49 protein-coding genes, 2 tRNA genes and 1 pseudogene (2 of these 52 cut by a window edge) are annotated in these 57,671 nt (G+C 65.4%); 30 read left to right on the top strand and 22 right to left on the bottom strand.

Annotated features, from left to right (window positions below; translation table 11 throughout):
* Positions 1-728, top strand: partial view of a transglutaminase-like domain-containing protein gene (locus AC6EUH_RS07725; RefSeq protein WP_056426271.1) — the 3' portion only. 79 nt of this gene lie to the left of the window's left edge; 728 of the gene's 807 nt are visible here — the last part of the coding sequence; its start codon lies beyond the left edge, outside the window; the stop codon is at positions 726-728.
* A gap of 19 nt (positions 729-747) precedes the next feature.
* On the opposite strand, the gene AC6EUH_RS07720 is transcribed toward AC6EUH_RS07725, so the two are convergent.
* Both AC6EUH_RS07720 and AC6EUH_RS07715 read right to left on the bottom strand, forming a co-directional pair.
* The gene (locus AC6EUH_RS07720) at positions 748-1,206 is read right to left on the bottom strand and encodes a MarR family winged helix-turn-helix transcriptional regulator (protein ID WP_056426275.1); all 459 of its coding nucleotides are present in this window, start codon (positions 1,204-1,206) and stop codon (positions 748-750) included.
* Positions 1,206-2,336, bottom strand: a complete 1,131-nt coding sequence (locus AC6EUH_RS07715; protein ID WP_056426278.1) for an LLM class flavin-dependent oxidoreductase — start codon at positions 2,334-2,336, stop codon at positions 1,206-1,208. Before AC6EUH_RS07715 ends, AC6EUH_RS07720 begins: the two co-directional genes overlap by 1 nt.
* A 211-nt stretch (positions 2,337-2,547) precedes the next feature.
* On the opposite strand from AC6EUH_RS07715, the gene AC6EUH_RS07710 reads away from it, so the two are divergent.
* On the top strand, positions 2,548-4,002 hold the full coding sequence (locus AC6EUH_RS07710; RefSeq protein WP_499738278.1) for an MFS transporter: 1,455 nt from the start codon (positions 2,548-2,550) through the stop codon (positions 4,000-4,002).
* Between the two features lie 404 nt (positions 4,003-4,406).
* Here AC6EUH_RS07710 and AC6EUH_RS07705 read toward each other — a convergent pair whose 3' ends face one another.
* The 7 genes from AC6EUH_RS07705 to bcp form a co-directional block, all read right to left on the bottom strand.
* Entirely contained in the window at positions 4,407-7,727 is a 3,321-nt protein-coding gene (locus tag AC6EUH_RS07705) for an efflux RND transporter permease subunit (RefSeq protein ID WP_499738277.1), read from the bottom strand.
* 87 nt (positions 7,728-7,814) lie between these two features.
* Positions 7,815-9,320 (bottom strand): malate:quinone oxidoreductase, encoded by a 1,506-nt coding sequence (locus tag AC6EUH_RS07700; protein WP_499738276.1) that lies wholly within the window; start codon positions 9,318-9,320, stop codon positions 7,815-7,817.
* Positions 9,321-9,399: 79 nt separating this feature from the next.
* Positions 9,400-11,046, bottom strand: a complete 1,647-nt coding sequence (locus AC6EUH_RS07695; RefSeq protein ID WP_056426289.1) for an ABC transporter substrate-binding protein — start codon at positions 11,044-11,046, stop codon at positions 9,400-9,402.
* Positions 11,047-11,371: 325 nt separating this feature from the next.
* Entirely contained in the window at positions 11,372-12,043 is a 672-nt protein-coding gene (locus AC6EUH_RS07690) for a fasciclin domain-containing protein (protein WP_056426292.1), read from the bottom strand.
* Positions 12,044-12,415: 372 nt separating this feature from the next.
* Positions 12,416-12,497, bottom strand: a tRNA-Leu gene (locus tag AC6EUH_RS07685).
* Between the two features lie 156 nt (positions 12,498-12,653).
* Positions 12,654-13,319: a GAP family protein gene (locus AC6EUH_RS07680; protein WP_235500097.1), complete on the bottom strand. Its 666-nt coding sequence runs from the start codon at positions 13,317-13,319 to the stop codon at positions 12,654-12,656.
* A 234-nt stretch (positions 13,320-13,553) separates the two neighbouring features.
* On the bottom strand, positions 13,554-14,027 hold the full coding sequence (gene bcp / locus AC6EUH_RS07675) for a thioredoxin-dependent thiol peroxidase (protein ID WP_056426298.1): 474 nt from the start codon (positions 14,025-14,027) through the stop codon (positions 13,554-13,556).
* Between the two features lie 117 nt (positions 14,028-14,144).
* On the opposite strand from bcp, the gene AC6EUH_RS07670 reads away from it, so the two are divergent.
* Together AC6EUH_RS07670 and AC6EUH_RS07665 are read left to right on the top strand one after the other, a co-directional pair.
* Positions 14,145-14,618 (top strand): MarR family winged helix-turn-helix transcriptional regulator, encoded by a 474-nt coding sequence (locus AC6EUH_RS07670; RefSeq protein WP_056426301.1) that lies wholly within the window; start codon positions 14,145-14,147, stop codon positions 14,616-14,618.
* Positions 14,619-15,029: 411 nt separating this feature from the next.
* Positions 15,030-15,170, top strand: a complete 141-nt coding sequence (locus AC6EUH_RS07665) for a hypothetical protein (RefSeq protein WP_499738275.1) — start codon at positions 15,030-15,032, stop codon at positions 15,168-15,170.
* Between the two features lie 26 nt (positions 15,171-15,196).
* On the opposite strand, the gene AC6EUH_RS07660 is transcribed toward AC6EUH_RS07665, so the two are convergent.
* From AC6EUH_RS07660 to AC6EUH_RS07645, 4 genes are all read right to left on the bottom strand, one after another.
* A complete protein-coding gene (locus tag AC6EUH_RS07660) occupies positions 15,197-15,655 on the bottom strand; it encodes a hypothetical protein (protein ID WP_499738274.1) in 459 nt (152 codons plus the stop codon).
* A 109-nt stretch (positions 15,656-15,764) separates the two neighbouring features.
* Positions 15,765-16,037 carry a hypothetical protein gene (locus AC6EUH_RS07655; protein ID WP_156367483.1) on the bottom strand — a complete coding sequence of 91 codons (273 nt, stop codon included), beginning with the start codon at positions 16,035-16,037 and terminating at the stop codon, positions 15,765-15,767.
* Positions 16,038-16,112: 75 nt separating this feature from the next.
* Positions 16,113-16,976, bottom strand: coding sequence for a hypothetical protein (locus AC6EUH_RS07650; RefSeq protein WP_499738273.1), 864 nt, complete (start codon positions 16,974-16,976; stop codon positions 16,113-16,115).
* Entirely contained in the window at positions 16,901-18,193 is a 1,293-nt protein-coding gene (locus AC6EUH_RS07645) for a CAP domain-containing protein (RefSeq protein ID WP_499738272.1), read from the bottom strand. Before AC6EUH_RS07645 ends, AC6EUH_RS07650 begins: the two co-directional genes overlap by 76 nt.
* A 165-nt stretch (positions 18,194-18,358) precedes the next feature.
* Here AC6EUH_RS07645 and AC6EUH_RS07640 point away from each other — a divergent pair, with 165 nt between their 5' ends.
* From AC6EUH_RS07640 to AC6EUH_RS07630, 3 genes are all read left to right on the top strand, one after another.
* Positions 18,359-18,730, top strand: coding sequence for a hypothetical protein (locus tag AC6EUH_RS07640; protein WP_156367484.1), 372 nt, complete (start codon positions 18,359-18,361; stop codon positions 18,728-18,730).
* A gap of 485 nt (positions 18,731-19,215) precedes the next feature.
* A complete protein-coding gene (locus AC6EUH_RS07635; protein WP_056426315.1) occupies positions 19,216-20,145 on the top strand; it encodes an ABC transporter ATP-binding protein in 930 nt (309 codons plus the stop codon).
* Entirely contained in the window at positions 20,142-21,026 is an 885-nt protein-coding gene (locus AC6EUH_RS07630; protein WP_082492558.1) for an ABC transporter permease, read from the top strand. Before AC6EUH_RS07635 ends, AC6EUH_RS07630 begins: the two co-directional genes overlap by 4 nt.
* Positions 21,027-21,080: 54 nt before the next feature.
* On the opposite strand, the gene AC6EUH_RS07625 is transcribed toward AC6EUH_RS07630, so the two are convergent.
* The 3 genes from AC6EUH_RS07625 to AC6EUH_RS07615 are packed head-to-tail and all read right to left on the bottom strand — an operon-like array spanning position 21,081 to position 21,982.
* On the bottom strand, positions 21,081-21,221 hold the full coding sequence (locus tag AC6EUH_RS07625) for a hypothetical protein (protein WP_499738271.1): 141 nt from the start codon (positions 21,219-21,221) through the stop codon (positions 21,081-21,083).
* Positions 21,222-21,261: 40 nt separating this feature from the next.
* Positions 21,262-21,483 carry a hypothetical protein gene (locus AC6EUH_RS07620; protein ID WP_499738270.1) on the bottom strand — a complete coding sequence of 74 codons (222 nt, stop codon included), beginning with the start codon at positions 21,481-21,483 and terminating at the stop codon, positions 21,262-21,264.
* Positions 21,464-21,982, bottom strand: coding sequence for a hypothetical protein (locus AC6EUH_RS07615; RefSeq protein ID WP_156367485.1), 519 nt, complete (start codon positions 21,980-21,982; stop codon positions 21,464-21,466). Before AC6EUH_RS07615 ends, AC6EUH_RS07620 begins: the two co-directional genes overlap by 20 nt.
* 476 nt (positions 21,983-22,458) lie before the next feature.
* Between AC6EUH_RS07615 and AC6EUH_RS07610 the strand changes: the two genes are divergently transcribed.
* Positions 22,459-23,058 (top strand): hypothetical protein, encoded by a 600-nt coding sequence (locus tag AC6EUH_RS07610; protein WP_156367486.1) that lies wholly within the window; start codon positions 22,459-22,461, stop codon positions 23,056-23,058.
* Between the two features lie 231 nt (positions 23,059-23,289).
* Here the strand turns inward: AC6EUH_RS07610 and AC6EUH_RS07605 are convergent.
* The 3 genes from AC6EUH_RS07605 to AC6EUH_RS07595 all read right to left on the bottom strand — a co-directional run bounded on the left by AC6EUH_RS07605 (position 23,290) and on the right by AC6EUH_RS07595 (position 25,879).
* Positions 23,290-23,365, bottom strand: a tRNA-Lys gene (locus AC6EUH_RS07605).
* 117 nt (positions 23,366-23,482) lie between these two features.
* Positions 23,483-24,577 (bottom strand): PQQ-dependent sugar dehydrogenase, encoded by a 1,095-nt coding sequence (locus tag AC6EUH_RS07600; protein ID WP_499738319.1) that lies wholly within the window; start codon positions 24,575-24,577, stop codon positions 23,483-23,485.
* Between the two features lie 180 nt (positions 24,578-24,757).
* On the bottom strand, positions 24,758-25,879 hold the full coding sequence (locus AC6EUH_RS07595) for a sunset domain-containing protein (protein WP_499738269.1): 1,122 nt from the start codon (positions 25,877-25,879) through the stop codon (positions 24,758-24,760).
* 105 nt (positions 25,880-25,984) lie between these two features.
* On the opposite strand from AC6EUH_RS07595, the gene AC6EUH_RS07590 reads away from it, so the two are divergent.
* The 21 genes and pseudogenes from AC6EUH_RS07590 (at position 25,985) to AC6EUH_RS07490 (ending at position 54,173) form a co-directional block, all read left to right on the top strand.
* On the top strand, positions 25,985-26,923 hold the full coding sequence (locus AC6EUH_RS07590) for a LysR family transcriptional regulator (protein ID WP_056426327.1): 939 nt from the start codon (positions 25,985-25,987) through the stop codon (positions 26,921-26,923).
* 160 nt (positions 26,924-27,083) lie between these two features.
* On the top strand, positions 27,084-28,805 hold the full coding sequence (gene ilvD, locus AC6EUH_RS07585) for a dihydroxy-acid dehydratase (protein ID WP_499738268.1): 1,722 nt from the start codon (positions 27,084-27,086) through the stop codon (positions 28,803-28,805).
* A 400-nt stretch (positions 28,806-29,205) separates the two neighbouring features.
* A complete protein-coding gene (locus AC6EUH_RS07580) occupies positions 29,206-31,104 on the top strand; it encodes an acetolactate synthase large subunit (protein ID WP_499738267.1) in 1,899 nt (632 codons plus the stop codon).
* 2 nt (positions 31,105-31,106) lie between these two features.
* A complete protein-coding gene (ilvN, locus tag AC6EUH_RS07575; protein WP_056426337.1) occupies positions 31,107-31,619 on the top strand; it encodes an acetolactate synthase small subunit in 513 nt (170 codons plus the stop codon).
* Between the two features lie 101 nt (positions 31,620-31,720).
* A complete protein-coding gene (ilvC, locus tag AC6EUH_RS07570; RefSeq protein ID WP_144670864.1) occupies positions 31,721-32,746 on the top strand; it encodes a ketol-acid reductoisomerase in 1,026 nt (341 codons plus the stop codon).
* 126 nt (positions 32,747-32,872) lie between these two features.
* Positions 32,873-34,468, top strand: a complete 1,596-nt coding sequence (serA, locus tag AC6EUH_RS07565) for a phosphoglycerate dehydrogenase (protein WP_056426343.1) — start codon at positions 32,873-32,875, stop codon at positions 34,466-34,468.
* Between the two features lie 205 nt (positions 34,469-34,673).
* Positions 34,674-37,463, top strand: a complete 2,790-nt coding sequence (locus tag AC6EUH_RS07560; RefSeq protein ID WP_499738266.1) for an ABC transporter permease — start codon at positions 34,674-34,676, stop codon at positions 37,461-37,463.
* Complete coding sequence (locus AC6EUH_RS07555) at positions 37,460-38,227, top strand: ABC transporter ATP-binding protein (RefSeq protein WP_499738265.1); 768 nt, start codon at positions 37,460-37,462, stop codon at positions 38,225-38,227. The genes AC6EUH_RS07560 and AC6EUH_RS07555 overlap by 4 nt, the downstream gene beginning before the upstream one ends.
* A 9-nt stretch (positions 38,228-38,236) precedes the next feature.
* Positions 38,237-39,796, top strand: coding sequence for a methionine--tRNA ligase (gene metG / locus AC6EUH_RS07550; protein ID WP_499738264.1), 1,560 nt, complete (start codon positions 38,237-38,239; stop codon positions 39,794-39,796).
* A gap of 176 nt (positions 39,797-39,972) precedes the next feature.
* Positions 39,973-41,040: a 3-isopropylmalate dehydrogenase gene (locus tag AC6EUH_RS07545; protein ID WP_499738263.1), complete on the top strand. Its 1,068-nt coding sequence runs from the start codon at positions 39,973-39,975 to the stop codon at positions 41,038-41,040.
* 125 nt (positions 41,041-41,165) lie between these two features.
* The gene (locus AC6EUH_RS07540) at positions 41,166-42,278 is read left to right on the top strand and encodes a branched-chain amino acid aminotransferase (protein WP_499738262.1); all 1,113 of its coding nucleotides are present in this window, start codon (positions 41,166-41,168) and stop codon (positions 42,276-42,278) included.
* A gap of 152 nt (positions 42,279-42,430) precedes the next feature.
* A complete protein-coding gene (locus AC6EUH_RS07535) occupies positions 42,431-42,805 on the top strand; it encodes a DUF1304 family protein (RefSeq protein WP_499738261.1) in 375 nt (124 codons plus the stop codon).
* A gap of 100 nt (positions 42,806-42,905) precedes the next feature.
* On the top strand, positions 42,906-44,237 hold the full coding sequence (locus AC6EUH_RS07530) for a polysaccharide deacetylase family protein (protein ID WP_499738260.1): 1,332 nt from the start codon (positions 42,906-42,908) through the stop codon (positions 44,235-44,237).
* A gap of 78 nt (positions 44,238-44,315) precedes the next feature.
* Positions 44,316-45,116, top strand: a complete 801-nt coding sequence (locus AC6EUH_RS07525) for an MBL fold metallo-hydrolase (RefSeq protein WP_499738259.1) — start codon at positions 44,316-44,318, stop codon at positions 45,114-45,116.
* Between the two features lie 27 nt (positions 45,117-45,143).
* Positions 45,144-45,920, top strand: coding sequence for a fumarylacetoacetate hydrolase family protein (locus AC6EUH_RS07520; RefSeq protein ID WP_499738258.1), 777 nt, complete (start codon positions 45,144-45,146; stop codon positions 45,918-45,920).
* A gap of 129 nt (positions 45,921-46,049) precedes the next feature.
* Positions 46,050-47,582, top strand: a complete 1,533-nt coding sequence (gene gltX, locus AC6EUH_RS07515) for a glutamate--tRNA ligase (RefSeq protein WP_499738257.1) — start codon at positions 46,050-46,052, stop codon at positions 47,580-47,582.
* A gap of 2 nt (positions 47,583-47,584) precedes the next feature.
* Positions 47,585-48,346, top strand: a complete 762-nt coding sequence (locus AC6EUH_RS07510) for an HAD family hydrolase (RefSeq protein ID WP_499738318.1) — start codon at positions 47,585-47,587, stop codon at positions 48,344-48,346.
* Between the two features lie 287 nt (positions 48,347-48,633).
* Positions 48,634-50,520 (top strand): glycosyltransferase family protein, encoded by a 1,887-nt coding sequence (locus tag AC6EUH_RS07505; protein ID WP_499738256.1) that lies wholly within the window; start codon positions 48,634-48,636, stop codon positions 50,518-50,520.
* Positions 50,510-51,490 (top strand): glycosyltransferase family 4 protein, encoded by a 981-nt coding sequence (locus AC6EUH_RS07500; RefSeq protein WP_499738255.1) that lies wholly within the window; start codon positions 50,510-50,512, stop codon positions 51,488-51,490. The genes AC6EUH_RS07505 and AC6EUH_RS07500 overlap by 11 nt, the downstream gene beginning before the upstream one ends.
* Positions 51,491-51,563: 73 nt before the next feature.
* Positions 51,564-52,358: an ATP-grasp fold amidoligase family protein gene (locus AC6EUH_RS07495; RefSeq protein WP_499738254.1), complete on the top strand. Its 795-nt coding sequence runs from the start codon at positions 51,564-51,566 to the stop codon at positions 52,356-52,358.
* Positions 52,359-52,871: 513 nt separating this feature from the next.
* Positions 52,872-54,173: pseudogene (locus tag AC6EUH_RS07490) on the top strand (ISL3 family transposase).
* A gap of 423 nt (positions 54,174-54,596) precedes the next feature.
* Here AC6EUH_RS07490 and AC6EUH_RS07485 read toward each other — a convergent pair.
* The 3 genes from AC6EUH_RS07485 to AC6EUH_RS07475 all read right to left on the bottom strand — a co-directional run bounded on the left by AC6EUH_RS07485 (position 54,597) and on the right by AC6EUH_RS07475 (position 56,859).
* A complete protein-coding gene (locus tag AC6EUH_RS07485; protein WP_499738253.1) occupies positions 54,597-54,806 on the bottom strand; it encodes a hypothetical protein in 210 nt (69 codons plus the stop codon).
* 516 nt (positions 54,807-55,322) lie between these two features.
* Positions 55,323-55,496, bottom strand: coding sequence for a hypothetical protein (locus tag AC6EUH_RS07480; protein ID WP_499738252.1), 174 nt, complete (start codon positions 55,494-55,496; stop codon positions 55,323-55,325).
* 445 nt (positions 55,497-55,941) lie between these two features.
* Positions 55,942-56,859, bottom strand: coding sequence for an ATP-grasp fold amidoligase family protein (locus AC6EUH_RS07475; RefSeq protein ID WP_499738251.1), 918 nt, complete (start codon positions 56,857-56,859; stop codon positions 55,942-55,944).
* A gap of 88 nt (positions 56,860-56,947) precedes the next feature.
* Here AC6EUH_RS07475 and AC6EUH_RS07470 point away from each other — a divergent pair, with 88 nt between their 5' ends.
* A protein-coding gene (locus AC6EUH_RS07470; protein ID WP_499738250.1) for a hypothetical protein crosses the window boundary here: on the top strand, positions 56,948-57,671 show its 5' portion. The gene runs 179 nt beyond the window's last position; 724 of the gene's 903 nt are visible here — the first part of the coding sequence; it begins with the start codon at positions 56,948-56,950; the stop codon falls past the right edge of the window.

Genomic DNA, 57,671 nt, shown 5'->3' with positions numbered 1-57,671 from the left:
GAAACGCCGGCTACAGCAGCTTCGTGGAGTCCCTGTCCGTGACGGCAGGCGGCGAAGATGTCCCGCTGACCGAGCTCTCCGACCACCACGGCGGACGGTTCCACTACATGGAATTCGCGGAGCCCGCCGACGTGCTGGTGGAGTACACGGCCGCCGTCTCCGGGTCCGCCCTGCCGGAGGAACCCCGGCTGATGGAACTCATCCGCTATGTTCGGCCGAGCCGCTACGCCGAGTCCGACCGGCTCCTGCCCACCGCCTACGCGGAGTTCGGCGGGCTGCAGGGCGAAGAGCTGGTGCATGCGGTGCGCAACTGGGTCTTCAGCGAGCTGCGCTACATCAGCGGCTCCTCCCGCGGGACCGACGGCGCCGTCGAGACGCTGCTGCACCGCCGCGGGGTCTGCCGCGACTTCGCCCACCTGGCCATCTCGCTGCTGCGCGCCAAGAACGTTCCGGCCCGGCTGGCCGCCGTGTACGCCCCGGGGCTGAATCCCATGGACTTCCACGCCGTGGCCGAGGCCCATGTCAACGGTGCCTGGCACGTCATCGATCCCACCGGTCTGGCACCGCGGGAGAGCATGCTGCGGATCACCGCCGGCCGGGACTCCTCGGACACCGCGTTCCTGTCGACGGTGGGCGGCAGCCTGTCGCTGACGCAGATGCAGGTGACCGCCGTCGTCGACGGCGACCTGCCGGATGAGGATCCGACGAAGCCCGTCACCCTCCACTAGGGGCCGGAAACCCTGCAGCTCAGCGCGCGGCCACCGAGGCCCGCAGCTTCTCGGTGAGGCGCAGCAGTTCCTGCTGCTCGGCCGCCGATAGCGCCGGGCCCACGAGGGCCGCGATGTCGCGGACATGTTCCCGGCCGATCTGCTTCTGCAGGTCCAGGCCAGCTTCGGTGAGCCGGACCAGGACGCCACGGCCGTCGTCGGGTGCCGGCATGCGCTCCACGAGGCCCCGCTTTTCGAGCCGCTCCACCAGCCGGCTCAGGCTGGACTGGCTCAGCAGCACGTGGTCGTTGAGCTCGTTCTGGCGGAGCCAGCCGGACGGACAGCGCGACAGTGTGAAGAGCACGTCGTACTCGTTGATGGCGAGGCCCTTGAATGCCGGGCCGGCTTGCAGCCTGCGCATCACCGCCACCTGGGCGCGGAACAGGGATTCCCAGGTTTCGGCGGCCAGGCGCACCGGGGATTCGGTCCTGGTGGCCATCACGCGCCCTGTGTGCCGGCGGGGCTGGAGGTGGCGGCGGCGGACTGTCCGGCTGCGGCGAGGGACGCTGCGACGCGGCCGGCATGGGTGGGCGGTTCGGGCACGTGGGCCGGGGTCTTCTCGGCGTATTCCTTGCGCAGCACCGGCAGGACCTCTTCGCCGAACAGGTCCAGCTGCTCCAGCACGGTCTTCAGCGGCAGGCCGGCGTGGTCGATCAGGAACAGCTGGCGCTGGTAGTCGCCGAAGTATTCACGGAAGGTCAGGGTCTTTTCGATGACTTCCTGCGGGCTGCCGACGGTCAGCGGCGTCTGCGAGGTGAAGTCCTCGAGCGACGGGCCGTGGCCGTACACCGGGGCATTGTCAAAGTAAGGGCGGAACTCCTTGACCGCGTCCTGGGAGTTCTTCCGCATGAAGAACTGCCCGCCGAGGCCCACGATCGCCTGATCGGCCTTGCCGTGGCCGTAGTGCTCGTAGCGTTCGCGGTAGAGGCCGATCAGCTGCTGGTAGTGCTCCTTGGGCCAGAAGATGTTGTTCGCGAAGAACCCGTCGCCGTAGTAGGCGGCCACTTCCGCGATCTGCGGCGTGCGGATCGAACCGTGCCACACGAAGGGGGCGACGCCGTCGAGCGGGCGCGGGGTGGAGGTGAAGTTCTGCAGCGGCGTGCGGTGCTTGCCGGACCAGTTGACCGTGTCCTCGTCCCAGAGGCGGCGCAGCAGGGAGTAGTTCTCGATCGCGAGTTCGATCCCGTCCTGGATGTTCTTGCCGAACCAGGGGTAGACGGGGGCGGTGTTGCCGCGGCCCAGGACCAGGTCCACACGGCCGTCGGCCAGGTGCTGGAGCATCGCGAAGTCCTCGGCGATCTTCACGGGATCGTTGGTGGTGATCAGCGTGGTGGCCGTGGACAGGATGATGCGCTCGGTCTGTGCCGCGATGTACGCCAGTGTGGTGGTGGGGGAGGAGGAGAAGAACGGCCGGTTGTGGTGCTCGCCGATCGCGTAGACATCCATGCCGATTTCCTCGACCTTTTTGGCGATCGCCACGGACGCCTTGATGCGCTCGTGTTCCGTGGGGGTACGGCCCGTGGTGGGGTCGGTGGTGATGTCGCTGACGCTGAATACGCCGATCTGCATGATGTGCCTTTCCGTGGCCGGAGACTTCCGGGAGCTGTTTCCTACTATATCCGATGTACATGCATTTGCATCTATCGACCGGTACAACGCCCGCCGCGTCCAAATATTCCCCGCCCTGCCGCGGCCCGGTTTCCCGCCTGTGGCCAAGTGCAGGCCTAGGATGCAATCAATCGGCTGGCCTCCAGGTGCTCAGCCCGCCCGGAAGGTTGCCATGCGCCGCGTCCTCGCTTTTCTGTGTCTGGTCGAGATCACCAGCGGGATCCTGCAGGGCTACTACACACCCATCCTCACCGACATCGCCCGGCACCTGGACATCCACGACGGCGACGTCAACTGGTTCGAGGCCGCGCAGCTGACGGTCAGCGCCCTGGCCGTCCCGGTGCTGGCCAAGCTCGGCGACATGTACGGGCACCGCAGGATCCTGCTCGTCTCCACGGTGCTGACCGCCGCGGCGTCCTGGGGTGTGGCGCTCGCGCCGGACTTCTGGACGTTTCTGGCGGCCTGGTCCCTGCAGGGCTTCTACGTGGTCTGGCTGCCGCTGGAGATCGCGCTGATCTTCAGCCGGGTACACCAGCTGCCCGACGGCGCCGCCCGCACCCGCCGCGCCGCCGGGCTCCTGGTCGGCGCGCTGGAATTCGGCGTCATCGCGGGCGCCCTGGCCGCGGGAGCGCTCGTGGAGGTCCTCGCCGGCCAGCTGCGGCTGGTGCTGATGATCCCCGCCGTGGCCGTCACCGCCTGCTGGTTCGCCATCCGCTTCGGTGTCCCGGAGTCCACCGAACGCAGCGGCGGACGGGTGGACACACGCGGCTTCAGCCTGCTCGCCGTCGGACTCCTCTTGATCACGTCCGGGCTGACCTTCATGCGGCTCAACGGCCCCGGCGCGTGGTGGCCGTGGGTGCTGGTGGCCGCCGGCATCCTGGTCTTCATCCCGTTCACGCGTTACGAGCTGCGCCGTGAGGATCCGCTGGTGGACATCCGGATGCTGCGCAGCAAGTCCATGTGGCCGGTCCAGCTGACCGCCGGGCTGTTCGGTGTCTCCGTGCTGGGCGCGCAGGCCCCGCTGTCCACGTTCGCCCGGACCGACCCGGCCATCCACGGCTACGGGCTGGGCCTGCGCGCCGGCCAGGTCTCGATCATCATCGGCGTCTATGTGCTGGCACTGCTGGTGGGTGCCCTGCTCTACCCGCTCGTAACGCGGCGGCTGACCCCGCGCTGGACGCTCGTCTGCGCAGCGGTACTGGTGGGCGCGGGGTATCTGCTGTTCCTGCCGTTCCACGGTAGCCTTGCCGAGGCCCTAGTCAACATGGCCATTGCCGGCATCGGCTCCGGCGCCCTCGTTGCCGCGCTTCCCTCCGCGGCGGCCGCCGCCGCACCCCTTAATCGGACCGCGATGGCCACCGGCCTGACCAACACCACTAAAACGATCGGCGGAGCCTTCGCATCCGCGGTGTTTGGCATCGCCCTGCTCAGCCACGTCCTCGGCGAGGCCGGGGCCGTCACGGCCGGGGCCGGCGAAACCGCGGCGCCGCTGGCCGGGTACCTCACGGTGTGGGCCGTCTGCGGCGTGACCGGCCTGGCCGCGGCCGGCGTGCTGCTCCTGGTGCCGAGGCTGGCGTTCTCCGACCCCGCGCCCGCCGCCGTCCCGCTTCCCACCGGCTCGCACTAAACCGGTTAGCACTACGTGAGGCCAGGCTTTTCTCTGGAACGGCCGGGGCGCTATCTTCGTAGCCTTGAGGATGCCCACATGACGCTGAGACTAGGACGGACCGCGGTGGCACTCCTGGATGCCGTCAGCCTGTTGTCGTCCGGATGCACCGCCCGGCGGCTGGAACCAGGAAACGGTCCGGACGCGGCAAGGTGGGCGCGCGGCTCTACGATGCAGGCTGCGGCATACCGGAGAAAACCCTTGTGACCATCGGTGAAGACTGCGCGCTCAACGAAGGAACCGTTCTCCAAAGCCACTCCCTGGAAGACGGCACCTTCAAATCCGGCCGTATCGTCCTAGCGCCCACGCCCCGCGCCGCGGCAAAGCGGTCCGGATCTGACAAGACGCCGGCCGCCCGTCGGCTGCTATTGCGAGCCGCTGGGAACGCGCGCGTCCTCGGGAAGGTCGTCCGGGAAATCGTCCGGGACAGCCCCGGGGGCCGCCCGGCGGCCTCGGGCACCGGCACGTGCAAGGCCGGCATCCGCCCCGGCACCAGAACCAGCACCCGAACCGGCCCCTGTACCGGCTGCGGCCTTCGCCAGGGCCTTCCGCTCGCGCCGTCCCTCGACAAGCCGGTACAGCACGGGCACCAGGACCAGGGTCAGGGCGGTGGAGGAGATCAGGCCGCCGATCACCACGATGGCGAGCGGCTGTGAGATGAAGCCGCCGCCTCCGGTCAGGCCCAGGGCCATCGGCGTCAATGCGAACACGGTTGCCAGGGCCGTCATCAGGATCGGCCGGAGACGCTGGCGCGCGCCGTGCGTGATCGCGTCCGCCACGCTCATGCCGGGCTCGCCGTTCCGGGGCTGGCGGTACTGGTTGATGAGGTCGATCAGCACAATGGCGTTTGTTACCACGATGCCCACCAGCATCAGCATGCCGATGAGTGCGGGCAGGCCCAGCGGCACCCCGGTGATGAGCAGCAGCCCGATGGCGCCGGTGGCCGCGAAGGGCACCGAAACCAGCAGGATCAGCGGCTGGACGAGCGACTTGAACGTGGCCACCATGATCACGTAGACGATCGCGATGGCCGCCAGCAGCGCGAGGCCCAGCTGGCCGAACGATTCAGCCTGCTGCGTGGTGGCCCCACCGATCTCGGCGGTCACGCCCGGCGGCAGCTGGACGGTCTTGAGCCGGGCCTGCACTTCGGTGCTCACCGCGCCGAGGTTGGCGCCCGACGGCGTGACGGACACGCGTGCGGTCCGCTGGCCGTTGCTGGCGGTGATGGAGACGGGGACATCCACCTGCTCCACGGCTGCGATGCTGGACAGCGGCACGGGGCCGGCCGCCGTCGGCAGCGGGGTCCGCTTGACGGCGTCGATACTCGTGAAGCGGGTGCCTTCACCGATGCGGACCGGGAAGTCGTTGGTGTCGATGCGCACGGTCCCGGCAGGGATCGGGCTGATGGTGGAGGCGAGCACGCCGGCTACTTGTTCCTCGGTCAGGCCCGCAGCGACGGCTTTGGCGCGGTCCACCTTGACCTGGACCACGGGCTGGCTGGCGGCCAGGTTCGTAGCCACCTCGGACGCGCCGGGGACGCCGTCCATGGCTTTGACCATGGCGTCGCTCGCGGTCCGCAGATCGGCCGTTGTGGCGGCCTTGAGGGTGATGTCCACGGTCGACGACGTGCCGAAGCCGCCCTGCTGCGAGCCCACCGTGATCTTGCCGGAATCGGGGATGCCGGCGAGCTCGCTGCGGACGGTGTCCTTCAGCTGGGCCTGGTTGGCCTTCTCCTCCGTCACCACGGTGAAGGTGGAGTTAGAGGCGCCGGAGGACAACAGCGCGGAGAACCCGGTCTGGGCGTTGCCGGTGGTGACCTGGACGTCCTTGACGCCGTCGATCTCGCGCAGGACGTCCTCGACCTTGACGGCGGCAGTGCTGGCTTCGGACAGGCTGGTGCCGGCCGGGAGGGCCTGCCGGACCGTCATGCTGTTTTCGCCGGAGTTGCCCAGCAGGTCGGTAGCCAGCAGCGGGGTCATGGCGGCGGTGGCGCCGAGGACCAGCACGGCCGCAATGAGGGTCACCACCGGGTGCTTCTGGGTTTTGGTCAGAATCGGGAGATAACCGCGCTGCAGGACGGTGCGTTGCTCGGCCTCGTGGGCCTTCGCCGCGATCTCCCGGGCAGTGGACTCCCGGCCGGCGGTGTCCCGGGCTGTCGCGTCCGGGGCTGTGGCGCTCCTGGCTGTGGTCTCACGGGCAGTGCCCGGGTTGTCGGCGGGGTTCCGCAGGAACCAGTAGGCCAGCACCGGCACGATGGTCAGTGAGACGAGCAGCGAGGACAGCAGGGCGATGGTGACGGTCAGCGCGAACGGCCGGAACAGCTCACCGGCCAGGCCGGCGACAAAGGCGATTGGCAGGAAGACGGCCACCGTGGTGAGGGTCGACGCCGTGATGGCGCCGGCGACCTCGCGGATGGACGTCTGGATCGCGGTGATCTTCGCCTCGCCGTAGCTCAGGTGGCGTTTGATGTTCTCAATCACCACGATGGAGTCGTCCACGACGCGGCCGATCGCGATGGTGAGGGCGCCGAGGGTCAGGATGTTCAGCGAGTAGCCCGTGGCCGAGAGCCCGATGAACGTGATCAGCAGGGACAGGGGAATGGAAACGGCCGTGACCAGGGTGGCGCGGACGGACATCAGGAACACCAGGATCACTCCGACGGCGAAGCCCAGGCCCAGGAGGCCCTCCGTGGTGAGGTCCTTGATGGACTTTTCGATGAACGGCGCCTGGTCGAAGATGGGTGTGAACCGGGCGTTGGAGCCAAGTTCAGCCTCGAGCTGGGGGAGGGCGTCCTTCACCATATGGGAGATGCCGACCGTATCGCCCTCGGGTTTCTTCGTGACGGACAGGGCAAGGGTTTCCTTGCCGTTGGTCCGGGTGATCGAGGTGCGGGCGTCCTCGGCGATGCTGACGTCGGCGACGCTGCCAATCGTTGCGGCTTTGCCGGCGCCGCCCAGCGGGAGCGCCTTGATGGCGTCCAGCGAGTCCACCGGGCTGCCGATCTGCAGCGACAGCGTCTTGCCCTGGTCTTCGATGGTCCCGGCCGGAACCAGGTCCCCGTTGTTCGTCAGCGCATCCCGGATGGACTGGATGCTGGCGCCGGAGGCAGCCGTGGCCGCGGGCCGGGGGAGGATCTTGATGTGCTGGGTGGCGCCGCCGGTCACTTCGGCGCCGCGGACGCCGTCGAGCTTCTGCAGCTGCGGGACGGTGAGCCGGGCGAGATCGGCGTTCAGCTCGCTGAGGGGCTTGTCGGAGGAGACGGCGAGGAACACAATCGGGAAATCGCTGATGCTGCCCGCGATGGCCTGGGGCTGGACGTCGTCCGGCAGTGACCGCTTGGCGTTGGAGATGGCCCGGTCGATCTGGTTCCTCGCGCGGTCCAGGTTCGACCCATAGGTGAAGGCCAGGCTGATCTGGGAAACCCCGTTGCGGGAGGTGGACGACGTCGACTCCAGGCCCTCAACGCCTTTGAGCGCGGTCTCCAGCGGAGCGCTGATCTGCTTGTCCACGACTTCGGGCGAGGCGCCCGGCATCGAGGTGATGACCGTGATCTGCGGGAACTCGATGGACGGGATGAGCTCCTGCTTGAGCGAGGACATCGTGATCACGCCGAACACCGACGCGAAGACGGTGATCAGCGCGATCAGTGCCCGGTTTGCCAGCGACAGCTTTGCGAGCCGGAACATCTCATGGTCTCCTGATGGGTCGGCGGACGTTGTTCAACGGGATCTAAGCTGCAAAGCGATCAAGACGGCCTTAACCCGGAGCGGGCGTCAGCCGCGCGAGGCGTTGACCGTGTCCAGCTGGAGTGCCTTGGCGGTGTCGGCTTCAAGCTTGGCGGCGAGGTCCGGGTTCTCGTTGAGCTTGACGCCGTAGCCGGGCATCATCTCCTTGAACTTGGACTGCCAGCCCTTGAACTGCTTGGGGAAGGACTTCTGGAGCAGTTCGATCATGATGGGCACTGCGGTGGACGCGCCCGGGGACGCACCCAGCAGGGCGCCGATGGAGCCGTCGCGGCCGGCGATGACTTCGGTGCCGAACTGGAGCACGCCGCCCTTCTTCGGATCCTTCTTGATGATCTGTACACGCTGCCCGGCGGTGATGAGTTCCCAGTCGCCGTCCTGTGCCGCTGGGTAGTACTCGCGCAGGGCTTCCACCTTGGCACCGTGCCGCTTGGCGACTTCCTTGACCAGGTACGCGGTGAGGTCCATGTTGTCCTTGGCCACGGCCAGCATCGGGATGATGTTGGAGGGCCGGATGGACAGCGGCAGATCCAGGTAGGAGCCGTTCTTCAGGAAGTTCGTGGAGAAGCCGGCGTACGGGCCGAACAGCAGGGAGCGCTTGCCGTTGACGTAGCGGGTGTCCAGGTGCGGGACGGACATCGGCGGGGCGCCGACGGAGGCCTGGCCGTAGACCTTGGCGCTGTGCTGGGCCGCGAGCGTCTCGTCGGTGCAGCGGAAGAACTGCCCGGAGACGGGGAACCCGCCGAAGCCTTTGCTTTCCGGAATGCCGGAGGCCTGCAGCAGGTGCAGGGCGCCGCCGCCGGCGCCGACAAAGACGAACTTCGCGCGGATCGACCCGTGTTCGCCGGACGTGGGGTGTTTGATCGACAGGTCCCAGCCGCCGCCGGGGGCGCGCTTGATCCCGGAGACGTCGTGGCCGTAGTTGACCTCCACACCGTTGTTGCCGAGGTAGGTGGTCAGTTCCCGGGTCAGGGCGCCGAAGTCGACGTCGGTCCCTTCCGCGGCGCGGGTGGCGGCGATGCGCTGCTTCGGGTCGCGTCCCTTGACGATCAACGGGGCCCACTTGGCGATCTGGGCGTGGTCCTCGGAGTATTCCATCGAGCGGAACAGCGGGTTCGGCTTGAGCGCCTCGTAGCGCGTGCGCAGGAACTTGGTGTTGTCCTCGCCGATCACAAAGCTCATGTGCGGGACGGTGTTGATGAAGCCCTTGGGGGAGCCGATCATGCCGTTCGTGACCAGGTGGGACCAGAACTGGCGGGACAGCTGGAACTGCTCGTTGATGAGGAGCGCCTTGGCGGGGTCCACGGAGCCGTCTTTGGCGGCGGGGGAGTAATTAAGCTCACACAGCGCCGCGTGTCCGGTGCCGGCGTTGTTCCAGGGGCCGGAGCTCTCCAGGCCGGGCTCGTCCAGCTTCTCGAACAGGGAGATCGTCCAGTTCGGCTCGAGCTGCTTCAGGAAGGCACCGAGGGTGGCGCTCATGATGCCGCCGCCAATCAGGACGACGTCGGCTTGTTGGGTCTTGGAAATGAAAGTCACAATCAGTCTCCGATTAGCAGCGGGTCTGGCTGTCACAGAATATCCCGCACCGGCCTCTTACTGAAATTGGCCCCGTCCGTCAAGGCTTTAGCTCCACCTTTGTGAAAACTTCGTTGAGAACGGGCGACGCCGGGTACTTCACCACCCGGTCGGAGAGGGCCAGGGCCGAGATCGGGAAAGCGATCGGCACGGCGGGGACTGAGGCGGCGATCTGGGCGTTGATGGTCTGGTACTGCTCCGTCCGCTCTTCGCCGTCGGGCAGGCCGCGGGCCCGGGCGATCTTGGAGAAGACCTGCGGGTCCTGGTAGCCGAACTCGCCGGTGTTCTCGCCGAAGAGCGGGCCGACGAAGTTGTCCGGATCGGCGTAGGAGCCGTTCCAGCCCAGCAGGTGGAGGGCGTGGTCCCCGGGGGACGTGACCTTCTGGAGGTAGCCATCGGACCACTCGACAGGCACCGGCTTGATGTTCAGCCCGACGGCGGTCAGCTGCTTGCTGATTTCCGCGTAGACCTTTTCCGGCGTCGGAAGATAGGGCCTGGTGACGTTCAACGGGTAGTAGAACTTCAGTTCCTGCCCGTTATAGCCGGCCTCGGCGAGGAGTTCCTTGGCTTTCGCCGGGTTGTGGCCCAGGGCCGGAGCGTTGTTATTGAAGCCGCTGAGCTTGGGCGGGACGAACTGCGTTGCCTCGGCGGTGTTGTCAATGAAGAACCTGCGGATCAGCGTGTCCTTGTCCAGCGCCATCTCGATCGCCTGGCGGACCTTGATGTTGCGCAGGATGGGCACTTCCTGGTTCATGCCCACGTACATAACGGAGAAGGGATCCCGCTGGACAATCTGCTGTCCGCGTTTCACCAGCTGGTCGAAGTTGCCGATGGTCACGGCGTCGTACGCGTCAATCTTGCCGTCCAGCAGGGCCTGCATGCGGGTCTGGGTGTGATCGTAGGTGACAAAGTTGATGGTGCCGATCTGGCCTTTGTCGCCCCAGTAGTCCTTGTTGCTGGCGAGGGTAATGCTGCTCGGATCCCAGGACTTGAAGACGTAGGGGCCGGTTCCCACCGGATGAAGCCCGTACGCGGAGACGGGCTGGCCGTCGCGGCTCTGGTTGAGCTCATCGGCGTTTTTGGACGCAAGGGCCTTGGGCGAGGAGATGGCGAAGGCGGGCAGCGTGAGGGCCTGCAGGAATCCGGTGAAGGGCTGGGTCAGGTCGATCCTGACGTTGTCCGGTGACAGGGCGGTGCATCCCTTGTAGATGGACAGGGACGCCTGATCGGCGTGGGCCTTGAAAACGCCCTTGAACGTGGTTCCGGGAGCCTGCTTCCGGAGCGCCTCGGGGAACTTGAACCAGCGGTCGAAGTTGCTGCAGACTGCGGCGGCGTCGAAGGCCGTCCCGTCCTGGAACGTCACCTTCTCGCGCAGTTTAAACGTGTAGGACCGGCCTTCAGCGCTGGTGGTCCACTCGGTGGCCAGCAGCGGCGTGGGCTGTCCCGTGGTCTGGTCCACGCCGACCAGTCCCTCCAGGACCTGGCGTGTGATCCGGTAGGACTCGATGTCGGAGACCACAGCCGGATCCAGCCCGAGCGGCTGGGAGGCCGTGCCGAAGTTGAACACCGCGCTGGGGGCGGCGTCCGACGAGCTGGGCGAGGCGGTGGCGGAGCCCGGGCCGGGGCCGGGGGTTCCGGTGCAGGCGGCGAGGGGCAGTGCCAGGAGCACGGCCACGCCGGCAGCCATGCGGCGCACTGCGCCGGTCCGCACTCCACTGGCGTGCGCACTGCCGGCCTGCAGTCTGCTGCGGCGCAGGGCGCGGCTGGGCACTGTACTTCTGGGCACTCGGTAATCACCTCGGGGGATTGGATGGACCGCCGGCTGCGGAACAGGCTCATTCTAGTTGACCCGCCCGGGCGGTAGCTGGGAGCCCAGTAGCGCCATCAGCCGCGGCCGAGTCCACAGGCGGCGGCAGGCAAAACGAAAGCCCGCACCAGGGGTGCGGGCCTTCGTTTCTCCCAGATGGTCCAGTGAGTCAGGCTGGAACCGGAGCAGGAGCGTTTAGCGGAGCCTACTTGGGCATCAGGACGGAGTCCACCATGTAGACCGTGGCGTTGGCGGTCATGACGCCGCCGCAGACCACGTTGGCGCCGTCAACCTTGAGTGCGTCCTTGGTGCCGGTCACGGTCACGGAACCGCCCTGGACCGTCTTGTGGGTGCCGACGATCTCGTCCGGGCTGATCTTGCCGGGGACTACGTGGTAGGTCAGGATCTTGCTGAGCAGGGCATCGTCCGTCTTCAGCGTGTTGATCGTGGCGGCGTCGATCTTCTTGAAGGCGTCGTCCGTCGGTGCGAAGACAGTGAATTCGCTGCCGTTCAGGGTGTCCACCAGGTCAACCTTCGGGTTGAGCTTGCCGGAAACTGCGGCCGTCAGTGTGGTGAGGATCGGGTTGTTGGACGCCGCGACCGCTACCGGGTCGAGGGCCATTCCGGAGACGGAGCCGGCGCCGCTGGGAACCTTCTCGGCGTAGGCGGCGCAGCCGGAACCGACGAGGTTGGCGGCCGGATCCATGGCTGCCGAGCTGGCGGACGGCGACGGTGCCATGCTCGATTCCATCGGAGCGGAGGCCGGAGCCGAGGAGTTGGGGGCCGCGGTGGTGGATCCGCCACAGGCGGTGAGGCTGAGCATGGCTGCAGCAGCGATTCCTGCTACGGAAAGAGTCGTGCGCTTGATGGTCTGCATTTCGGTTTCTCCTTTGTTGTGCCGATCATTGCCGCGGCGAACTGTTGCCGCTTTGGCCCTTTTCCGACTTGTGGGCACCGACCCTTGGTTGGTGTCTCAATGGGTATTCGCGGGCTGGGGGGAAACGGATGGGTGTGGGATGGAAATTCTTTTTGTTGGGTCGCTTTATGCCGGATTATGAGGTGGATTAGCGGCCGAATTGGGCCTGCTATTGGGTGATTTACGGCCGGACTGGCCCGGTTTTGCGGGGTTTCTGGCGGAGGTGGGTGCAGGCGCGGCGATTCGGGCCGCCAATACCGGGCCAGACCCGCAGGAAAGGGCGGTTAACCAGAAAGAGAGCCCCGGTCCGAAGACCGGGACTCTCTTTCTATGTGCGCAAGGGGGGACTTGAACCCCCACGCCCGAAGGCACAGGAACCTAAATCCTGCGTGTCTGCCAATTTCACCACTCGCGCGCGGCGCCGCCGTCTGTCGGGTCCTTCGACCGTCGGGGGCGGATGCCAGGCTCCATTGTACATTTCGCGGCACACGCTGCGGCGACTTATCGCGGGGCAGCGGTCGACGGCGGCCGGCGAGGGGTTCCGGGGGTGCGCCGGGCGGAGCGGGAACACCTACAGCCCGGCGACGCCCTTGCCGATCATGACGGCGCCAATGATGGCGAGGACGGCCGCGATGATGACGTTGTAGTAGCGGTCCAGCCAGGTCCGCACAGGTTCGAGGACCCTGCGCACCGGGGTGCCGATGATGATATACGCCACCACCGGGCCCACGACGGTAATCGTGGCGATTCCCGTATAGATGAGCACGGCGGCGGACACCATACCGGGCGGGAGCGAGGAGCTGCCGATCACAACGCCGGCCGCGATGCCGAAGATCAGTTCCTTCGGATTGATCGCGGTCACCAAGAACCCCGTCCGCAGGGCTTTCGCGGGCTTCATACCGTCAAGGGCCTGCATCCACCCGGGGGTCTTCTGTTCCGCTTCACTCTTAGGCCGCGAGCGGAACTTGGAGAGCGCCAGGACGACGAACGCCACGCCCAGCAAGAGGCGGATGGCTGCGCCGAGGCGTGTACCGCCTGACCCCTGCGTGGCAGCGTCGGACAAGGCGGCCACCGCAAGCACCGTGGCCAGGACCGCGAGGACCCGGCCCGCGGCAAAGGCGATGCTCCGGCCCCTGCCGTTCGGGGAAAGGATTATCGGTAGCACCGCTATGAGCGGGAGCGGACTGGCCGCCATGCCGATGGCCTGGGGTACCAGTTCCGCAATCAGTTCCAGCACGCTGAGGTCCAGTGCACTGCTCCGTCGACGCGCTGTGCCCACCGCGGGCAGCGGAGCCCGCATCCGTCGTCGGCACCGGTTTCCTCCTCAGGATTCCGTATCCACTGGGTTCCAGGGCCTGATCCGCTCCATGAACCCGGAGGGACCTGGACTTTCAGCGAATGTAAGCCGGAGCGCGGCGTCGACACATCACCCAAGGGGGATGAGTGCCGGCAGCCCAGTGGTCAGGAGTCTTCAGGCGTCGATTTTGAGGTCCCGGCGGAGTTTGGCGACATGCCCGGTGGCCCTGACGTTATATTGCGCGACGGCGACCTTCCCGTCGGGGTCCACCACCACCGTGGACCGGATCAGTCCCTGGTACGTCTTGCCGTAGTTTTTCTTCTCGCCCCAGGCCGCGTAGGCCTCGGCGACGGCGTGGTCCGGATCGGACAGCAGGGGGAAGTCCAGTCCTTCCGCAGCTGCGAACTTGGCCAGCTTGTCCACCGGATCGGGGGAGATGCCCACCACGTCGTAACCGGCCTGCCGCAGGGATGCCAGGGAATCCCGGAAATCGCAGGCCTGCTTCGTGCAGCCCGGGGTGGACGCCGCCGGGTAGAAATAGACCACGGTGCTGCGGCCCCGGAAGTCCGCGAGGGAGACTTCGTGCCCCTCGGCGTCCTTCAGGGTGAAAGCTGGCGCCGGATCACCGGGGATGAGTCGTTCAGGCAAGTTGTGCTCCTTCTCGGGGTGGACGCGGTGTGGCTTCTTGGTGGCGATATACCAGCCTAGTGAGAGTCGGTGGCCGCGCCGAATCGTACGCTCGCTATACTCTTTGGTATGCCTGATATGGATCGCTGGCCCACGGGCCGCCTATTGTCCACGGCAGCACGCCTTGTTGAACACTCCTGGAACGAAAAATTGGGGGCCATTGGCCTGACCCATGCCGGGGTCATCGCGATGGAAGTGCTCTCCGTCAACGGACCGATGACCCAGGCCCAACTTGCCCAATTGGTGCGCGTACAGGCGCAGACCATGGGCAAGACCCTCAGCCGGCTGGAAGCCCACGGCCATATCTCCCGCCAGCGCAGCGCCTCCGACCGCCGCAGCCACGTGGTGTCCCTGACAGACCGCGGCCGCGAGGCGGTTGCCCAGGCCGCAGACATGGAACGTTCCGTGCTCGCTGCCGCCTCCATCGATCCGGACGTCCTCAGGCAGGAGCTACAGGCGGTGGTCACCGAACTGGCCACCAAGATTTCCTCTCCTGAGGTGAAAGCAATCGTCGCTACACAGGATCCGAGCCTGCCCGTCGAGGCTAACTAGGCGGCCATTTCGCCGACGCACGGTGCCCGACGTCGAACATCCCGCCTTCGGTGCGGCGAGGCGCTCCTCCTCCGGCAAGTAGCCCGATGCCCCAAACGAGTACAGATTACTCGTTTCGACTCGGGAGCTCCGGAGGAGCATTGGGCCCATGACTAGCTACGTTCTCGAAGCGAGATCCCTGGAGCATCGCTGCCAGTGTTGTGGTGAGTTTGCTGATGCCGTGTTCTGTGAAGGGTGCGACCCGCACCCCGCGGGCCCCGAAGCATCAGTGCTGCCCGTGGCGGGACCACACGAGCACACCGGCAAAAGGCAATCCATTCCCCGTCCTAGACACTGATCCCGAGGCCCTTCGAGCCGCGACGTCCCGTGTCCCTCACCGGTGCGGGCCCCGGCTGCGAATAGGCTCAAGGGATGGACACAAACCCGATTGCTGAGCTGGACGGGCAGACCTCGATCAACGAGCTGCTCGACGAGCCCGTCGGGGCATCACCGGTGCAGTTGGCCTTGCCCATCCACTTTCAACTAGCGGTTGCGGTCCGGCGCGGAACCTGACCCTGGTCCGTGCGCGGGGTTCCCGCTTAGTCGCATCCGCCGCCACCGTCGCCGCCGCCACAGTCACCCGAGGAATCCCCGCCGGAGCTGTAGCCTCCGTCGCCGCCGTAGCCTTGGCTGTGCGACTTCGAGTTGCTCCTGCGGGGAGTGAGCACACCGAAGAGCAGCACGCTGGCGGCCTGCGGATCGCCTCCTGATGCGGCAAAAGCCTTCCGCCGGCTACGGCCCAGAAGCCACAGAACAGTCAGGAACAGGGCAAAAGATAGAGCAAGGCCGGCTAGCATCGCCGCGTCGCCCGAGGGGTCCGCAGTCTCCAGGTTGAGCGCCGTGGTCAGCATGCCGCCAAGGAACACGCCGGCAGGAATTGCGAGCAGCAGCCTCCGCGCCAGCGCCCAGCGAAGACTGGACACAGCCACGGGGAGCTGCTTCGGACGCGGGCCACGCGGGCTCTTGTAGCTGCGCACGACCATCTTCGACTTGCTCATGGCCGGCTCCCCGCCCTCACAGTTCCGGGTGCGTTGTGCAATTCATTCATTGATCCCCCAAAAAGCGTTCGGTACGTCACTGCCACGCAGTCTATGCGGCTCGACCACTTTAGGAGCCGCCTCGCTCGGGTCTAGTCGACCTTCGGCGGCTGGATTTCGCGGCCGTTCTCGCGCTTGTACACGACCAGGCCCCGAAGGCAGTGAAGCCTCCGAACGGGTTGTTGGCCAGCGTGGCCGGGATGATCTCTGCGTCATCCTCGGCGATCTTCGTCCAGAGCCCCTCGCCGTTGGTCGCAACCTTGGCGCAGGAGCCGGGAGCGAAGCGCTCCGGCCAGTCCTCCGGCTCCTCACCGGTCGTGATCACGAAGTCTTCGGGGCTCAATACAGGGTGGTTACTCAGGCACCTGATGTGTGCGGAGGGGACGCCGGCTCTTCCCGGCAGCCGGCGCCCCTGGCGTCAGAAGCGGAAAGACCAGACGGACGTTCCGGCGAGCCGGTACGTGGACACCGAGGCCTTGGCGGTGAACTTCACAGTCCTGCCGTTGGCTACCGCAAAGGTTCCGGCGGCCGTCAGTTTGCCGTCCACGTAGTAGGCGACCCCGGTCTGCTTCGGGATTGTGTAGCGGTTGGTGGCGGCGTTCATGGCCGGCTTGACCGGTGTCACTGCCCTTCGGAAGTCGAGTGTCCAGCTCGAGGTGCCGGCGAGCCGGTAGCCGGGGGCGGCTTTGGCGGTGACGGCAACCCGGCGGCTGTTGCCCTTGAAAGTGCCGGCAGCCACGGCTTTGCCGTCCACGAGATACGTCACGCCGGTCCGCTTCGGGATGGTGTAGGTTCCGGCTGCCAGGTTGGATGTGGGGGCCGCAGCGGTCACCGCCAGGGGTGCCAGATCGTAGGTCCAGGAAGCGGTGCCGGTGAGGATGTAGCCGGTGGCGGCCTGCGCCGTGATGATAACTTTCGTGGAGCTGGGGTAGGTGCCGGCCGCTTTCGCGGCACCGTTGACGAAGTAGCGGACGCCGGTGCGCGCCGGAACGGTGTAGGTCGCCCGGTCCCGGTTGAAGGCTGGGACGGCCGGGGTGACCTTGATAGCAGGCTGGGTGTAGTCGTATGACCAGGAGGTTGCCCCGGCTTCGAGCCGGAAGCCGGGCTTGGCGGCGGCAGTGACAACGACTTTTCCGGTGCCGGTGTAGCGCCCCGGAGCTACAGCTTTGCCGTTCAGGAAATACTGGACGCCTTGGCGGTCAGGGATCAGGAACAGGTTGCTGTAGTCCACGAAGAGCGGACCGGCCGCGGAGACGGTTTCGAGGCCCGGTGGAGCACCCACTGGGACGTGCCGGTGAGCGTGTAGCCGTTGGTGGCCCGGGCGGAAACAGTGACGTCGACGGAGCTCTTGTAGGTGCCGGCGGGAACCGGCTTGTAGTCGATGAGGAACTCCACGCCGGGCCGCGCCGGTATCGTGTACGTTCCGGCTGCCTTGTTGGCGGTCGGGGCGGCCTGCACGGTGATGTTGACCAGGGGGACGGTGACGCTCCAGCTCGAGAGACCGGTCAGCGTGTGCCCGCTGAAGGCCCGGGCCTCGACCTTGGCAGTGTCATGGAAGGAATGGACGCCGGCCGGGACAGCGACGCCGTTGAGCAGGTACTGCACACCGGTGGTGGACGGGATGGTGACGGTCCGGGCGGTTTTGTCGAACACCGGCGCGCGGGGCGTGACCGGGGCGGACTCGAAGGTCCGGCTCCAGTACGACACGGTGTTGCTCAACCGGTACCCCGGTTTCGCCGTTGCGACGATGGCGTTGTAGCCGGTGACGGCAGGGTAGGTGCCCGGGGCCTTCACGCTCTGGTCGTCGCCGGAGTAGAGCCGATACTCGACCCCGGAAGCGTTCGGAATCGTGTACGTGCGCTTCGCCGTATCCCAGGCAGGCTCGGGGGCGTTGACGATGACGACACTGCCTGCGCCGAGCTCGGGCAGGCCGTTGAAGAAGTCCCGCGGGCTGTTGTAGGACCCCGGGGGCACGACGCCGTCCTGGTAGCGGAAGTGGTTGGCGGTTGCGTAAATGCGGCCGTCCACGGAGCTGATGCCGATGCCCATGTACTGGTCGTCCGGGCGGGACATGTTTGCGTTGTGGCCCGGAGAGTTGATCCACAAGTTAACGAACCGCTGCCCGCTGGGGGCGTAGGTGTACCAGGCGATGTTCTCCGACGCCGACGTCCAGCCCTCAGGGGCGCCCGTGACGTAGTCGCCGTTGTGCGCGAACAGGCCGGTCGCCGCCATCTCATCGCTCCACTTCTGGGAGACGGTGGCGATGTTCACGTTGAATTTGAGCGGCTTCAGCCCCTTGGTCGCGCGGAAAGCGTTGATCCTGTCGAAGGTGTCAATGAGAACCTGCCGATTGCTCTCCTGGAACAGGCCAAGGGAGTCCGTCGATGTTGACTGTGTGGCCACGGGCACCGCAGCGGGCGCCGACGAGGCTCCGCAGATCGGGCCGGCCACCAGTGCTGCCGTGAGCAGCGATGCTCCTAGCGCTTTGCTGATTTTCAATTTTCCCCCAGAGATTCGTGCCGGACGAGCAGGTGTCCGGTCCAGACAGGATCCTACGTTGCCGCAGGTCAGGCAGGTAAGCGGCCTGCCGGCAGCCATGCGCAGGCTTCGGGGCCGTCGGACCCGGCGGGCATCGTCCGAGCCGCCGCCGCACACATGGCCCCCATGCCCAAGAAACCGAAAACACCAGCCCCTATCCGGCCCGATCTCATCGAGCCTCTCGCCGAAATCCTCCGCGGCCGCGGCCTTGACGTACGCCAATGGCCCGCCGACGAGGCGGCCGCCTACCGTGACAATGGCGGCTTCCAGGAGGGCGTCGCTGCCATCCAACAGGTCAAGATGTCCAAGTCCGCAGCAGCGATCGAGAAGACCTTCGAGGAGGTCGTCCGTGCCGTCGAACTCAAGGCCTACCTCGAGGGCGTCTCCGCCGCGGGCATAATGAAACCGGGCCGCCGTTGGACGACCCGGTGTTCTCTTCGTGGGCGAGGTATCAGCTCCACAGCAGCCGCAGAAAGTCCCATAACAGGCAGGAGTTGAAGCCTGGTCCAATCTTCGATTCGGTGCATCCGGCCCCAGTGTGAAAGGCCGGTCGATGACGTAAACGTCCGCTCTCAATCTCATGTGTACGGCCCCGAACATCTCTCTCTGTCTCTCCGCGGGCCGTGGAGTCCATGCGGCGAGGAGTCTGTTGGGTCGCCGACCCACCGGGCTCAGACGTTGCCGTTGGCCAGAATGGCCGCCAGCGCTCGACCTGGGTCTCCGTGAGATGGCTGAGAACGAAGCGGCAGTGTCACTGCCGGCCCCTCGGTCGTGGAACACTACTGGCCAGCTGGCTGGCCGTTCTGACCGGCAGTACGCGGCCGAAGACCCAGCCATTGCCCCAGAGAAAAGAAATGCGGGTAAAGACGCCTGAGTTCCCGCCTGACATGCGCCTACGCATGAATAATGGCGAGGGGGCGGTGAGTTGTGGGCTGGTCCTCATGCATTGACGGACAGACACTCGCCTAGAAGAAAGCTGGACCATGATCGAGGCATACGGCCTTACCAAGACCTACGGGAAGCGCACCGCCGTGGACGGCGTAACGTTCACCGTCCAGCCCGGGCAGGTCACCGGATTCCTGGGACCGAACGGTGCCGGCAAATCCACCACCATGCGCCTGATCCTGGGCCTGGACCGGCCAACCTCCGGCCGGGTGCTGGTCAACGGCCGCCCGTACGTGGAGCACGCGGCGCCGCTGAGAGAAGTCGGTGCCCTCCTGGACGCCAAGGCGCTTCACCCGGCCCGCAGCGCCGTCAAGCACCTGTCTGTCCTGGCCGCCACGCACGGCATCAGCCGCAACCGCGTAGATGAAGTCATGGCCATGACCGGAATTACGGAAATCGCCCGGAAGCGGATCAAGGGCTTCTCCCTTGGCATGGGCCAGCGTCTCGGCATCGCCGCCGCGCTGCTGGGTGATCCCAGAACCGTCATCTTCGACGAGCCGGTGAACGGGCTCGACCCCGAAGGCGTCCAGTGGGTCCGCAATCTGTCACGTCACCTCGCCTCCGAGGGCAGGGCAGTGTTCCTGTCCTCGCATCTGATGAGTGAGATGGCGCAGACCGCTGACCACCTGATCGTCATCGGCCGGGGCCGGATCATCGCCGATGCTCCCGTTGCCGAGATCCTCGCCCAAGGGCGGGACAGGTCACTGGTCCGCAGCGACCAGCTGGATGAGCTGCGGGCTGGCCTGGCCGCCGGCGGGATCGCGTTCCGTGAACTGGAACCTGGCCTGTTGGAAGTCTCCGGGGCCGAGCCCCGGAAGATCGCCTGGATCGCCCGTGAGCACGATGCGTTGATCCATGAGCTGACACCGGTCCGGGCTTCGCTCGAAGAGGCGTACATGGAACTGACCCGAGATGAAGTTGAATACCGTTCCGCCGCGCTGGCCGGGGCAGGAGAGGGAACCCGATGACCACCACTGCACCCGCCAGTCGCCGTGGCGCGGCAGCCGCCCGTCAGGACGGCGGAAAAGGGTTGACCTTCCTCAGAGCCGTGCACGCCGAATGGCTCAAGCTGACTTCGCTGCGCTCAAGCTACATCATCCTCACCATCTCCCTGGTCTGCATGGTCGGGGTCGGTTTGCTCAGCACGTTCGCCTTGACCGCCATGGTTTCCGGCTTTATTGCCATCGACGCCGAGCAGGGTGGAGCCGGACAGCAGAGCCTCGTGGATGAGTTCGGGATCATGGCCCGGGAGGTCCCTGCCGCCGGGACCGTCATTGCCCAGTTCCTGGTTGCCTCCCTGGCCGTCATGCAGATCGGTTCCGAATACGGTACCCGCATGATCACCACGACCCTCATTGCGGTGCCCCGGCGGATCACCGCAGTGCTGGCCAAGACACTCGTCATCGCCGGAAGCGCTTTCGCCGTCGGCGTGGTCGGGGCCCTCATCTCGTACGCGGTGGCCCAGCCGCTCCTGGAACCGCACGGCCTGAACTACCCGCTCATCGCAGACGGGGTCATCCGAGGCATCATCAGCGCTGGCGCCTACCTCGCTCTGATCGCCGTCTTGGGCCTGAGCATCGGGGCGCTGCTTCGCAACAGCGCCGGTGGCATCGTCACCATCCTGGGCATTCTCACCATCCTTCCGATCCTCGTTGCCATCCTCTCCGGACTGAACGACTCTTTCAAAGACCTCGGGCTCTTCCTGCCCACCTCCGCGGGCATGGACATGGTCGCGATACGCACTGCCCAGGACCATCTGACCCAAGTCCAGGGTGGCCTCGTCGTCCTCGCCTGGGCTGCGGTGGCCCTGGCCGGCGCGCTAGTGACCGTGAAGCGCCGGGATGCCTGATCTCCGGCGCCAGGGATAAGGCAGGGAGACCGCCGCGGGGCGCCCGCTATTCAGTTAAGCGCAGCCTGCCTTGGCCGGTGCCGTCGGTCGCATGGCCTCCACGTCAAGCTCGAGGGCCAGCTTCTCGTGGGTAGTGAGCGGCCGCACCGCGCGCTCGAACAGCTCCACACCGGCGCCCCAGCTATCACAGCTCATGACCCGAAAATCGGTTCTAACCTGCGCAAAACCCCACCCCCTAAGAGTCGATGACCACGGCCGGATGCAGCCCGCCGCCGGGCAGGAACTGGAACCCCGGACAGAAAGTCCCGTCTCCGACTAAGACGCGCACCAGGCGGCGCATTACCGGTTCGGGATCCGCCGTGAGCAGCTCAATTCTGGCGCGGACCTGCTCCAGGGACGGCAGGGTGAACTCAGCCTCCAGTCCGGCCCAGAACCCCTCAGGAATCTCTTCGTACACCGGATGACCGTGCCCCGGGCATGAGAAAGGGCCAATTGCGCAACAGGCCGTTGCACAATTGGCCCTTTCCGGACGGGTCAGCGGATGAAGACCCCCGGCCGGGCATCTCCGTCGGCCAGGAAGAGCCGGGGACCTTCACCTTCGCGACGGCCATGATCACCGACCCCTTGTCTGCGGCCGTCAGCTTGTAGGTCGCCGCGGTCGCTCCCCTGATGGGCATGTAATTGCGGAACCAGGTGTACGTTGCCGCCTTGGGGGCCGCCTTCCAGGTCGCGGTCAGAACTGACCCGACCACGGCGTTGCCGGTGACGACCGGCATGGAGGCTGCGGGCCGGGTGGGCAGAACGGCCGCGCCTGAGGTTTGGGCCTCCATGATGGTGTCGGCGTAGCCCTTCAGTGAACCGGTGAGAATTACCGTCACCCGGGAGCCGAGGTCTGCCGGCGTGAGCGTGTAGATCCCAGTAAGCCAGTCCGGTGAAGGCGTCCACGTGTTCGTCAAGGCTCCCGAAGGGCCTGGCCGAAAGATCCGCGACGGCGAGCGTTGCATTGAGTTCTATTCGTCCGGCCGCTACATCTCGGTGACGGGAAACAACGTGAACCTTTAGGAGCTTCATGCACTGCTTGCCTGGCAGTGCTTTTGACCGTCAAAGCATTTTCCGTCGCCATCGTGGCTGGTTGGGTCCCCATTTAGGAGTCCAGTGCTGCTTGCGAGAGTTTCGTGTCCGAGAAAGCTCTTGACGACGCTCTTGGCGCGGACAGATAATCAATAACCTTTACAACGGTCTCAGTCTTGCAGTAGCAGGAGGCTGGACCGTGTTCATCATTCGACGCATCATCGTGGGTATGTTGGCGGTTGTTCTCACGCTCGCGCCCATGGTCACCGCATCAGCGGCTGGCAATTCAACCTACGGGCCCATGACCGCACCAAACCGCGTGGGTCAGCCCGCGTGGTACACATCCTCGCAGTGGAACGGAATGAGGCCCGCGCAGTACGGGACGACCGACTGGTGGATCACCGGCGCACCCGCTGACGCGACGCCTGACCTCAAGCGCCGCAGTGAGATCAAGGTCGGAGCGTCGCAGGCGGCTGCGACGCTGTCTGCGCCCGGGAAGAAGACGCAGTGGAAGGGCTGGCTCAAGCCGGTCCTTGGCCCTGCGAAGAACGACGGGAGGTCATGGCACTCCCTGGTCCAGCTGCACGGTCCCGACAAGGATGGTGGTTGGCGCTACGCCCAGGTCGCGCTCCGCGTGGAGAACGGATACTGGCGCCTGTGGGGCGACGACGGCTCCAATGTCAAAGCATGGAGCATTCCGCTCATGCCGTACGTGGACGGCTACGCAACGTACGCGATGGTGACGTACCGTGCTGGCCCAGTGCAGTCCCTTGCGTGCGTCAGCCTCGACCCTGCGGGCGTTGAGGTCGGCAAGCAGACGTGGTGTCACGACGCCGAAGCGTGGGACTCCCAGTGGGTCGTCTGGCACAGCGGGCTCTACCGCGGATCGGGTAGCAGCACGCTCCAGCCGACGTACGAGCAGCGCGTCTATATCAAGGAACCGGTGGTTACCATCTACTGACCTCAGTCCGAGGCGGCCAGGGCATCGTCCGCCGGCGTAGGTCTCGGCTTCGTCCCGGGTGACGGTATCGGCTGCATCGGCCAGTTGAACCAGCGCGTCATCCTGGTCCAATAATGCCCACGTTGGGCAATCGTTCATACGGCGACTAAACGACGAGTAGGCCTGTTCTTAGGCAAACAAAAAACCGCTCCAACACCCGACTTTCGCCGGTGGTGGAGCGGTTTTTCTTGGTGGTGCACCCCCCGGGACTCGAACCCGGAACCCATTGATTAAGAGTCAATTGCTCTGCCAGTTGAGCTAGAGGTGCATCTGTTGTTTTCGTTCTTCGCGGTCTTTTTGTTCCCGCGTTGTTCTCCGCAACGACATGAAACTCTACACGAGTTTGGGCGGAGTGTGAAATCGGGCCGGGCGCCCGCCCTGGGGGCTACTCCGGCAGCTCCAAAACCAGCACGAAATCAGGGTTCTTGTTGTTGCTGAGCACCCAGAGGCGGCCGTCCGGGGCCAGTGAAACGTTCCTAATCCTCCCGTACTCCCGTGTGAAATAGCTCACGGGATCCCCGGCGAATTCGCCGTTCAAGCGAATCGCCCACACTCTCTGGCCGCGCAGCGCCCCCAGGTAGGCCGTGTCGCCGACAATTTCCAGCCCGCTGGGGGAAGACTCCGCCGTCGACGGCCACACCACCTTCGCGTCCCGGAAGCCTTCACGGCGCGGGGCGCCCGTGACCTCCGGCCAGCCGTAGTTGCCGCCGGGGACGATCAGGTTCAGCTCGTCGTCGACGTCGGGCCCGAATTCACTTGCCCACAGCCGGCCGGCGCTGTCCCACGCGAGGCCCTGCACGTTGCGGTGGCCCAGGCTGTACACCGGGTTGTCTCCGAAGGGGTTGCCCGGCGCGGGGCGCCCCTCCGGCGTGATGCGCAGGATCTTGCCGCCGAGGGTGTTTACGTCCTGCGGCTGCTCCGTGCGCCGGGAATCGCCGGTGCCGACATAAAGGAGTCCGTCCGGTCCGAACCGGATCCGCCCGCCGTTGTGCGTGGCGGCCTTGGGAATTCCGGAGAAGATGACCTCCGAGGGGCCCAGCACCAGCGTCCCGCCCCGCTCCTCCAGTCGCATCCGCGCGATCCGGTTGTCACGCGCAGCGGTGAAGTAGGCGTACAGGTAGCGGTCGTTCGCGAAATCCGGGGACAGTGCCAGCCCCAGCAGTCCGCCTTCTCCGCCGGGTACGACGTCGGGCACCGTGCCGATCGTGCCGGCCCGTCCGTTGCGCGCTCCCGGCGCGATGGTCCGGAGCCGCGTGCTGTCGCGTTCGGAGATCACGGCGGTGCCGTCGGGCAGGAAGACCGTGGACCAGGGCAGCTGCAACTCGGCGTCGATCTTTTCGGCAAGCGTGGGCCGGTCCACGCCCGTCCGGGTCACTGCCGGCGTCGGCCCTTCCAGGCCCGGGGTGGCGGTGCCGCCGCTGGGCGGGGGAGCGGTGCCGGCGGGCACATCGGTGCCGCCCGCCGTGCAGCCGCTGAGCATGATCGCGACGGCGGCCGCCAGGCCCACCCAGACTTGTGCGCCCGCGGGCCGGCCGGCCGCGGACTGTCCGGCCGGCGGCGCGGGGTGCCGCGGATCAGCTGATTCCCGGCGCCCTGCCGGTGTCCCGGTCATCGCTGGTCCGGTGCCGGCCGGTGATTTTTCGGTTTCCCGCGCCACGGATTACTGCCGCGTCCGGCGCGGGGGCCGGAAGCCCGCGGCCTCGGCGTGTGCCGCGGACAGGAACCAGACCTCGGCGCGGGTTTCCTCGTAGGCGGGGCTGGTCTCCTCGTGGTAGATCATCGAGGAGGCGTTGCCCTTGACGGTGAAGCCCTCGGGGCCGCTGCCGTCGGCTGACGCTGCCGCCGACCCCTCGCCGTACGGCTGGTCGGCTGCGAGATGGCCGGCGGGCTCGGCCTCATGGCTGGCAGCGGTTTCGGACGCGGCGGACGACACTGCGGTTTGCCGGGCCTCAGCCTCTGCCAAAGGGGACTCGGCCGCCGTTTGCGGCGCCTGGGTTGCCTGTCCGGCATTCCCTTGGTCTCTTGCTTCCGCCATGAATCCGGCGTCCGTGGTGGAGGCGGGCTCCGAGTCGAGGACTGCCTCCGCCGCGGCCGATTCGGCACCGGGGAGGGTCGGTGCATGAGGCTCCGTGTATTCAGGGTGATGCACGGGGGCGCTTGCCGGTGCTGCTGCGGCACCGGTCGCGGCAGCAGCACCGGCGGCACCCGCAGCGGCGCCCGCGACGTGCGCACCGGCGCCGTGGACAGACTCTGGGTGAACGGCCGTATGCGGTTCGGCCGGCGGGGTCTCGGACCACTGGGTTTCCCATTCCGGGTTTTCGGCCGGCGCCTCTTCGGCAGCGGGTGTGGACGCAACGCCAGCGCCCGTTGCAGTCGCACCCGACGCCTCGGTGCCCGACACCTCCGCTGCCGCTGCCGCCGCCCGGGCCTTCAAGTGGGCCTCGACGGCCGCCCGGTCCTCAGCCTCGGCAACGGGGTCGGAGGCCGGTTCGGGTTCGGCGCCGGGTTCCGCGTGGTTAAAGCCCGCGGACGCAGGCATCCAGGCGAGTCCGGCTGCCGCCGCTGACGGGGAGGAGCCGCCGCCGGACAGGGCGCCGCGGTGACTGGGGCCGTGGTCGGCGTCGTGCAGGTGGGGAGGTGTGGAATCGTCGGTGGCGGCGGCCCCGGCCCCGGTCTTTGGACCGGCGGAGCCGGAACGGGCGCGGGAGCTGTTGCGGTTCAGCAACCACCAGACGACGGCGACAATCACCGCGATAACGACGAGCCAGATGATCCAATCCATAGCAGAGCCCTTCTGTCCATAAGGCAAGGTTGCCGTTGCTTGACGGTACGTCCGCCTCAAGGGGGCTGTCCACCCTTCAAGCCGCCCGCCCTGTAGCCTCTGTTCATGGATTTCAAGAGACTGCGGATTCTCCGGGAACTGGCCGACCGCGGCACGGTCGGGGCCACGGCCGAGGCCATGAGGGTGACGCCCTCGGCGGTCTCGCAGCAGCTCAAGACCCTGCAGGACGAACTGGGGGTGGTCCTGGTGGAGAAGTCGGGCCGGGGCGTGCGCCTCACCGAGGCCGGACTCGCGATGGCGGGGGCAGCCGCCGAGGTGTCCACGGCCATGGCCCGTGCGGAGGCCACCATCGATACCTACCGGCGCGGCTGGCAGACCCACGTCAAGGCCGCATTCTTCCCGAGCGCCGCCGAGATGTTCCTACCCGGCCTCCTGCACCGCGTGAAGGCCATCGACGGCCTGCGCTTCCAAGCGCACTTCGAGGATCCCAACGTGGCCGGCTTCGCGGGCTTGACGGCCGACTACGACATTGTGCTGGCCCACAGTGTCGACGGACCCGATGTCTTTGCCCGGCTGGGGCTGACGGTGGTGCCGCTCCTGGACGAACCCCTCGACGTCGCCATCCCCGAAGGCCACGTGCTGGCCGGCAAGGAGACGCTGCGGGCGGAAGACGTGACCGGGTACCCCTGGATGGGGGTGCCCGAGGGGTTCCCGTTCGACACGGTGCTCCGTCAGATCGAAGTGCAGGCCGATTCCCCGGCCCTCCGCGCCCAGCTGTTCCCGGACCTGCGGGTCCTCGAGGCGCTCGTCAGCGCCGGGCACGGGCTCAGCCTGCTGCCGCGGTACACGGCCCTGAAGAACCAGGGGAGGGGCTTCGTGCTGCGCCCGCTGGCCGGGGTCAAGGCCAGCCGCAGCATCGTTGCCCTCGCGCGCCCGGACGTCGCGGCCCGGACCACCATCCAGCAGGTCCTCACCCTGCTCAAGGCCGAGGCGCAGTCCGTCGCCGAGGCGCCGGAACTGCGTGACGCCGCTCACCTCAACTGAGACATGAGCAGGCCTCACCCGGGCTCAGTCGGAGATTTGAGCCGCAGGAGTCCATCAGGTGAGACGCAAGTCCACTATTTGGTCGCAACATTCCCGGTTTTCCGCTTAATGCGCGAATCCGGGTCGTTGCGCCCTGCGGCGGAGCCCTAGACTTTGACCCATGAGTGAGGACACCCAAACAGCGACAGTCACCCAACCGGACATCAAGCCCCGCAGCCGGGTCGTCACCGATGGAATTCACGCCGCGCCCGCGCGCGGGATGTTCCGGGCGGTCGGCATGGGCGACGACGACTTCGCCAAGCCGCAGATCGGCGTCGCGAGCTCCTGGAATGAAATCACTCCCTGCAACCTCTCCCTGAACCGGCTCGCCCAGGGCGCCAAGGAAGGCGTGCACGCCGGCGGCGGATTCCCCATGCAGTTCGGCACCATCTCCGTCTCGGACGGCATCTCCATGGGCCACGAGGGCATGCACTTTTCCCTGGTGTCCCGCGAAGTCATCGCCGACTCCGTTGAAACCGTGATGCAGGCAGAGCGCATCGACGGCTCCGTGCTCCTGGCCGGCTGCGACAAGTCGCTGCCGGGCATGCTGATGGCCGCCGCCCGCCTCGACCTCGCGAGCGTCTTCCTCTACGCCGGCTCCATCATGCCCGGCTGGGTCAAGCTGGAGGACGGCTCCGAAAAGGAAGTCACCCTCATCGACGCCTTCGAGGCGGTGGGTGCCTGCGCCGCCGGCAAGATGAGCATGGAGGACCTGACCCGCATCGAAAAGGCGATCTGCCCGGGCGAAGGCGCCTGCGGCGGCATGTACACCGCCAACACGATGGCCTGCATCGGCGAGGCGCTGGGCATGTCCCTGCCCGGCTCGGCCGCGCCGCCCTCGGCCGACCGCCGCCGCGACGACTTCGCCCGCAAGTCCGGCGAGGCCGTGGTCAACCTCCTGCGTAAGGGCATCACCGCCCGCGACATCATGACCAAGAAAGCGTTCGAAAACGCGATCGCCGTGACCATGGCCTTCGGCGGCTCGACGAACGCCGTGCTGCACCTGCTCGCCATCGCCCGCGAGGCGGAGGTGGAGCTCACCCTGGACGACTTCAACCGCATCGGCGACAAGATCCCGCACCTGGGTGACCTCAAGCCGTTCGGCCGCTACGTCATGACCGACGTCGACAAGATCGGCGGCGTTCCGGTCATCATGCGGGCACTGCTCGACGCCGGCCTGCTGCACGGCGACTGCCTCACCGTCACCGGCAAGACCGTCGCGGAGAACCTCGCAGCGATCAACCCGCCGGACCTGGACGGCAAGATCCTCCGCGCCATGGATAACCCCATCCACAAGACCGGCGGCATCACCATCCTGCACGGCACCATGGCTCCCGAGGGGGCCGTCGTGAAGAGCGCCGGCTTCGACGCCGACGTCTTCGAGGGAACCGCCCGCGTCTTCGAGCGCGAGCAGGGAGCTCTGGACGCGCTCGACAACGGCCGGATCAAGGCCGGCGACGTCGTCGTCATCCGCTACGAAGGCCCCAAGGGCGGGCCGGGCATGCGCGAAATGCTCGCCATCACCGGCGCCATCAAGGGAGCGGGCCTGGGCAAGGACGTGCTGCTGCTGACCGACGGGCGCTTCTCCGGCGGAACCACCGGCCTCTGCATCGGCCACGTCGCCCCGGAAGCCGTCGACGGCGGCCCCATCGCCTTCGTCAAGGACGGCGACCGGATCCGCGTGGACATCGCCGCCCGCTCCTTCGACCTCCTGGTCGACGAGGCGGAGCTCGAAGCCCGCAAGGTCGGCTGGGAGCCGCTGCCGGCCAAGTTCACCAAGGGTGTCCTCGCAAAATACGCCAAGCTCGTCCACAGCGCCTCCACGGGCGCCTACTGCGGGTGATGCGCGCTGAACCCAACTAGCTCGCAGTTGAGGCCGTTTTGAGCGGTCATAGCGGCCTTAACTGCGAGCCGGTTGGGACGGCGTTCAACCAGTGGACAACGAAGTCCAGATAGTGAGACAGGGCGCAGGCTCGTTGACACGTGTCTTACTAAGAGGGAAAACTGAACGCATGATCGCATTCGTCACCGCTGGCGTCACTGCAGGCGTCTCCGTCGTACTTACCAAGCGCGTGGCTCCATAGCCGCAACCGGTAACGAACCGTCACGCGCAAACCCCTCGAAGAGCCGTCAGGCTGAGGGGTTTTTTTATTTCCGCACCACCGGTAACACCAGCATCATGCAGCACCAGCAGTTCCACGATCACCGAAGATCCAACCGTAGATCCACAAAGGAAGAGTCCGATGAGCAAAGGATCGCCGATCAGCCCCTCGCTGATGGCCACTAAGTCCGCTGGAGCCCACAAGGCTTCTGAACGCGTCGAACGCCCGGCCGACGCCGGCGTCGACACTGCTGCCGTCTCTCCTGTCCTTGGACCGAACAACGTCGTACCCCCGACGGTGATGACCGGTTCACAAGCAATTGTCCGCTCGCTCGAAGAACTCGGCGTGGACGATATTTTTGGTTTGCCCGGTGGCGCGATCCTGCCCACCTATGACCCCTTGATGGCTTCCCGAATGAACCACATTCTGGTCCGTCACGAACAGGGAGCCGGCCACGCCGCGCAAGGCTACGCCATGGTCACCGGACGGGTGGGCGTCTGCATCGCCACATCCGGCCCGGGTGCCACCAACCTCGTTACCGCCATCATGGATGCCCACATGGACTCCGTGCCGATGGTCGCCATCACCGGCCAGGTCTCCAGCGGAGTCATCGGCACCGATGCCTTCCAGGAAGCGGACATCGTCGGCATCACCATGCCGATCACCAAGCACTCCTTCCTGGTGACCGACCCCAACGACATCCCGCACGTGATGGCCGAGGCATTCCACCTGGCCTCGACCGGGCGCCCGGGTCCGGTCCTGGTGGACGTCGCCAAGGACGCCCAGCAGGGTCAGATGACCTTCTCCTGGCCGCCCAAGATCGACCTGCCCGGCTACCACCCGGTGCTCCGCGGCCACAACAAGCAGGTCCGCGAAGCGGCCCGGCTCATCGCGGCGGCCAGCAAGCCCGTGCTCTACGTGGGCGGCGGCGTGGTCAAGGCGCACGCCTCCGCGGAACTGCTGGAGCTCGCGGAACTCTCCGGCGCCCCCGTGGTCACCACCCTGATGGCCCGCGGCGTCTTCCCGGACTCGCACCCGCAGCACGTCGGCATGCCGGGCATGCACGGCACCGTCTCCGCCGTGACCGCCCTGCAGCAGTCCGACCTGCTCATCACGCTGGGCGCCCGCTTCGATGACCGGGTGACCGGCGTTCTGAAGACCTTCGCGCCGAACGCCAAGGTCATCCACGCGGACATCGACCCGGCCGAAATCTCCAAGAACCGCACCGCCGACGTCCCGATCGTGGGCTCGGTCAAGGAGATCATTCCGGAACTCAGCGAGGCACTGCGCACCCTGTTCGCCGTCTCCGGCGCCCCGGACTACACCAACTGGTGGGCCTTCCTGAACAACCTCAAGGAAACCTACCCGCTGGGCTGGACCGAACCGGACGACGGGCTCAGCGCCCCGCAGCGTGTGATCGAACGCATCGGCGCCCTTACCGGCCCCGAAGGCGTGTACGTCGCCGGCGTGGGACAGCACCAGATGTGGGCCTCACAGTTCATCAAGTACGAGCGCCCGCACGCCTGGCTGAACTCCGGCGGCGCCGGCACCATGGGCTACGCCGTGCCGGCCGCGATGGGCGCCAAGGTGGGCAACCCGGACCGCGTGGTGTGGGCCATCGACGGCGACGGCTGCTTCCAGATGACCAACCAGGAACTGGCCACCTGTGCGATCAACAACATCCCGATCAAGGTCGCCATCATCAACAACTCCTCGCTGGGCATGGTGCGGCAGTGGCAGACCCTCTTCTACGAGGGCCGCTACTCCAACACCGACCTCAACACCGGCCACGACACCGTCCGGATCCCGGACTTCGTGAAGCTGGCCGACGCCTACGGCTGCGCGTCCTTCCGCTGCGACCGCGACGAGGACATCGACGCCACCATCCAGAAGGCCCTGGCAATCAACGACCGCCCGGTGGTCATTGACTTCGTCGTGAGCCCCAACTCCATGGTGTGGCCGATGGTCCCCGCCGGAGTCAGCAACGACCAGATCCAGGTTGCCCGCAACATGACCCCGGAATGGGAAGAGGAGGACTGAACATGACCCGCCACACACTGTCCGTTCTGGTCGAAGACAAGCCCGGTGTGCTGACCCGCGTCGCCAGCCTCTTCGCCCGCCGGGCCTTCAACATCAACTCCCTGGCCGTCGGCCCCACCGAGGTCCCGGGCATGTCCCGGATGACCGTCGTCGTCGACGCCGACGGTGAGCTCATCGAACAGATCACCAAACAGCTGAACAAGCTGGTCAACGTGATCAAGATCGTTGAACTCACCTCCGAATCTTCCGTACAGCGTGACCACATCCTGGTCAAGGTACGTGCGGATGCCGCTACACGGCTGCAGGTCACCCAGGCTGCAGACCTGTTCCGCGCAGCAGTGGTCGACGTCTCCACAGAGTCGGTGGTCATTGAGGCAACGGGCCACCCGGAAAAGCTCACGGCACTGCTCTCAGTGCTGGAGCCTTTCGGCATCCGCGAAATCGTGCAGTCCGGCACCTTGGCCGTTGGGCGGGGATCCCGCTCCATGAGCGACAGGGCTCTGCGCAGCGCTTAAGGCACAGTCCCTGAGCATCAAGCAGCTCCTGCCGCAGCACCACACCACAAAAGTTTCACAGACAAGCACCACCCAAGAATCCACTCAAAGGAGACACCCCAGTGACTGAAATGTTCTACGACGACGACGCCGACCTGTCGATCATCCAGGGCCGCACTGTCGCCGTCATCGGTTACGGCTCCCAGGGCCACGCCCACGCCCTCAGCCTGCGCGATTCCGGTGTTGACGTCCGCGTCGGCCTGAAGGCCGACTCGAAGTCCCGCGCCAAGGCCGAAGCCGAGGGCCTGCGCGTCCTCGACGTCGCCGCCGCAGTCGCCGAAGCCGACCTGATCATGGTCCTCACCCCGGACCAGGTCCAGCGCCACGTGTACGCCGAGGACATCGCCCCGAACCTGCAGGCCGGCGACGCCCTGTTCTTCGGCCACGGCTTCAACATCCGCTATGGCTACATCCAGCCGCCGGCAGATGTTGACGTCGCCCTCGTTGCCCCGAAGGGCCCGGGCCACATCGTCCGCCGCGAGTTCGAGGCCGGCCGCGGTGTGCCGGACCTGATCGCCGTCGAGCAGAACCCGTCCGGCAAGGCCCGGGAACTGGCTCTGTCCTACGCCAAGGCGATCGGCGGCACCCGTGCGGGCGTCATCGAGACCACTTTCACCGAAGAGACCGAAACGGACCTCTTCGGCGAGCAGGCTGTCCTCTGCGGCGGCGCCTCCCAGCTGATCCAGTACGGCTTCGAGGTCCTCACCGAAGCCGGCTACAAGCCCGAGGTGGCCTACTTCGAGGTGCTGCACGAGCTCAAGCTCATCGTGGACCTGATGGTTGAAGGCGGCATCGCCAAGCAGCGCTGGAGCGTCTCCGACACCGCGGAGTACGGCGACTACGTCTCCGGCCCGCGCGTGATCACCCCGGACGTGAAGGAAAACATGAAGGCTGTCCTGGCGGACATCCAGGACGGCACCTTCGCCAAGCGCTTCATCGACGACCAGGACGCCGGCGCCCCCGAGTTCAAGGCGCTGCGCAAGAAGGGTGAAGACCACCCGATCGAGGCCACCGGCCGCGAACTGCGCAAGCTGTTCTCCTGGATCAAGAACGAAGACGACTACACCGAAGGCTCAGTGGCCCGCTAGGCACTGACCGGCAGGGGAGCCGGACACCAACTCTGGGGTCCGGCTTCCCTGCTGTGAAGCACCACCCGCACCACCCGTTTCACCAAAATCCCCACCTGATATACAAGAGAGCTAAAGAGGTCACCGGTGACAAGCACCAAACCTGTAGTACTCCTCGCTGAGGAACTTTCGCCCGCCACGATCGACGCCCTTGGCCCGGACTTTGAAGTCCGGCAGACCGACGGCGCGGACCGTTCCCAGCTGCTCTCTGCGATCGCCGACGTCGACGCGATCCTGGTCCGTTCCGCCACCCAGGTGGACGCCGAAGCCATCGCCGCCGCCAAGAAGCTCAAGGTGATCGCCCGCGCAGGCGTCGGCCTCGACAACGTCGACATCAAGGCCGCCACGCAGGCCGGTGTCATGGTGGTGAACGCCCCGACGTCGAACATCGTCTCCGCCGCCGAACTCACCGTCGGCCACATCCTCAGCCTCGCCCGCCACATCCCGCAGGCATCCGCCGCGCTCAAGGACGGCGAGTGGAAGCGCTCCAAGTACACCGGCATCGAACTCTTCGAGAAGAAGATCGGCATCATCGGCCTGGGCCGGATCGGCGCCCTCGTCGCCGCCCGCCTGAAGGGCTTCGACACCAAGATCCTCGCCTACGATCCCTACATCACCTCGGCCCGCGCCGCCCAGCTCGGTGTGCAGCTGGTGACCTTTGACGAGCTGCTGGCGCAGTCCGACTTCATCAGCATCCACATGCCCAAAACGCCGGAGACCGTCGGCATGCTGGGCGCCGAGTCCTTCAAGAAGATGAAGAGCACCGCGTACGTCGTGAACGTCGCCCGCGGCGGCCTGGTCGACGAGGAGGCCCTCTACGCGGCGCTCGAGGCCGGCGAAATCGCCGGAGCCGGCGTGGACGTCTTCGTCAAGGAACCCAGCACCGACCTGCCGTTCTTCAAGATGGACAACGTGGTGGTCACCCCGCACCTGGGCGCGTCCACCGACGAAGCGCAGGAAAAGGCCGGTGTCTCCGTGGCCAGGTCCGTCCGCCTCGCCCTCGCCGGGGAACTGGTTCCCGACGCCGTCAACGTGGCCGGCGGCGTGATCGCCCCGGACGTCCGGCCCGGCATCGCGCTCGTGGAAAAGCTGGGCCGCATCTTCACCGCGATGACGCACGCCTCGCTCACCCAGTTCGACGTCGAGGTCGCCGGTGAAATCTCCTCGCTGGACGTCAAGGTGCTCGAACTCGCGGCGCTCAAGGGCATCTTCGCCGACGTCGTGACCGAGCAGGTCTCCTACGTCAATGCGCCCGTGATCGCCGAGCAGCGCGGCATCAACGTCCGCCTGATCACGACGCCGGACACCGAGTCGTACCGCAACGTCCTGACCCTGCGCGGCGCCCTCAGCGACGGTTCGCAGATCTCCGTGGCCGGAACCCTGACCGGACCCAAGCAGGTCCAGAAGCTCGTCGGGATCAACGGCTTCGAGGTGGAGATCCCCATCAGCGAACACCTGGTGGTGGTGGCCTACGCGGACCGCCCCGGCGTGATCGGCACCATCGGCCACATCCTGGGCATGAACAACATCAACATCGCCGGCATGCAGGTTGCGCGGCAGGACGAGGGCGGCCAGGTGCTCGCCCTGCTGACCATCGACAGCTCCGTTCCGCAGCAGGTCCTGGAGGCCATCAAGGCCGGAATCGGCGCTGACATGGTGCGCGAGGTGGATCTCGAGGACTGATGTCTTCACCGTGGATGCCGGCGGCGGCTCGGGCCGCCGCCGGTGTCCGCGAACACATGGCTGGTCTGCGTACAATGGCTACGTCCGATTTTCGGATCCGGCCGGCAGCCCGGCCTTTACTTTTGCACACCCGGCAGGGGACGCCTTCACTTCCGCTTTGGAATGAACAGCGGTGTGCGCACGCAATCCAGCTTTCAGGAGCCCAATGAACGCCGTCCAGAGGTTCATCAGAAGCCGAGTGCTTTTGCTGACCGCGTCCATTTTGATCGTGGCCATGTGCCTTTCGGTCCTCGTTCAGGGTCAGTCACAGGCCGCCCTGAACCGGACCGTTGACCAGAATTCGCGGGGGCTCTACGACGTCCTTGTCCAGGCCAAGACCGACGACAACGGCGGGCTCATGCAGCCGGAAATCGCCGCCGGCCAGGGCGGCATCAGCTTCGAGCAGCTGGACGCCCTCCGGAAACTCTCCGGAACCTCCGTGGCGGCGCCCATCAGCCTCGTCTCCCGCGTCACCCAGGACCTCGAGTCCCCCCGCCTGGAGGCCACCGACTACCTCGGCTACCAGGCCGGACTCGCCGGCACCGCCGGGGACCCCACCGCCACGGACCCGAGCAAATGGCCTGCCGCCGAGTCGGTCCTGTCCGACACACCGAAGACCTACCGGCTGACCGCCAGCGCCGTCAGCTCCGACGGACACTCCGAGCAGACCCTGTTCAAGACCACGGCCGAAGGATCCCTCGGCAAGGCCCGCATCATCGAAGAGGAGGTGGCCGGCGGCAAGAACGTCCGCATCGCGGGCCCCGAGGGGGAGACCGGCATCAAGTTCCCGGCCCCCGCCGGCGGCTCCGAGCACAACCTCTTCAACCTCTCCGTCTCCTTGCCCCTCGCCCCGCAGGTGACGGAATCCGTCGTCGCCGTCGACCCCGTCTCCGAGCGCGCCCTCCTCGGCAGCGCCGGCGACTTCCTCGCCCCGCTCGAAAAAGCGCCGCCCGCCGACGCCCGCAACGCCGGAGCGATCGGCCGCCACTTCGAAAGCCTCTTCACCACCGGCATCAGCATGGACGAACTGAAGGAAGGCCCCGATTTCCTCGGCGTCAAGCTCAAGTACTGGGCGCCGCTGATGAGCCAGTACCAGCAGGCCAAGCGCAACGGCCAGCTGACCGAGGACTCCCAGGCGATTCCGCTGATTGTCCGCTCCGGCACATCCCTTGACCTCAAGTACTCGGTCAAGATCGAGGAAATCGACGCCTCCGGCAACGTCACCAAGGAAGTCGGCACCGCGACGCGGTCGCTGGACAAGGACTATCTCCCGTTCGTCTCCAAGTCCCCGTTCTCCCTGGCCTGGCCCGGGTCCAAGGACCTCACGCCGCTGCTGGGCGACACCGCCAGCTTCGGCCAGGGCCTCTACAACCCCGCGACGTGGAGCACCGACTTCGCGTCCGCCCCGAAGTACACCGACGGCGAGACCGCAGGCAACGGCGCCGTGGACAAGAGCGCCACCCCCGGCGACTGGGTCACCGTGAACCGCCTCCCGGAGAAATCCGCCAGCGGCGACCCCGTGGACCAGACCCAGCGCAAGCCCGTCGACGAGCGCTCCTACCGCACTAACCTCGAGACCGGCAAGAAGCTCGCCACGCCGCTCGCCATGGTCTACGGCACGTTCGACGCCGAGAAGGTCAAAGAAGCGGCCGGCGACGTCAACCGCCTGCCCCTGGGCGGCTACGACCCCACCCCGTTCACGCTCACCAAGGACGCCTCCGGCAAGGACGTCGAGAACACCGAGCTCAAGCCCTCGCTCAGCGCCACGGGCCTGGCCAGCCAGTCCGCCGGCGCCATCACCGACTTCTACGGCCTCGCCGCAGCCCGCGGCTACGAGGACAACGCCGCCGTGATCGACGCCGTGCGCATCCGCGCCAAGGCGCCCGGCAGCTGGAAAGAAGCCCAGCCCGAGGTGGAGAAGCTAGCCAACGAGATCCGCGACATGGGCCTGGAAGCGACCATTGTTGCCGGCTCCGCCCGTGAGGACGCCAGCATCTTCGTCCCCGGCTATTCCAAGGACGACGCCGGCAAGGAAACCCCGCTCGGCACCGTCCAGCAGTCGTGGGTCCGCCAGGACGCCGCTGACGCCGTTTCCGGCTCCCTCACCTCCACCAACCTGACCCTGCTCTTCCTCACCCTCATCGGTGCGGCCCTGCTGACCGGCGCCTCGACCGTGAGCTACGTCCGGAAACGCCGCACCGAGGCCGGTACCCTGCGCGCCATGGGTTGGACCCAGCGCCGCATCCGGTCCTGGGTGCTCGCCGAATTCGGCGTCGGCGCCGCCCTGCTGGCCGTCGCCGGAATTGTCCTGAGCCTTGTCAGTTGGAACCCGGCCACGGCGATCGTGTCCGCCTCCGTGCTGGTGCTCTACGCCGCGGCGGCCTTCTTCGCCGCCCAGCAGCTGCGCCACCGCGAGGTAGTGGACCAGGAACCGCAGCACGATGAGCGCCTCATCGCGGTGGACTCCCCGCTGACCTTCGCCAACCGGCAGTTGAGCACCAACAAGTTCAACACCCTCTCCCTGGCGGTCGCCGTCGGCGTGTTCGCCGCAGCGGTCGGCGGCATGGTCGCGCTCCTGATCGACATTCCCCGGGCCGCCGGCGCCAGCGCGCTCAGCGGGCTGGCCGCCAGCAGTATCGCGCTGCCAAGCATCATCCTCGGGCTGTCCGGCGTCGCCGTCGGCCTCCTGCTGACCATGGTCACCGGCCGCTTCGAGCTGCAGGCCAAGCGCCAGTACCTCGGCACGCTGCAGGCCATGGGCTGGAACCCGGACATGCTGGGCCAGGTCCGCCTCTTCGAAAATGCCATGGTGGGGACGGTCGCGCTGCCGCTGGGTATCCTCGGCGCCCTCGGCGTTGGCCTCCTCCTCGCCCCCTATGCCGCGCTCTGGGCCGCTATCGCCGGGCTCGTGGCTGTACTTTGCTGGATTCCGATTGCAACGAAAGTGGTCCGATGAACAACGACCTGAACCTTGACCGTGAGGCTCACGAGCGGATGACGGCAAGCACCCGCCGCGGTGCCCACCAGACCCGCGCCAACACGATCGTGAAGGCCGCCGACCACGCCACGCCGCTGGAGCTCAGCAACATCACCATCCACTACGGCGGCGGAAAGGGCGGCGCAGAAGCCGTCAACGTTGTCGACGACTTCAACATGACCCTGCACGCCGGCGAGATGCACTGCGTCGCCGGCCGCTCCGGCTCGGGCAAGACCAGCATCCTGACGGTCGGCGCGGGCCTGACCCTGCCGACGTCGGGCCGGGTGTTCTGGGAGGGCGATTCCCTCGAGACCATGGGCGACGACGAAATCGCCGACCGCCGCCGGGCCCTGATCGGCTACGTTGACCAGGGCGGCGCCCTGATCGACGGGATGAGCGCGCTGGAGAACGTGCTCCTTCCCGCCGTGCCCGACGGCGAGGTGGACAAGCGCCGCGACATGGCCAAGGACCTCCTGGACCTCGTGGGCCTGGGCCGGCGCATGCGCCACCGCCCGGCCCAGCTCTCCGGCGGTGAACGCCAGCGCGTGGCCATCGCCCGGGCCCTGATCCTGGGCACCCGCGTGCTGGTGGTCGACGAGCCCACCGCCAGCCTGGACCGGTCCTCGGCCAACCGCATCATCAGCATCCTCAAGGACACCACCTCGGACGGAATCGCCGTCCTGGTGGCGTCACATGACCACGAACTGGTCCGCCAGAGCGATACCCTCACCGAACTGATCTAGGTTAAAACTGTGACCGCTTCCGAAAAAACCCCGTTCTACATCACCACGGCCATCAGCTACCCCAACGGCGTGCCGCACATCGGCCACGCCTACGAGGTCATCGCCACCGACGCGATGGCGCGCTTCAAGCGCCTGGACGGCTTCGACGTCTTCTTTATGACCGGCACGGACGAGCACGGCCTGAAGATGCAGCAGACGGCGGAAAAGGAAGGCATCCCGGTCAAAGAACTCGCCGACCGCAACTCGGCCGCCTTCCGGCAGATGAGCGATGACCTCGGCATCTCCCTGAGCCGCTTCATCCGCACCACCGACCCGGACCACTATGAGGCCGCCAAGGCGCTCTGGCAGCGGATGGAAGCCAACGGGGACATCTACCTCTCCAAGTACGCCGGCTGGTACTCGGTCCGCGACGAGCGCTATTTCGTCGAGGACGAGACCGAGGTGCAGGCCGACGGCCTCCGCTACGCGTCGGAGACCGGCACCGAGGTGACCTGGACCGAGGAGGAGAGCTACTTCTTCAAGCTTTCTTCCTACCAGGACCGGCTGCTGGCCCTCTACGCGGACCACCCGTCCTTCGGCGCCCCGCACAACCGCTTCAACGAGGTGGTGAGCTTCGTCAAGGGCGGCCTCGAGGACCTGTCGATCAGCCGCACCTCCTTCGACTGGGGCGTTCCCGTCCCGGGCAACCCGGAGCACGTCATGTACGTCTGGGTGGACGCGCTGACCAACTACCTGACCGGCGTCGGCTTCCCCCACACCGACTCCGAGCTGTTCCGGAAGTATTGGCCCGCGGACGTCCACGTGATCGGCAAGGACATCTCCCGCTTCCACGCCGTCTACTGGCCCGCATTCCTGATGTCCGCCGGGCTGGAACTGCCCAAGCGCGTCATGATCCACGGCTTCCTGCACAACCAGGGCGTCAAGATGTCCAAGTCGTTGGGCAACGTGGTGGCACCGGCCGACTGGGTGGCCCAGTACGGCCTGGACCAGGTGCGCTTCTTCCTGCTCCGCGAAGTCCCCTTCGGCGCGGACGGCTCCTACAGCCACGACGCCGTCGTGGGCCGGATGAACGCCGACCTCGCCAACAACTTCGGCAACCTCGCCCAGCGTTCGCTGTCCATGGTGGCGAAGAACTGCGACGGCGCCGTACCCGTCCCCGGCGGCTTCACCGCCGAGGACGCCGCGCTGCTGGGCCAGGCCAGCGGATTGCTGGACATCTCCCGGGCCGCGTTCGAAAAGCAGGAGTTCAGCCGCGCCCTCGAGGCCATCTGGAATGTCCTGGGCGACACCAACGCCTACTTCGCCGAGCAGGCCCCGTGGGTGCTGCGGAAGACCGACGTCGAACGCATGAACACCGTCCTCTACGTGACCCTCGAGGTGCTCCGCATCGTCGCCATCCTCGCCCAGCCGGTCATGCCGGCGGCGACGGCGGCCATTCTGGACACGCTGGGCCAGCCGGAGGGGGAGGCCCGCGAGTTCGCCGCCCTGGCCGCGCCGATCGTGGCCGGAACCCCGTTGCCCGCCCCGTCCCCGGTCTTCCCGAAGTACGAGGAGCCTGCCGAGGCCTGACCGCCGCCAGACGCTCCCGCAGATCCCGCGGCCTTTCGAGTGACGCTCCCGCACCTCCGACTTGAAGGAGCGGGAGCGTTTCGCTTTTGCCCGTCTGAAGTGCGGCAGCGTCGGAGTGGTGTTCGAATAGTGAGACAACTTGACCAGCATGTGGATCACTTGGCTACGCTGAAAACATGAGCGCATCCACCATTGATCTGGCCGTCATTCCCGGCGACGGCATCGGCCCCGAGGTCACCGCCGAGGCCGTGAAGGTCCTCGAGAAGGCCGCCGCCGCCGAGGGCATTGTGTTGCAGCAGACCCACTACAAGCTGGGCGCGCAGCACTGGCTCGAAACGGGGGAGACCCTGCCGGAGGAAACCCTCGCCGATCTCCGCACCCGTGACGCCATCCTCTTCGGCGCCGTCGGCGCGGCCCCGGGCGACACCCGCATCCCCTCCGGCATCATCGAGCGTGAGCTGCTGCTCAAGCTGCGCTTCAGCCTGGACCACTTCGTCAACCTGCGCCCGTCCCGGCTGTACCCGGGCGTCGCCAGCCCGCTCGCCAACCCCGGCGACATCGATTTCATCGTGGTCCGCGAGGGCACCGAGGGCCCCTACGTCGGCAACGGCGGGACGCTGCGCCCCGGCACCCCGCACGAGGTCGCCACCGAGGTCTCGCTCAACACCGCCCACGGCGTGGAGCGCGTGGTCCGCGACGCCTTCCGCCGGGCCAACGACCGCCCGCGTAAGAAGCTGACCCTCGTCCACAAACACAACGTCCTGGTCTTCGCCGGCCACCTCTGGAAGCGGACCGTGGAGGCCGTGGCCCAGGAGTTCCCGGACGTCACCCATGACTACCTGCACATCGACGCCGCCACGATCTTTATGGTCACGGACCCGGCGCGCTTCGACGTGATCGTCACGGACAACCTCTTCGGCGACATCATCACCGACCTCGCCGCGGCCGTCACCGGCGGCATCGGCCTGGCCGCCTCGGGAAACATCAACATGGAACGCACCGCGCCGTCCATGTTCGAACCCGTCCACGGTTCGGCTCCGGACATTGCCGGTCAGCAAAAGGCTGACCCGACGGCGGCCATCCTCTCCGCAGCCCTGCTGCTGGACCACCTGGGCTACGGCGCCGCCGCCCGCAAGATCGAGGCGGCCGTCGTCGCCGACGTCGCGGCCCGCGGCGCTGCAGCTCCGGACGCCGCAGCCCGCAGCACCAGCGCGATCGGTGACGCCATCGCCGCCGCCCTGTAAGCGCCACGAGGCACCGGGCCGGCGGCCCCGTCAACGGGCGTAAGCTTGTTTCGAATCACCAATATGCTGCCGTGGTCCGACGATGAACCACGTTCACACACCAGGCAGCCGACCGTGGAGGAACCATGACTCAGACTGCCCATGGCGTCGAATTCACCCAGCAGCCCTCGGCAACCCCGAAGTCCGCTGAAGAACGTGCTGCCATCCTGGCGAACCCGGGTTTCGGCAACTATTTCACCGACCACACCGCGATCGTCGACTACAGCGTCGACGCCGAGGGCAAGGGCGGCTGGCACGATGCACGGGTGGAGGCCTACGGCCCCATCTCCCTGGACCCCTCCGCCGCCGTGCTGCACTACGGCCAGGAAATCTTCGAGGGGCTCAAGGCCTACCGCCACGCCGACGGCTCCATCTGGACCTTCAGGCCGGAGGCCAACGCCGCCCGCCTGAACAAGTCGGCCCGCCGCCTGGCCCTCCCCGAACTCCCCGAAGAATACTTCCTGGGCGCCATCCGCGAGCTCGTTTCCGCGGACAAGGAATGGGTCCCCTCCGGCGACGGCGAAGCCCTCTACCTGCGTCCGTTCATGATCGCCACCGAGGCCTTCCTCGGCGTCCGCGCTGCCCGTGAAGTGTCCTTCCGCGTCATCGCCTCCCCGGCCGGCAACTACTTCGGCGGGGAACTCAAGCCCGTCTCCATCTGGATCTCCCGCGAATACGCCCGCGCCGGCCGTGGCGGAACCGGCGCCGCGAAGTGCGGCGGCAACTACGCCGCGTCCCTGATCGCGCAGCAGGAAGCCGAGGCCCACGGCTGCAAGCAGGTCCTCTTCCTGGACCAGTTCAATGACAACGCCGTGGAAGAGCTCGGCGGCATGAACGTGTTCTTCGTGATGAAGGACGGCTCCCTGGTCACCCCCGCGCTGAGCGGCACCATCTTGGAAGGCATCACCCGGATGTCCGTCATCCAGGTGGCCAAGGACATGGGCCGCGAGGTCACCGAACGCAAGATCACGCTGGATGAATGGCGCGACGGTGTGGCCTCCGGCGAGATCGCCGAGGTCTTCGCCTGCGGCACCGCCGCCGTGATCACCCCCATCGGTGTGCTCAAGGACGACACCGAATTCATCGGCTCCGAGGACGCGAAGGCGGGGGAGACCACCATGGCCATCCGCGAGCAGCTCCTGGGCATCCAGACCGGCGCCGTCGAGGACACCCACGGCTGGCTGGCCCGCCTCGCCTAAGCGGTAGCGCCTCACCTGCAGGCAGCGTTCGACGGCGGCCCCCACCTTCCGGCGCGGGGCCGCCGTCGTTGTTAAACGGAGTGCCACTGGCCAGGCGGCGGCCGGCCGGAAGCCACTAGCCACGTCCCGGACGCGGGGGCACAATATGGCGCATGACTGGACTTATTCAGGTTCTGGGTGTCATTTTCGGAATCTTGCTGATCCTCGTGGGGATCCTTGAGTCCTTCTTCTTCCGGGACCAGCACTTCCACCGGCTGTTCCTCATCAAGCCGGAGGACACGGAAACCGTGCGGATGTGGGTCTTCAACCTGGGGTTCTACAACATGATCTGGGGTGTGGGCGCGATCGTCGGCGCCGTCATGTTGACCGGCGATCAACCCGCAGCCGGCGAGGCGCTGCTGCTGTTCACGTGTCTTGGCCACGTCCTGCTGGGCATCATCTTGGTCCTGTCCGAGCGGCGGCTGTGGGCGAGCGCCATCGCAGAGGCGCTGCTGCCGGCCGTCATTGCTGTGCTTCTGCTTGTATGACGGGCCAGTCCGGAACAGGTGCCGGTGGGGCAGGAGTGATCTATGCTGGGTGCATTCACGCGGGACCGGCAGTACGAGTTGAATCATTGGGGGACCTGATATGTATATTGGCTCGAAGACCCTCAGCCGGCGGAACTTCCTGTACGCGGGTGCCTTCGGTGCCGTGGCCACCTTGGCTTCCGGAAGCGCTGCAAGCGGCGAAACCCAGACCTACCCGTTTACGCCGAACACCGCCCTCGTTGATGCTTTTGTCGCCCGACGCGGCGGCGCAATCGGGACCGGCGGCAAAGCGGCCATCGCCTTCCGCTGTGACCACCACCTGAACAAATTTGAAACCAGGCTCCTTCCCCTCCACCAGAAGTACGGCATTCCGGTGACCATTGCTGCCCTGTCGCAGATGTTCCGGGTGGAAACCGGGGCCAACGGCAGCAACAACCTGTCGTTCCCCCGCCTCCAGGCGCTGGCTCTTGCCAACGGCCTGGAAATCGCCAATCACGGCGCCACCCACACCGACGCGGACACCCCCCAGCGTCTTCGGGAAGAAATCGTGTATTCACGCAACGCCCTAACGGCAGCCATGCCTAAGCTGCCCGTTGAGCTGTTCGTCCCGCCGGGCGTTGGCGGAACGCAGTACCTCGGCTTCGCAGGTGGAAAAACCAAGTATTCCTTCCAGAAGTACCTCGCGGGCAGACTGATTACCCAGCAACACGCATTGTCCACCGGCTATGTTCCCGGCTATTGGCCGATGACGGGGAATCCGCTGGACAGCATGGGCAACGTGCATATCGGCCTCGACAACGCGGACTACGCGCGCCGCGGGCCGGACTTCGTCGCGGCCGCTCGGAAACTGGGGAGAGGGGTGTGCTTCATGTACCACCCCAGCCTTGTGGACGACACGGACTTGCAGGCCATCGAGGGCTTCTTCGCCTGGTGCGCCCGGGAACGCGACGCGGGCCGGCTGGAAATTCTCACGACCGGCGGCCTGATGATGGCAAGCTTTTCGACGTCGTCGCGCCATGACCTTATGTCCGCGGGGGCCAGTTTCGTTGCCGGATGGAACGGGTGGAACGGGGCTGCCGCTAACTGGGCCCGGCGCACGGACGCAGGGGTCTCCTACGCACGGCGCGGCTCCTTGTCCCTGGCCCTGTTCAAAGACGTTCCGGTCGGCGTCCACGCCGGCTCGGCCAGGCAGCTTCGCGTCTCGATGCGCTCGACTACGGGGGTGCGGGTCAAAGTGGAGGTTCTTGACCCCGCCTACCCGGCATCATTCTCTGCTGCCAAGACCATCACGTTGCCGCCCGCGGCCGGCTTCCAACAGGTGCACCAATACGTCATCCTGCCGTTGACCGGAACTCCGCGGGTCCGGGTACGCATCACGCCCGTCTCCGGCGGGGAACTCCACGTGCAGGAACCCCGGCTGCTGGCTGCATAGCTGCCGGTACCGCCTTGCCGGTTCTGCTGCTCGTATGACGCCGGCACTGCATCCCGTCCGGTTCGGTGGGAAGATGGAATGGTGATCCCGGATGACCCCCGCGCCATGGTGCGCAGCACAGAGCTGACCCGCTTCAGGCTGGCCCCCAACCCGGGGCCGATGAGCCTGCATGGGACCAACTCCTACGTCATCGCCGCCCCCGGCGCGGCCGGCACCGTCGTGGTCGATCCCGGACCGCTGGACGAGCCGCACCTGCAGGAGCTGGCCGGGGCCGGGACTGTTGAACTCATCCTGATCACGCACCGGCACGCGGACCACACGGCCGCCGCCGCCAGGTTCGCTGAGCTCACCGGCGCACCCGTGCGCGCCAAGGACCCGGCCCATTGCCACGGCGGAGCACCCCTCGCCGACGGCGAAGTCATCCACGCCGCCGGCACGGAAATCAGGGTCGTGGCCACCCCGGGCCACACCTCGGACTCGGTCTGCTTCCACCTGCCCGACGACGGCGCCCGCGGCTCGGTCCTCACCGGCGACACCATCCTGGGCCTCGGCACCACGGTCCTGGACTACCCCGACGGCACGCTGGGGGACTACCTCGCCTCCCTGGACCGGCTGGAACAGCTGGGCGCCGCCACCGTCCTCCCGGCCCACGGGCCCATGCTGCCGGCACTGGACACGATCGTCCGCGCCTACCGGGACCACCGCGAGGACCGCCTCGCGCAGATCCGCACCGCCCTGGACGGCCTGGGCGCCGGCGCCGAGGTGACCGAAGTGGCCGACGCCGTGTACGCCGCCGTCGACCCCGCCGTCCGGCCCGCGGCGGAACTGTCCGTCGCCGCCCAGCTGCACTACCTGCGCACGGACAGCGGCACCGCCTAACCGTCCGGAGACGGTACGCTTGGAGCCATGCGCATCGCCCGGTTTGTAGTCGATTCTGATCCCCTCTACGGCATTGTTGAAGGTGAGCCCGGCAGTGAGATAGTCACTGTCATCAACGGCGACCCCTTCTTCCAAGGCGTGGAACGAACCGCCGTGCGGCACAAGCTCGAGGACGTACGCCTGCTCGCCCCAATCATCCCGCGCAGCAAGGTCATCGGCGTCGGCCGCAACTTCGTGGAACACGCCAAGGAACTCGGCAACGACGTCCCGGCCCAGCCGCTGCTGTTCCTGAAGCCCAACACCTCCGTGATTGGGCCCAACGATCCGATCATCCTGCCGGAATTCTCCGAGGAAGTGTCCTTCGAGGCCGAGCTCTGCGTCGTCATTGGCCGGATTTGCAAGGACGTCCCGGAGGAGCGCGTCGACGACGTCGTCTTCGGCTACACCTGCGGCAACGACCTCACCGCCCGCGACGTCCAGAAGACCGACCTGCAGTGGGCCCGGGCCAAGGGCTTCGACACCTCCGCGCCGCTGGGGCCGTGGATCGAGACCGAGCTGAACACCGAGGACCTGCAGATCCAGGGCCGCCTCAACGGCGAATTGCGCCAGGACGGCAGCACCAGCCAGATGATCCGCGGCGTCCGGGAACTCGTCTCGATCGTCTCGCAGGCCTTCACCCTCCTGCCCGGCGACGTCATCATGACCGGCACCCCGGCCGGCGTCGGACTCGTTGAGGCCGGCGACCGCTTCGAGGTGGAGATCGAAGGCATCGGCCGGCTCTCCAACCCGGTGGTCCGCCGCTAGCGGGGCCGGGTCCAACAAAAGCGACCTTTTCGGACAGCCGCACCGTGGATCCACGGTGCGGCTGTCCGTTTTCGCGGCGGAAACCGCGGGCGCCCGGTGATGACCGGGGTTGGTAATGTTGGTACCACTATGACTACTCCTTTTGCGCCCGACGCCGTCTCCAGCTCCGCCCCCAGCGTGACCAGCGAAGTCACCGCTGACACACCGGTCCGTGTCCGGTTCTGCCCGTCGCCCACCGGCACCCCGCACGTTGGCCTGATCCGTACCGCCCTGTTCAACTGGGCCCACGCCCGCCACACCAAGGGCACCTTTGTGTTCCGCATCGAGGACACGGACGCGGCGCGCGACTCGGAGGAGAGCTACCAGCAGCTGCTCGAGGCGCTGAAATGGCTCGGCATCACCTGGGAGGAAGGCGTGGAGGTGGGCGGACCGCACGAGCCGTACCGCCAGTCCCAGCGTCTGGACCTGTACAAGGACGTCGTCGCCAAGCTGATCGACGCCGGCTACGCCTACGAGTGCTACTCCTCCCCGGAGGAGGTCGAGGCGCGCCACCGCGCCGCCGGCCGCGACCCCAAGCTGGGTTATGACAACTTCGACCGCGAGCTCACCGAGGAGCAGCTGGCCGCGTTCAAGGCCGAAGGCCGCCAGCCCGTGCTCCGCGTCCGGATGCCGGATTCGGATGTCACCTTCACCGACATGGTCCGCGGCGAGATCACCTTCAAGGCCGGCAGCATCCCGGACTACGTGATCGTCCGCGCCGACGGCTCCCCGCTCTACACCTTGGTCAACCCGGTGGACGATGCGCTGATGGGCATCACCCACGTGCTTCGCGGCGAGGACCTGCTGTCCTCCACGCCCCGCCAGGTGGTGCTGATCAACGCATTGATGGACATCGGCGTCGCCAGCTACCTGCCGGTCTTCGGCCACCTGCCGTACGTCATGGGTGAGGGCAACAAGAAGCTCTCCAAGCGCGACCCGCAGTCCAACCTCTTCCTGCTCCGAGACCGCGGCTTCATCCCGGAGGGCCTGCTCAACTACCTGTCGCTGCTGGGCTGGAGCCTCTCCGCCGATGAGGACATCTTCACCGTGGAGCAGCTGATCGAGCACTTCGACGTCAACGACGTGCTGGCCAACCCGGCCCGCTTCGATATCAAGAAGGCCGAGGCCATCAACGGCACCCACATCCGGATGCTCGACGCCGAGGACTTCCGCGGCCGCCTGGTCCCGTACCTGCGCACCGCCGGGTTCCTCGGCGACACGCTCACCGCACGCCAGGAGGAGATCCTCGCCGAGGCGGCCCCGCTGATCCAGGAGCGCATCTCGCTGCTGGGCGAGGCCCCCGAGATGCTCGCCTTCCTGTTCAAGAACGACGACGCGATCGACGTCGCGGACGACGCCCGCAAGGGGCTTCCGGAGAACCTCACCGAGGTGCTCGACGCCGCCCTGGCCGCCCTGGAGCCCATCGCGGACTGGAACGCCGAGACCATCCAGGCCGCGCTCAAGGAGGCCCTCGTGGAGGGACTCGGCGTCAAGCCGCGGCTGGCCTTCGGCCCGGTCCGCACCGCGATCTCCGGCCGCCGGATTTCGCCGCCGCTGTTCGAATCCATGGTGATCCTGGGCAAGGACTCATCCTTGGCCCGGCTCCGCGCGTTCCGCGGCTGATGATGAGCACGCCCGCGGCCCGAACCAGTGCCCGGCCCAGCGCCCTCGCCGCGGGCCTGGGCGGCATCCGCGGGGTGCTGTTTGACATCGACGACACCCTGGTGGACCTCGAGTTCTCAATGACGGCGGCCCTGCGCGACGTCAGCGAACACCTCCTGCCCGGCCTGGACCAGGCCGGGTGGGAGAAGTTCGGGCGGATCTTCACCCGCGAGACCACCCACTTCTATGACCGTTACCTTGCCGGGGAGCTGACCTTCAACGAGCAGCGCCTCCTCCGCGGCCGGGCCGCCCTGGGGCACTTCGGGGTGGAGCTGGATGAGGGTGAGCAGGCCCAGCACTGGGTCAGCTCCTACGCCAGCCGGCAGCACGGCTACATCCGCGCCTTCGACGACGTCACCCCGATCCTGGACGCGCTCGATGCCGCCGGCATCCCGTACGGCGCCGTAAGCAACAACGTCCACGACTACCAGCGGGTCAAGCTGGACGCCGCCGGCCTGGCGCGCATCAGCGTGCTGGTGGGCACCGACACCGTCGGCGCGGCGAAGCCGGATCCGGCCATTTACCTGGAGGGCGTCCGCCGGCTCGGCACCGGCGCCGGCGAAACGCTCTACGTGGGGGACAACCGCCTCCTCGACGCTGACGGCTCGACGGCTGCCGGCCTCCTGGGCGTCTGGCTGAATCGCGGCGGGGAACCGGCCCCGGGCTTCGCCGGCCGCGAGATCGGTTCCCTGCTGGAGCTGCTGGAGGTACTGCCACTCGCTTGAAGGATTGCCAGGGGTTCCGTGTCAGCGACCACGCACAGATGATGAGCCTGACAGAGCGGAGAACGGACCTTACATCTGAACGGAACGACGTCACGACTAAGACACCTCACGAAACGATAGAGACCTCTCACGGAGCTTACCCCTGGCCGGGATAGAATCGGGATCATGTTCTGGGCGTATTGCACTCACCGCGGTGCGAGCTCCCGAAAAGCGGGTTTCGGATCGGTGTTAGACGCCAGTTGACATTGGGATGTCATCGTTATGAAACGTACTAGGGGAAAGTGTTGATGACTGCCACGAAACTATTTGAGGAATGCTGGACCAAATCGGTATTGAAAAATGTGGAAATGATCTCAAGCGGCTCCTCAGGCATCAGAGTCGAGTCGAACCGAAATAGTCACTTCTACGTGGGAATGAACCGAAGCGACTTGAGATTCGAAGAGCGACCACCGGAACCTTCCTTTCCGTTCGAAGCCGGTAGCACAATCAGAGTCGCAGTCGATGTACTGAGTTCGGACGTCGCACTTACCTTCTCGATCGTTGAGTATTCTGCCGCTGGAAATCGTCCCCATTTCTATGATTCGAATATATTCGATCATAAGTTCGATGCTGGAGCGCTGAGCTTCACTCTCGCTGTGAGGATTAAGGGCCGTGGGTTCGTCGAGCTAAATTCTGTATCCGTCGAAGTTCTGATACCAGTTGATGAATTTGAACGGCAGTATGACGTACGAAGTGCTACCGCGGTCGCAATTGATTTCTCTGCGTGGGGGAGCCAGGAAAGCGAAACAGCATCTTTGATAACGTTCTCATTTAGCAATGATAGAGATGAGATAATTCTCCCGTACGGAGACCTGGCCGTCCACCCCAAGTTAGGCCTGTATCGCTACTTGCATTCCAGTAAAGATATTTCCATTCCTGCTAAAACTCATGCCACTTTACGCGTACCAGCAGGCGCCACAAAGCTCAGTTTGACCGGAAAAGCTTGGAAGCGCGAGGTAGACGTTTATCTGGCTGATGAGCCAATTCTGACCCTTGTTGGCCGAGAAGATACTACTCAGGTCGACGAGTCGATTGAAGATTTTGTCGCAAGTATTCCAGATGACGAATCGTTAGTAGTTCTCTATACGACTGCGCCACAGCTTGGCCACCCAACCCTGTCACTGCGGCCAAATCGATTGGCGAAGGAATATCTCGAGATGGGGTATTGGGTGGTGTTCTTCCCCTTTAGTAAGGTTCCCGACGGTCAATCTAATCAAGGTGAACGCGCGCGGCAGTTCTCTCGTGACCGACTACATCAATTCCTAACCGCGGCCAAAAGCCGACCAGGCCACAAGAGTGTTTTTATATGCAGCTCATTTCCGGACATAGCAGCGGCCACAGCCATTGATCTCTTGAAGCTTCACGGCTGGAGGACCACCTATGAGGTCAGGGATGATATGGAGGAGTTCAACCGGGTCGGGTACTCGAAATGGTTCAACCCCCAACTCGAACGGAGGGTATGTGCAAACGTCGACACCGTCATTACCGTGAGCCCCAGGCTTGCTTTAAAAATGGACGTGCTCCGTGGCGCTCCGGGTTACTCGATAGTTGTTCCGAACGCCGTGAACGAGGAATTCATTGTCAGTGCCGAGCGCAACCGGACGGCTAAGAATTACGAGCGGCGATCAGCAGAGCGCACTGTAGGTTATCTCGGTCATCTGACCCCATCCTGGTTCGACTGGTCGTTGATTATCACCGCCGCAGAAGAGCTCCGGGACGTTAGATTTGAGATTATTGGACATGGAAAGCCAGAGGACTTGCGTCTACCAAAGAATGTAATCCACCTGGGACCAAGAACGCACGCGGAGTTTAGGGAGATTTCTGAGACATGGAAGGTTGGTCTAATTCCGTTCAAACCCTCAACCCTTACGTTTGCTGTAGACCCAAATAAAATTTATGAGTACCTAGCTGTTGGTCTAAGAGTGGTGACTGCGCCAATGGGATCAGTGTCGCAGTGTCCTTCGACGTATATATACGAGCGCCGGTCGGACTTTATTGAATGCCTCGGACGGGCTCTAGACGGGCCAATCGAGACCAGCGAGCAGAAGGAAATAGCCGAGTTTTTGAAGACCTCGTCTTGGCGGGCTCGAGCGGAGCGCATGGTGGAACTGATGGGAATTAAAAATGAAACGTAAAATACTTTCGGTATATCCAAACTGTAGTTTAGGTGGAATGACGACTGTTCTACGCAATCGCGCCGTTGCGAATCCGGAGGAGGAACATAACCTACTTTTCCACACCGATCTCTCCGGCATGTCCGCCTATGCCGGCGTCCCAAATGTTACGGTCCGAATAGTAACTCGAGGTCGATTTGAGGGATTTCTTCGTCACATTAGTGCGGTTGCTCATTTCGATGAAATCAGAGTCATTTCACTTCCCGAAATTGTCGGTTTGATAGACGTAGATACCCCTTCGCGAGTTAACTACGAATTTCATACATCAGATGAGGCTATTATAGAGCGCGAGCTTGGATTGTTGGATCGACGCCGCATCAACCAGATCTCTGTTCCCAGCATTTTCCTCCGGGAGGTAGTACGTGCAAAGCTCCCTCTCGCTGAACGCGATAGGGTGGTTGAGGTCCCGAATCTTATAGATGGTGCGATATTTAATACATTCATCCCAAATGCGGAGCTGCCTGGCTTGGCTGACGGTGTCCCCCTGATTTGGATTGGTCGGTTTGATAAAGGCAAGAATCCTAGGGACTTCCTGAGAGTGCTTTCCCTGCTTTCGCCCGATTATCGCGGAATACTGATCGTTAGTTTCGAAACACAGCCTGAACGCATCTCCGAGATATTGGCGGATGCTGCGCAGTATGGCCTATCCGAGCGCATTAGTATTCTGCTCAATATTTCTCAAGCAGAAATCGCTGCAATCTATCGGTTTGCGGCCCTCAGGGGCGGCGTGTTCTGTAGCACGAGTCTTGGAGAGTCGTTTGGATACGGTGTAGCCGAAGCATTAGCCTCCGGCCTACAAACGGTGGCCTACGACGTTGGCGCTTTGGCTGAAAGGACTGTGGCCGGCACCCCCTATGACCTTGTTCCCGTGGGTGCCGTACATGAATTCGCGGATCGCGTTCGTTGCTTGACCGAGGTGAAGACATCGTAGCTCGATGCGTAGTTCGCGGTGTCCCGGGAGTCGAGCTGGAGGTTACGGCGTGAATCAAGGTCGGGAGGCAGTCATGGGGTGGCGGGCACGCATCAAGCAGCGCATTGAAGGGCTAGAGCCGGCGGTTCCATGGTCGCTTCTGAATAAGGCTGAACTCCATGAATTTTGCGAAGCCAACTCATTTCCGACAGCTCGACTGCTGCGCGTGTTCGAACGACCAAGCGACATTGATCTAAGCGGGCTTCCGGTCAACTTTGTTATCAAGCCGAATCTTGAGTCTTCTATGCGTGGCGTTATGGTTTTGTCCCGGACTGATGACGGTTATTTTGATTCACTGCGAAAACGGACGCTCACCTTGTCCCAGATAGTCGACGAACAAGCCCGTTACTTCAATGAGATCCAGGATCCTGCAAAGAACGTCATTATCGAGGAGCTTGTAGTAGACATCCAGGGGCATAATGTCCCAATCGACTACAAGGCTTACGTTTTTCACGGCCGAGTGGCACTAGTACTTGAAATCGACCGCAATGTTTCGCCCTCAGCCGTTGCATGGTTCGACGGAAGCTATATGCCTTTGCGCGATGACAAAATCATTCTCTGCGAAAAGTATGTGCAACACAAAAATGGCTGTCGCCCTTCGTCTTGGCCCGAGCTTTTGGACCTCGCTCGTCGCGTATCTCTTGCGATACCGACGCCATTTGTGAGCGTGGATATGTACGCCAGTATCTCAGGTCCAGTCGTCGGCGAGCTAACTCTTACTCCGGGGGGCTTGTATTTCGGTGAGCACTTCAACTTATCTGACGGTCTCGATCACCTGATGGGTGAGATGTGGGACGAAGCCGAGCGTAATTTAATCTCCAGGTCTTGATTTGGAAGTGCCTTAGATACTTTTGGACATGCTCGCTCGCTCGTTCGTCGATTTGACCTGCACTTGGAGTGCCGATGGGCGATGATAGTTCCTCCCTTCTTGTTCCACCTGCATAACGCGTTAGGTCTCGTCCGCCCTACCGCCGCGAGTCACGGACCGACCCTTGAGCCACACATCTTGTACGCCGCCATCGATGAAAAAGCTGATTTGTAGCTGGGAAGTTACCTTCCTTCCGGGTTGAACTTACCGGATTGAATGTTCTATGTGGTTCGTGGGTTTTCCACCGTGCGGTGAATGTTCAGGCCGCCGTTCTGGCCGCGCTTCTGAGCGTTATGCGGGTGGTGCAATTCATGCTATTGACGAATCCGCATCCTGTCCGTTTTTGGGTTCTCGACCTTCGCTGTTGTTCCCCGGTGACAATGAGGACTTCGATTTGCCGGTTCTTCAAGGTTTGTAGGGAATTGATTCCGTGTCCCAGATAAAGAAGGGGCCCGTGGCCCTGCTGGGATAAGTGTGTCTAAGCATTCAACCGGAACAGAGCCACTGGCCTTGACTGACCCTATCGTTGTGGCGTCCGACGTTGCCACCAGCACTCTCAATCTGCCTGACTACCGTGTCATCTCCGCGACCGTTCTGGACGACGGCAGGCGCCGGGTCATCATCGAAACGAACCTGCCGCCGGGCTGCCCGAGCTGCGGTGTCGTTGCAGCGCGGCGGAAGGAACGGCGCTTCCAGCGGATCCGGGACATTCCCGTGGCCGGCGCCCTCGAAGTGCTATGGTCCAAGTACCGCTGGCACTGCGAGGAGCCGGCCTGCCCGCGGCTGTCGTTCTTCGAATCCACTGCCCAGGTACCGCGCCGTGCCCGGTCCACCGGCAGGCTCCGGAACCACGTCGTTGATGGGGTCATCAGCTCCGGCCGGGCCCTGTCCTCGACCGCCGCTGCATTCGCGGTGTCCTGGTGGATGGTCCGCGCCGCGCTGACCGAAGCCTGCCATCTCACCCTGCCGGATGTGGATGACCTCAGGCCGCGGATGCTGGGCATCGATGAACACCGGTCCCGGTCCGTGCGATTCTTCCGGGACTATGGGTCGAGCACTTGGGTCCGGCATGAGCCGTGGATGACAACCATCGTTGATCTGGACACCGGGCAGGTCCTGGGCGTGGTCGATGGCCGGGACCACAGGGGCCTCGGGGACTGGCTCTTCGCCCGCCCGCTGGCCTGGCGGCTGGGCGTGCAGGTCGTGGCGATCGACCCGTCGGCCGCGTTCCGCAAGGCGTCGAGGATGTGGCTGCCCCGCACCGCCGTCGCGGTCGATCATTTCCATCTGGTCTCCCTCGGCAACCAGGCCATGACAGAGGCCCGCTAGAACCTGTCGCAACAGGTCAAGGGACGACGCGGCCGCGGCGTGGATCAGGCCTGGGCCCACCGCATGCTGCTCCTGCGGGCCGGCGACACGCTCTCGGACAGGGCAGCTCACTGGCTGGAGGAGGTCTTCGCCGCCGACGACGCGACCGGCAAGCTCCAAGCCGTGTGGAAGGTCAAGGAGCAACTCAGGGCGTTGCTGCGCACCGACTCCCTGGCCGACGCGGCAGCCGCGAAAGAGGAACTCAAAGTGCTCGTGAGAGCCGCCGGCCGGCCGGAAACGAACAAGCTTTACCGGACGGTCTGCCGGTGGTGGAACGAGATCGAAGTCCTCATCGTCACCGGCGCCACCGCCGGCAAGGTCGAGGCCAACAACACCAGCATCAAACACATCAAACGCACCACCCGCGGCCACCGGAACCCGGGGACTACAAATCGATTATCCTCATGAGAAGTGCCGTCCGGACGGCGGCATAACACTCATCCGGGAATCACTTCCCCAAGAACCGTGAAGAGTCGATTCGCCTCCACCAGCGGCAGACCGTGCGCCAGAGCAGTGTCGCCTCGGGCGTGCGGCGATTTCGACAAGTTTCCCGAGCCTGTCCTTCGCGGCGTTGGCGTCTCGGAGTGAGCCGGGCGCAGCAGAGCTCGCAGCTGTTCTTGGACGTTTTACGCCGCCTGCAGGTTGCCGGTCGGGTTGTCGTGATCGAACACTCGGCTTAGCCGGTCGCTTCCGCGGTCCGAGAGCGTCTCGCGGGCCGGAGAAGCAGCCTCCGGCTGGCCCAGACCGTGTCGGTGGTGCGGCCACGGCGGCCCTTGGTCTCCGGTGTCAGACGCTGGCGGACTTCGGGGATCAAGTTGTTGCCGAGCAGGATTAGGTGGAAGCGTCGACCGAGACGGCGGTGCGGGGCAGCCACATCGGCAGGGCTCCGGGGACAGCTGCGGATGGGTCGATCGCCACGGCCTGCACGCCGAGGCGCCATTCCAGCGGGCGCTTGAACAGCCATTCGCCGACGCCCTTGTTGTCGTTGCGGTCGACCAGGCCGAGGACTTGCCCGGTGTCCATATGGAAGATGGTGATCACCCGGGGTTCGAAACATTCTAAGCCTTGCTTTGGGGGTCCTGCAGGAATCGGACGGACCTGAAGTGGTGCTCGTCGTGCCGAGCATCCGTGGCCGCAGCTTGTACGTGTCCGGCAGTCTGGTTGCCGCCGTGTTCAAGGCCCGCTGGACCAGCCACCACGAGACGCCGTGAGCGGCGGCCGTCTCTGTGGCGGCGCTGGCGGAATCAATGACGGCGGAGATAAGCGTGTCCGATTGGACCAAGTGCGACCTCGACGGTGGCTTCGAAGAAGGCCGTGCATGGCCAGGCCATTCGGATTCATCGGAGAAGTACCGGCGCTTGGACCAGCTGACTTCCACGGGTCCGGCGACGGATATGTCGGGAACAATCACGACATCCTATGGGTCTAAGCTGTCAAGCTGCCGCGGGCATTCTTCCTCGGAGGCTGCGGGCCAGGCGGTGCTTTAGTCGTAGATCGTGCGGTGGCGCAAGCAGCCGGGCAGGATTCCCACCAGCCGGTTCCCGAGAGCGCGCAGGGCTAATGCTGGGTGGCTCTGCGCGCTCTGCGGGCGTCATCGTAGACCCGTGCGCCGGGCGAAGCACTCAGCCTTGTAAAAGCCTGACCGTTCAGCGCGTCGCCGAGACGGTGCTTGCGGGCGCAACGGGCCAGCACCACGCATTTCTTGCCGGAGGCGAGGATGATCGGACTCATGCCGGAGTAGTTCTTCCGCGCCCGGGCATAGGTGTACGATGCGGGTCGTCGCCGAACTCGACTAGCATCCGGATACCGGCCACCGAGCACAGGGCCGAGGCCTCGCTGGCTCAGTAGGTCTCAGCGTCCGGGTGCCGCCCAAATCACACCTCCACCTGCCCTTACAGCGTCTGGACCTGATGTTCAGCTCAGCAATGACCGCTACTTGCGCCCTAGAGGTGGCGGCGGCCTCGATCCCCGCGCGGCCCCAAACTGCTCGCGCCGCAGGGCCGCGGTGATCTCGTCGGCCCGGGACTGCAGGTAGCGGCGGCGCACGGCTTCCCGCAACAACGTCCGGACCGTGCGGTAGGAATGCAAGTTCGGCTGCGCAGAACCTGCACGCAGACTCCGTACTGACGCAAGAGGCCGCCGCAGGACTTGGGTCCTTAGGCAGCCCGGCCTGCAGCTAGACCGGCTGCTGCAATTCAAATTGCCGGGCCTGGTCGACCTGGTGTTGCTGGTCCTCGGCCAGCAGCGCGTAAGGGGCATCGTGCATTAGCTTGGCAAGGATGTTGAGGCGGCCGCGCTCCGTATCCGGGTTCATGGCTTCCGCGGCTCGCGCCCACATTGCCCCCATCCGGTCCTGCTGCTCAGCGGAGAGTGTGTAATGCTTTCCGTGATACAAGCCGCCCGGGGCGAGTGTAACTTCGCCCACAATCGGCCCAGTCTGCGTGGAGTACATGTCGATGCTCGCGAACGGCGTGTCGAGGAATGCCGAGGTTCGTTTGGCAAGATCCAGTATCTCGGCCCACTGCTTAGGCCGTATCGCTTCGCGCTGGCGGGTGAATTCTGGGTTACTCGTGACTCGGTCGTCAGTGACGGCGTTAAATTCACCGTCGAACCAACTGACACTTGAGGGCTTTGTGTTGCGGTCGATTTCCAGAATGAGGGCGATTTCGCCGCCGAACGAGTAAGCCTTGAAGTCGCGGGGTATGTCAACGCCGGCGACATCCTCAATCTTCGCTTCGACGATGATTCTCTTGCTCAGCGACTGGGTCTCATCGAACATCTTCTCCTGGAGGGAGACGATTTCATCTTCGGTTACGTAGCGGCGTTGCATCGAGTCCCAAAGCTCCCCATCAACCTTGCGGATAACCATTACACCTTTGGTTGAGGACTGCATGGAGGGCTTGATGACGTACTCGGAGGGCAGGCCTGCAAGACTGATCTCACCCGGGTTTGCCCAGTCGCGAAGGACCGTTACGGTGGCCAAGCCGTGTTCCTCGCACCACCGGTAGCACTTGAGCTTGTCGTGGATGAACCAGGGGATCCCGGGCTCCCTATTCGCGATTCGTTCAACCATGTAGTCCTGCCAGTTAGTCATGCCCAGAATCGTACCAAGCGGGAGGGGTGCAGCGTGCGGCCTACTGCGCAAGAGCTGACCCAGGAGAACTCCCTGCCATACTTTGACCATGCTGATTGCCACAGAACACATCGCACAAGGCGGGACCAATGTCCCGGTCACTTTGCTTCCTGACGCCACTTGCTTTGACCCGAGTGGGGAAGTTGGCGCTTCCCGCTACGCCGCCGCACTAACGGAGGATATTGACTTGGAGGCGCTGCTAGTCAACAAGGGGTCAGACGTGCTACTCGTTGCGTTCCACGGTGCGCTCACCCGCGAAACAGTCGTCCTGCCGAGATTTGAGCGTCTTGCCGGCTTCCTCAAGACCGACTACAGCCTGCTCTTCTTCTCGGACCCGACCCTCCGGATCAGCGACGAACTCCAACTGTCCTGGTACACGGGCTGGGACGAGCTTGATCTACGGCCTGTTCTCGCTGAATGGGCCACGAAAGCGGCTGCGAGCGTCGGAGCAAAACACATCATCTTCTTCGGTGGATCCGGCGGAGGCTTCGCATCACTTCAGGTGTCAGCGTTCGTCGCGGGGAGCACCGCCATAACAATTAACCCCCAGACTGCCATCAACGAGTACCTCATCGAGGGCATTCACATGGGACCGCAGCGCCGGTACGTCCGAATTGTCATGCCTCACCTGCTGCCGGTTCCCGTCGAGCAGTTGACCATGGAGCACGACTGGGTTTCGCCGATGGGCGAGCGTGCATCTGCAGTCAAAACTTACAGCCGCCCGACAGAAAACAGAGTGCTTTACATCCAGAACAGCAATGATCATTCACACG

It is taken from the genome of Arthrobacter sp. 001422645 (assembly GCF_059816125.1).
The sequence above is the reverse complement of the archived record's forward strand: the minus strand, read 5'-3'. Positions and strand labels throughout refer to the sequence as shown.

Bases quoted from the DNA above. Each gene is read 5' to 3' on its own strand.
- AC6EUH_RS07720 (WP_056426275.1), bottom strand. From the start codon at position 1,206: ATGGCCACCAGGACCGAATCCCCGGTGCGCCTGGCCGCCGAAACCTGG.
- AC6EUH_RS07715 (WP_056426278.1), bottom strand. From the start codon at position 2,336: ATGCAGATCGGCGTATTCAGCGTCAGCGACATCACCACCGACCCCACC.
- AC6EUH_RS07710 (WP_499738278.1), top strand. From the start codon at position 2,548: ATGCGCCGCGTCCTCGCTTTTCTGTGTCTGGTCGAGATCACCAGCGGG.
- AC6EUH_RS07705 (WP_499738277.1), bottom strand. From the start codon at position 7,727: ATGTTCCGGCTCGCAAAGCTGTCGCTGGCAAACCGGGCACTGATCGCG.
- AC6EUH_RS07695 (WP_056426289.1), bottom strand. From the start codon at position 11,046: ATGGCTGCCGGCGTGGCCGTGCTCCTGGCACTGCCCCTCGCCGCCTGC.
- AC6EUH_RS07690 (WP_056426292.1), bottom strand. From the start codon at position 12,043: ATGCAGACCATCAAGCGCACGACTCTTTCCGTAGCAGGAATCGCTGCT.
- AC6EUH_RS07670 (WP_056426301.1), top strand. From the start codon at position 14,145: ATGGATCGCTGGCCCACGGGCCGCCTATTGTCCACGGCAGCACGCCTT.
- AC6EUH_RS07665 (WP_499738275.1), top strand. From the start codon at position 15,030: ATGGACACAAACCCGATTGCTGAGCTGGACGGGCAGACCTCGATCAAC.
- AC6EUH_RS07660 (WP_499738274.1), bottom strand. From the start codon at position 15,655: ATGAGCAAGTCGAAGATGGTCGTGCGCAGCTACAAGAGCCCGCGTGGC.
- AC6EUH_RS07640 (WP_156367484.1), top strand. From the start codon at position 18,359: ATGCCCAAGAAACCGAAAACACCAGCCCCTATCCGGCCCGATCTCATC.
- AC6EUH_RS07635 (WP_056426315.1), top strand. From the start codon at position 19,216: ATGATCGAGGCATACGGCCTTACCAAGACCTACGGGAAGCGCACCGCC.
- AC6EUH_RS07630 (WP_082492558.1), top strand. From the start codon at position 20,142: ATGACCACCACTGCACCCGCCAGTCGCCGTGGCGCGGCAGCCGCCCGT.
- AC6EUH_RS07625 (WP_499738271.1), bottom strand. From the start codon at position 21,221: ATGAGCTGTGATAGCTGGGGCGCCGGTGTGGAGCTGTTCGAGCGCGCG.
- AC6EUH_RS07610 (WP_156367486.1), top strand. From the start codon at position 22,459: ATGAGGCCCGCGCAGTACGGGACGACCGACTGGTGGATCACCGGCGCA.
- AC6EUH_RS07600 (WP_499738319.1), bottom strand. From the start codon at position 24,577: ATGCTCAGCGGCTGCACGGCGGGCGGCACCGATGTGCCCGCCGGCACC.
- AC6EUH_RS07595 (WP_499738269.1), bottom strand. From the start codon at position 25,879: ATGGATTGGATCATCTGGCTCGTCGTTATCGCGGTGATTGTCGCCGTC.
- AC6EUH_RS07590 (WP_056426327.1), top strand. From the start codon at position 25,985: ATGGATTTCAAGAGACTGCGGATTCTCCGGGAACTGGCCGACCGCGGC.
- ilvD (WP_499738268.1), top strand. From the start codon at position 27,084: ATGAGTGAGGACACCCAAACAGCGACAGTCACCCAACCGGACATCAAG.
- AC6EUH_RS07580 (WP_499738267.1), top strand. From the start codon at position 29,206: ATGAGCAAAGGATCGCCGATCAGCCCCTCGCTGATGGCCACTAAGTCC.
- ilvN (WP_056426337.1), top strand. From the start codon at position 31,107: ATGACCCGCCACACACTGTCCGTTCTGGTCGAAGACAAGCCCGGTGTG.
- AC6EUH_RS07560 (WP_499738266.1), top strand. From the start codon at position 34,674: ATGAACGCCGTCCAGAGGTTCATCAGAAGCCGAGTGCTTTTGCTGACC.
- AC6EUH_RS07555 (WP_499738265.1), top strand. From the start codon at position 37,460: ATGAACAACGACCTGAACCTTGACCGTGAGGCTCACGAGCGGATGACG.
- AC6EUH_RS07545 (WP_499738263.1), top strand. From the start codon at position 39,973: ATGAGCGCATCCACCATTGATCTGGCCGTCATTCCCGGCGACGGCATC.
- AC6EUH_RS07540 (WP_499738262.1), top strand. From the start codon at position 41,166: ATGACTCAGACTGCCCATGGCGTCGAATTCACCCAGCAGCCCTCGGCA.
- AC6EUH_RS07535 (WP_499738261.1), top strand. From the start codon at position 42,431: ATGACTGGACTTATTCAGGTTCTGGGTGTCATTTTCGGAATCTTGCTG.
- AC6EUH_RS07530 (WP_499738260.1), top strand. From the start codon at position 42,906: ATGTATATTGGCTCGAAGACCCTCAGCCGGCGGAACTTCCTGTACGCG.
- AC6EUH_RS07525 (WP_499738259.1), top strand. From the start codon at position 44,316: ATGGTGATCCCGGATGACCCCCGCGCCATGGTGCGCAGCACAGAGCTG.
- AC6EUH_RS07520 (WP_499738258.1), top strand. From the start codon at position 45,144: ATGCGCATCGCCCGGTTTGTAGTCGATTCTGATCCCCTCTACGGCATT.
- gltX (WP_499738257.1), top strand. From the start codon at position 46,050: ATGACTACTCCTTTTGCGCCCGACGCCGTCTCCAGCTCCGCCCCCAGC.
- AC6EUH_RS07510 (WP_499738318.1), top strand. From the start codon at position 47,585: ATGAGCACGCCCGCGGCCCGAACCAGTGCCCGGCCCAGCGCCCTCGCC.
- AC6EUH_RS07505 (WP_499738256.1), top strand. From the start codon at position 48,634: ATGACTGCCACGAAACTATTTGAGGAATGCTGGACCAAATCGGTATTG.
- AC6EUH_RS07500 (WP_499738255.1), top strand. From the start codon at position 50,510: ATGAAACGTAAAATACTTTCGGTATATCCAAACTGTAGTTTAGGTGGA.
- AC6EUH_RS07495 (WP_499738254.1), top strand. From the start codon at position 51,564: ATGGGGTGGCGGGCACGCATCAAGCAGCGCATTGAAGGGCTAGAGCCG.
- AC6EUH_RS07480 (WP_499738252.1), bottom strand. From the start codon at position 55,496: ATGAGTCCGATCATCCTCGCCTCCGGCAAGAAATGCGTGGTGCTGGCC.
- AC6EUH_RS07475 (WP_499738251.1), bottom strand. From the start codon at position 56,859: ATGACTAACTGGCAGGACTACATGGTTGAACGAATCGCGAATAGGGAG.